Source organism: Bacillus cereus group sp. N21 (assembly GCF_016483395.1).
In the GTDB taxonomy this organism is placed as follows: domain Bacteria; phylum Bacillota; class Bacilli; order Bacillales; family Bacillaceae_G; genus Bacillus_A; species Bacillus_A pseudomycoides.
Genome location: NZ_JAEHBX010000014.1, coordinates 57,672 through 104,289 on the forward strand (window position 1 = coordinate 57,672; position 46,618 = coordinate 104,289).

A 46,618-nucleotide genomic window follows, 5' to 3' on the forward strand; every position below is an offset into this window, starting at 1 on the left:
CAAATAAGAGAACGATTCCATTTATAATGTATATCATGTGACAACCTGATATCTATCGGATATAATAAATTATCTTAACCATGATAATAAGGTAATCTTTATATATAACTTGAAAGAGGTGGCTTTCTTATGGCATCACAAGAATTAGATCGTTTACGCTCTCAAATTGATCAAATGAACCTACAAATTTTAGAATTATTAAATGAAAGAGGTCGTCTTGTTCAAGAGGTTGGTAAGTTGAAAGAAGTACAAGGTGTGAAACGATTTGATCCTGTACGTGAGCGTAATATGCTTGATTTAATTGCTGAGAAGAATGATGGACCGTTTGAAACATCAACTCTTCAACATATTTTTAAACAAATTTTTCAAACAAGCCTAGAATTACAAGAAGATGATCACCGTAAAGCACTCCTTGTTTCACGTAAGACAAAGCCAGAGGATACGATTGTTGATATAAAAGGTGAAAAAATTGGTGATGGCAATCCTCACTTTATTATGGGACCATGTGCGGTTGAAAGTTATGAGCAAGTGCGCCAAGTTGCGGAAGCAATGAAGGAACAAGGGTTAAAGCTAATGCGCGGCGGTGCATTCAAACCTCGTACATCGCCGTATGATTTCCAAGGGCTTGGCTTAGAAGGCTTGCAAATTTTACGACAAGTGGCGGATGAATATGATTTAGCGGTCATTAGTGAAATTTTAAATCCGAATGATATTGAAAGGGCATTAGATTATGTTGATGTCATTCAAATTGGTGCTCGTAATATGCAAAACTTCGATCTACTCAAGGCTGCTGGATCGGTGAAAAAGCCAGTATTGTTAAAACGTGGTTTATCAGCAACGATTGAAGAGTTTATGTATGCGGCAGAATATATTATTGCACAAGGTAACGGAGATATTATTTTATGTGAGCGCGGCATCAGGACGTATGAAAAGGCAACGCGTAATACGCTTGATATTTCTGCTGTGCCAATTTTGAAGAAAGAAACACATTTACCTGTCGTAGTGGATGTAACGCACTCTACAGGACGACGTGATCTCTTATTACCAGCTGCAAAAGCAGCGATGGCAATCGGTGCTGATGCGGTTATGGCTGAAGTACATCCGGACCCGGCTGTTGCGTTATCAGATTCAGCGCAACAAATGGATATTCCAGAATTCAATGAGTTTATGAAAGAATTAAAAGCATTCCGCGGTAGATAGTCAGAAGGGGCTGTAGGGTCTATGTGACACTTGTTGCATAGACTTTTTTGCAGAAAATGTCCTTTTTTACATAAAAAATACGAAAATAGGAGAAAAGAAGCGAATTTTTTCGAAACTTTTGCGGGAAAATATTGTATGAGCCTGCATTTTTATCGTATCATTAGTAAAAGGACTCGGGAGTGACATCTTCAAGTAGAGTTGATGTCTTTTTTTCATTTTAGTGAACCGATACATAAAGATAGATAACATAATATAGAAGGAGTGTGCGAAGAGATGAACGTAACAATCTATGATGTAGCGCGCGAAGCGAATGTTTCGATGGCAACCGTATCACGTGTTGTAAACGGTAATCCAAATGTAAAGCCTACAACAAGAAAGAAAGTATTAGAAGCAATTGATCGTTTAGGATATCGCCCAAATGCGGTAGCACGTGGACTAGCAAGTAAGAAAACAACAACAGTAGGTGTTATTATTCCAGATATCTCTAATACGTTTTATGCAGAACTTGCACGTGGAATCGAAGATATCGCAACAATGTACAAATATAACATCATTTTAAGTAACTCTGACCAAAATAAAGAAAAAGAGTTCCATTTATTAAATACAATGCTTGGTAAACAAGTGGACGGTATTGTATTCATGGGTGAAGATATTACAGATGCTCATGTAGAAGAGTTTAAAAAGTCTCCAGTACCAATCGTTTTAGCAGCATCATTTGATGAGAACAATGAAACATCATCAGTAAATATCGATTATACACAAGCAGCTTATGATGCAATGAAGCATTTCTTAGCACAGGGTCATAAACGTATTGGTTTTGTATCAGGCCCTTACATTGATAAAGCGGGAAGCGCAAAGAAATTACAAGGTTATAAAAAAGCTTTAGAAGAAGCTGGTATCGCTTATGATGAAAATCTTGTAATCGACGGAGATTACACATACGACTCAGGTCTAGAAGCATTTGAAAAGCTTTGGGAACTTGATCAAAAACCAACAGCAATCTTTGTATCTTCAGATGAAATGGCACTAGGTGTAATTCATGCAGCACAAGATGCAGGATTAAATGTACCAGAAAACGTAGAAGTACTTGGTTTTGACAACACACGCCTTGCATTAATGGTACGCCCCCAGCTTTCAACAGTTGTACAACCAATGTATGACATCGGTGCAGTAGCAATGCGTCTACTTACAAAATACATGAACAAAGAAAACGTAGAAGATCATACAGTTATCTTACCTCACCGTATTCAATTTAGAGATTCAACGAAGTAAGAATAGGAAAACTCACAGGGAATCCTGTGAGTTTTTTTTGTTCTAATGATATAAGATGTAATTTCTTTCATTAAGAAAGTGATTTAATACTAGCAGATGAACCTACGGCTAGCTTAGATGTTGAAAATGAAAAAGTAATACTAGAGTATTTGAAACAATTGAATGAAAAAGGAAAAACAATAGTAGTTGTTACACATAATCAAGATATATTGCCTTATTTTTCGTGTGTCATTCGTTTACATGAATTGTTTTAAAGATAGAGGAGAGTGCAGAGTTATGAGAAGGAATTTTCATAACTCTGCACTTTTCTATTTCTCAAAGCAACTGATTCTTCTTAGTTGTACGAATAAAAAAGAATAACATGGATTATGATCTTAATTATTTTCAATAAACGCCCATAGTTCATCTGTATTACGCAGATTATTATCTATACACATTTGCGCAGTTATTTTGAATCCTGTTAACAAATCATCAATTTGTAAAGTATGATAATTCTCTATATCTCCTTCCATCTAGCATACTCTGTTTAACAGTACTCCAACATTCATCCCCTTCCTCAAGCACTTGCAGGACATAGTCCATGTGGTAGGGAGGGGGCATTCACCGGTAAAATTTCCTACAATTACGAAATGTCATGTATAATAGAAAGAAAAGGTTTGTGAGGGGGGAAGAAAAGATGATCGTTCTTTGGATGATTACGCTTTGTATGACTACTGTTTTTGCATATATGACGTTAAAACAAAATGGTCTAAAGCGCTTTGTTCCAGGAAGTATTCTTGCAGGAATTGCCCTTATCACGTATGTAACTTCTATTTTTATTGAAAGTATTTCAGTGAATTTGAGCACAAGCTTCGTATTTGTTGCAATTACATTATTTGCAGGTTCTATTATGATATTAGTGGTTGCCGGCATTATTTTGTTCATTCATATGAATTCGGAAACGTTATAACATATAAAGAAAGGCATGTCCCATGAGGGGCATGCCTTTTGTCCGTTCCATTATGCGTTGTCTTTTGAAGCGTTTTGTTGTTTCAATAAGTCGCGAATTTCGCCAAGAAGTACTTCTTCTTTTGTTGGTTCTGGAATTTCTTCTTTCTTTTCTTCTTCTTTTTTGAATGTTACTTTGTTGAATAGCTTAATGAATAAGAAGATAGAGAATGCGATAATTAAGAAGTCAACAACCGTTTGAATAAATGCACCATATTTAACTTGTGCGTCATAGAATGTAAAGGAAAGTCCTTTGAAGTTTACTCCACCAAGTAGTAATCCGACCAATGGCATGATAACATCGCCCACTAATGAAGAAACAATTTTCCCAAATGCACCACCGATTATAACCCCGACAGCTAAATCCATAACATTCCCTTTTAAAGCGAACTTTTTAAACTCGTTCCACATGTATGATTCCCGTCCTTTCCACGATTCAGTATGAAATGTATAATTCCTATCAACATATTCTATAGAAGTTTGTGATAGAAATAAAGGGAAAATGGGAATGAAAGTAAATTCTGAAAAGTGTATCCGTTTCCTTCTATAAAATCCAAATTATGTGATTTATTTTTTTCGATAGATTGTAATAATGATTCTAGCATTTGTTGGGATTTTAATCCTTCTACTCCATCAACTAGTGGCTTTGTATCCCCTTGTACACAATCGATGAAATGCTGCACAGCATCCTCAAATCCGCGTTGTTTTAATGTTGTTTCCCATGAAGGGGAACCGCTTTGTGTAATGCGATTATCTTGTTCAATCTCTAGTAGGTTCATGTTTTTTACACGAATGATTTTCCCTGTTGTCACAAGTTCGATTTGTTCTAAATTTGTTCCGGCATGGCGATGCATAGCAGTAGAGAGTAATGTGCCATTTGTGCTTGTATACGTATGATGACCATAAAAGAGTTCGTTTTTTTCGTTAGTTTGTATCCTATTATGAACAACACGAAGATCATCATCAGCTAACCAGCGTGCTGTATCGACGATGTGTAAATAATCATCAAGCATTGTGAAGTCATATGTATATGGACCAACTTTGTTTGTGCGATGTTTTTCAATACGAATCCATGAAATATCATTTGCTTGTTCTTTTGCAGCAACGTACATTGGAACGAAGCGACGATTGAAGCCAACCATAAGTTTTCGGTTATGTTTTTCGCTTAGCTCTACTAATTTTTCAGCCTGTTCGACAGTGGCAGCTAATGGTTTATCAACGTAAACATCGATTCCTTTTTGAAGAAGTTCGGAAACGATTTCATAATGTGTTGCAGTGGAACTATGGACAAATATTGCGTCACATTCTGAAGCGAGAGTTTGTAAATTAGAGAAGTCTTGAATACGATATTGCTTACAGATTTGTTTGCGTTTTTCAGCGTTTGGTGTAAACGCTCCCGCAAATGTCCAATCTATTTCCTTTGTAAGTGTTGGAAGGTAAGCTTTTTGAGCAATGTTGCCTAGTCCTATCATACCAATCCGAGGTTTATTCATATGTTTTCCCACCCTGCTATGGATTTTTATAAGTTGTATAGTTGTATAGCAACTATACTGTAGCATATGTATTAGAAGGAAACAAAGATTAAAGTTTTGATATACCCGAAGTACTCTTTTACTGCAAGCACTTCGGATGATTATATTACAAAGCCGTTCAGTTCAAGTGAATGAGTTGCAAGAGTAAAAGCACATATCGCTCGTTATGAACGATTATCTGGAAATATGATCAAGCAGCAAGTGATTTAGTACTTGCTGCTTTCGTGCTGTAATGGTTTATAGAAAGTTTTAATAATAGACGAAAAATGATCGCTTTCTTCTAAAAAAGGATAATGGTTGCTATGTTCAAACGGAATAAAGATAGAACCAGGTATACCTTTGTGCATCTCGATAGAATATTGCACTGGACACTGAACGTCATGATTTCCACAAATGATTAATGTTTTTGCTGTAATAGATGAAAGCTGATCTCTTAAGTCGAATTGTGGGTATTCGTTAGCGAAAGCGTTCATCCGACTTACAGCCATTGTTTTATAAATCGGTTTCGAGAAGTATGTTTTATAGCGTTCTGGCTCATATAAAGATAATTTTGTTCGTTCAGCTGATAATACACTTCGCTCTTTTGGAGTAAGATTAGGGAGTTTCAATTCTTCGATGACATCTTGCATATATTGAAATTGTGGATGGCTTGGATGATAAATACAATCTGTTGTTTCTGTATAGTTACTAGCAGCGGCACCGACAACAACTAAGGATTGCAAGGAGATAGGATAGGTAATTGCATACAGAAGACCAAGCATACCACCTGTAGAATGACCAGCGAAATGCCACGCTGAAAGGTGCAGTGATTCTTTTATTGCTTCTAAATCTTCAATTGTTTCGCTCATACTTAATTCATGTTCCGTTGTAGCTTTCGCAGAATGACCAGCATTTCTTAAATTAATAAGAAATACTTGGTGAGTAGAAGTAAAGATTTCAGCAAAATAATCACCAGATTCGTTAAACTCGGAGTAATGATGTGTAACGCATAGTGGGTCACCGCTGCCTTTTATAAATACTTCAAAAGTACCACGCTTTGTATGTAAGAGTTTTTGTTCCCACATAAATATCACCTTTCATAAAAAAGAATAGGAGAAAGTCCCCTATTCTTATCATTTAATATAAAGCCTTTTTCGTATTATTCCGAATAATTTCAAGGGATTTTGCCACTGTTAATGCATTTTTTTCTTCAATTTCTGGCTTTCGAGGGATTGGGCTATACATGTTGTTAGGGTCTTCCCATGTGATGGGAAGTTCAATAGGTGCTTGTCCTTTCCAAGCTTCAATCCATTCTGGGGGGAGATAACCTGAGATGTTTTGGATATTGTTCATTTCGAGCCAAATGAGTGCCCATGCTCTTGGAACGACGCGCCATATATCATAGCCGCCACCACCAACGGCGATCCAGCGTCCGTCGCAGTATTCATTGGCGATTTCATGAGCAAGCTTTGGAATTTCACGATAAATTTGCATCGTTGCAGAAAGGTGAGTAAGAGGATCGTAATAATGTGCATCGGCTCCGTTTTGCGTTAAAATGATATCCGGTTTAAAGTAAGCTGCGACTTCTTTTACCACGGTACGATAAGATTGTAAAAAAGATTCGTCTTCTGTAAAGGCATCGAGTGGAACGTTAAAAGAATAACTATAGCCAACACCTTGACCGCGCTCGTTTACAGCGCCGGTTCCAGGAAATAAATAGCGCCCAGTTTCATGTAGTGAGATGGTGCAGACGTTAGGGTCATCATAAAAGGACCATTGTACACCATCACCATGATGGGCATCTGTGTCAATGTATAAAACACGCAATCCATATTTTTTTTGCATATATTTTATAGCAATCGAGCTATCGTTATAAATGCAAAAACCAGATGCTTTGCCGCGAAATCCGTGGTGCAGGCCACCACCTAAATTTAATGCATGCTTTACTTGACCTGAAAGAACGGCATCTACAGCTGTTAATGTACCGCCAACAAGTAATGCGCTCGCTTCATGCATATTTGGAAACATCGGTGTATCTTCTGTTCCAAGACCGTATGACATGGCGATTGATCTTTCTAATTTTCCTTCTCCAGCACGTTTTACCGCATTTATGTATTCCTCTGTATGAATGAAAGCAATCTCCTCATCTGTTGCCATTCGCGGTGGAATGACTTGAGAAGGGTGAATCAGCCCACTCTTTTCTAGTAAATCGTAGGTGAGTGTAACACGAAGCTGATTAAAGGGATGTTCAGGGCTAAAGGAATAGCCCCGAAAATCATCTGAATAAATGAAGGCACTCTTCATGCCTGCATCCCCATTATGTTTGGCCATAAGACATGATAACCTTTTTGCTCTAATGTTTCGATCACTCTTAGAGGATTCATCGTTTGAATGCGGCAAACGAGTACTTTATCATTCTCATCTCTTGCTGGATAGACGAGAACGCTCACAATATTAATATGTAAATCACTAAAAATAGCAACTACCTTTCCGAGAATACCAGGTTCATTTTTTACTTGAATTTCAATTTGTGAACTTGGCTGATGGGCACCTGTAAGTTTGACGAGTGTATGTAATACTGTGGATTCTGATATGATTCCAACAAGCTTTCCGCCCTTTGTAACAGGAAGACAGCCAATTTTATTTTCAAAAAATAACGTCGCAATTTCCTCAACAAAATCGAGAGGATGACACGTCATTACTGGCTGTTTCATAATTAACTGAATCGGTTGTTTAAGCATATCCATTGAAACTTGTTCATCGAGAATTGAAGGACTTGCATCACGTACATCGCGGTCAGAAATGATACCGACTACGTTGTTGTTATGACCAACAATTGGAATGTGACGAATGCCCTTTGTACGTATTGTTCGAATTGCGGTTTCGATTGTGTCATCTGGGTGCAGTGCGATTACATCATGATTCATAATTTCTTCTACAATCATTCCATATGTCCCCTTTCTTAATACATAAAACGATTTTTAAAGCGTAAACGATCAAAATCTTGGATGGAATTTGTATCGACGCGGTTGCCGATACGAACCATTAAACAGTTAGCTGGGTGGGAACAAATTTCTGGATCATCTGTTGCCATCCACTCTAGTCCGCCGGCATTCATCATCTTTTCCATTACTTTACGGTATTCCCAAACATTTAAACCAGTTTGTTTTAAATCCCAGTGCCAATAATATTCAGTCGTTAATATAATATAATCTTCCATATGATCATCCATCATCGAAACCTCTAATAGATTTTTTCCAACCGAGCATCCGCGAAATGCGGGAATGACTTCAATTGCTCCGAGTTCAATTAAGTTTTCCATGTTTCCTTCTGACCATCGTTCTAGCGGATCAGGATATAAATATGTAACATATCCGACAATTGTTTGGTCATGTCTTGCTATAATGAGACGAGCTTCTGGTAATTTAGAAATTTCGACAATCGCTTTATATTGTTGATCAGCGGGACGAAAGGCAACTAAGTCTGGATGAAATTCATACATTTCAAGATTATGGGTAGATACAGGACCTTCAATGATTAAGGTTCCTCGCGTTGTTTTTAAGTTTCTTGCATTATATATTTTTTTATGAATCAATGTTTTGCTCACCACCTTGAGGGTTTGTGAATCTACTATATATTATCGTACTTTATAATATATGCGATGTGAATCGAATTTTGTCAGTAAAAATTTGTCTAAAAATCAACAAAAATACTGAAAATTTTAAATAATGTTATTATAATAGATAATAGAATACATAGGAGGGAGATGTAAAGTATGAAAGTAGAAACGCTTCCAGTTATTAAAGGAGAAAATAATTTGTTGAATTATGAAGAAACATATGCAGGTTTCAACTGGGAAGAGGTTAATAAAAACTTTTCTTGGTATGAAACAGGGCGAGTAAATATGGCATATGAGGCAATTGATAAACATGCGAAATCTGATCGGAAAAATAAAGTGGCACTTTATTATCAAAATGGATCACGCAAAGAGAAATATACATTTAAAGAAATGAAGGAGTTCTCCAACAAAGCGGGAAATGTCCTGAAAAACTATGGTGATGTAGAAAAAGGAGATCGCGTTTTTATTTTCATGCCGCGTTCACCAGAATTATATTTCGCACTTCTTGGTGCAGTGAAATTAGGAGCAATTGTTGGTCCGTTATTTGAAGCATTTATGGAAGGAGCGGTGCGCGATCGTTTAGAAGATAGCGAAGCGAAAGTGTTAATTACAACGCCTGAATTGTTAGAGCGTGTCCCGCTTAATGATTTACCAGCGTTAAAAACAGTCTTTCTTGTTGGAGAGAATGCAGAAGAAGGCGGAAAACTTGTTGCGTTTAATCCATTATTTGAACAAGCTTCTAACAAACTTCAAATCGAATGGTTAGACCGTGAGGATGGATTAATTCTTCATTATACATCCGGTTCTACAGGGAAGCCAAAAGGTGTTCTTCACGCACAGAATGCAATGGTGCAGCATTATCAAACGGCAAAATGGGTGCTTGATTTAAAAGAAGACGATGTATACTGGTGCACAGCTGACCCAGGCTGGATAACAGGAACTGCTTACGGGATTTTTGCGCCGTGGTTAGTAGGTGGATCAAATGTCGTTTTAGGGGGACGTTTTAGTCCAGAGGCATGGTACGAAGCGTTGCAAGATTACGGTGTAACAGTTTGGTATAGTGCGCCAACAGCATTCCGCATGTTAATGGGAGCTGGCGAAGAAGCGATTAAGAAATACGATTTATCAGCACTCCGTCACGTACTAAGTGTTGGTGAACCATTAAACCCAGAAGTAATTCGCTGGGGAATGAACGCATTTGGTCTTCGAATTCATGATACATGGTGGATGACAGAAACAGGTGCGCAAGTGATTTGTAATTATCCTTGTATGGAAATTCGCCCAGGATCAATGGGGAAACCGATTCCAGGTGTGAAAGCAGCGATTGTTGATAATGAAGGGAATGAAGTACCGCCATATACAATGGGGAACTTAGCGATTGCTAAGGGCTGGCCATCGATGATGCGCGCAGTTTGGAACAATCCGCAAAAATATGAGTCTTACTTTATGCCGGGAGATTGGTATGTATCAGGTGACTCTGCTTATATGGATGAAGATGGATATTTCTGGTTCCAAGGGCGTATTGATGATGTCATTATGACTTCTGGTGAGCGCGTTGGTCCATTTGAAGTAGAAAGTAAATTAATTGAACACTCTGCGGTAGCAGAAGCTGGTGTAATCGGTATTCCAGACCCAGTGCGCGGTGAGATTATTAAAGCGTTTATCGCACTGCGCGCAGGTTATGAAGCATCTGATGAATTAAAAGAAGAGATTCGTCAATTTGTGAAAAAAGGACTTGCAGCTCATGCAGCGCCAAGACAAATTGAGTTCCGAGATAAACTACCGAAAACGAGAAGTGGTAAAATTATGCGACGCGTGTTAAAAGCGTGGGAGCTAAACTTACCAACAGGTGACTTATCAACAATGGAAGATTAAGAAAGAAAGGTCTGAACGTATATTTCGTTCAGGCTTTTCTTTTTTGTGCTATCATAAAGGATGAACAACTTATATATACGTGTTAAAGGGGATGCTATCATGAAAACAGAAAAAGAAAAAATGATACAAGGGGAAATGTATGTACCTGCTGATCCAGTGTTAGTAGAAGGTAGGGAGCATGCTCGTATATTAACAAGAAAGTTAAATGAAACACCGGAAACAAAATATGAAGAGCGTAGTTTAATTGTAAAAGAATTATTTGGATCAACTGGTGACAACATTCATATTGAATCTTCTTTTAAATGTGATTATGGCTACAACATTCATGTTGGAGAAAACTTTTACGCGAACTTTGATTGCATCATTTTAGATGTATGTCCTGTCACAATTGGTGAGAACTGTATGCTCGCTCCAGGTGTCCACATTTATACAGCAACACATCCACTTGACTGGGTCGAGCGCATAAGTGGTGCCGAGTTTGGGAAGCCAGTAATAATTGGGGATAACGTTTGGATTGGCGGGAGAGCCATTATTAATCCGGGTGTGACGATTGGTGATAATGCTGTTATTGCTTCTGGTGCGGTTGTAACGAAGGATGTGCCTGATAACGTTGTGGTTGGTGGAAATCCTGCGAAAATAATAAAAAAAATAAATTAAGCTTTGAACCAAGTGCCTCCCTCATCTGTATACATTTATGAAACAATAGACCAGGGAGGCCTTTATATGTTTAATAAATGGATGCTTATTTTTGCCTTAATAGGAATTATAGTCGTATTTTCTTGTGGTATGTTATTGCCTATGGCGATTGGATTTAAGGTTTCAATGATTACAGCCGGAATTATTATGATTGTTATGTTTTCTATCATTATTCCTTTTGATAAGAAATATATTGTGAGAAAAAAGGGGAATAAAATTGATTTTACAAAAACAAAAGTTTACTTTCGCTGGAATGTATTTGATACAATCTCTGCCTGTATTGCGGCATATGCTTGTCTATGTGTACAGGTGCTTAATTTTTTAGTTTTAAGCGGATTAACAATTCAAAATCCATATGTACAGTTTTTTATGAATCAAGCGCAGGTTTGGACATTAGTCGCAAGTATTTATTTAGTTAGCCGAATCTCTTTAACGCTAAAAGGAATAAAGGAGATTAAAAAACATGGCGCAGATTGGGATTGAGGAAGAGCTCATGCTTGCGTATCAAAATGGAGATAAGCAGGCTGGAGAAAAACTATATGTTTTGATCAAACCAGCGCTATATAAATTTTTGTATCGATTTAACCGTGATGAGCAATTGAGTATAGATCTCGTTCAAGATACGTTTTTATCGTTAGAACGTAAGAAGCATATGTATGAGATTGAAAAGGGGGAAATTAAAACGTATTTGTTTCAAATCGGTTATCGCCTTATGATTAATAAATTGAATCGAAGAAAAAAGTGGCGCTCTCTTTTACCGTTTTTAGTACCGATTCAGGAGAAGGAGTTTTCACAAGAAGACCGGCTCACCGTAAGAGAGGCAATTTTGAAAGTTCCTCAAGATCAGCGGGCTGTCCTTATTCTTTCTTATTATCATGATATGCCGCAAAAGGAAATTGCAGAGGTGCTTAATATTCCTGTAGGAACGGTGAAATCTAGGCTTCATAATGGCATTAAGAAATTGAAACAATTGCTGGAGGTAGATGAATTTGAACGAAAATCCCTTTGAGAAAGAGTATAAATTGAAACAGTATTTAGATGGCGATCATGTGGCTGTCCCAGATTTTTCAGAGAAAGTAAATCGCTTTGAACGATTGCTGCGTTTTCTTGCCTCTCCAGCAAAAGATCCTGTGGAAGCAACGATTGGAAATGATTTATCAATTGTGTTTCATGTATCGTTATTAGCTAGTGTTCCGATTCTTTCTTTGATTACGATATTCATTGCGAGTCTGTAAGGAATGGAATAACGAGAAACTTCCAGCTCTATTTGACATGCCTATATAAATGATGGTATAAAGAAAAGTATATAAATAATTGAGCGTGGAAAGGGAGAAGTAGTGATCATTTCCCTGTTTTAGAGAGCTGATGGTCGGTGGAAATCAGCACATAGATGATCGCGAATTACGCCCCTAGAGCATCTTTTTTCGATTGAATCGTATTCAAAAGGGAAAAGACGGTGCTGAGCCGTTATGTGAATGAGGTGGTAGGCTTTTGCCTGCAACTAGGGTGGTAACGCGATAATCAAAATCGTCCCTTATTTGAGGGGCGATTTTTTTATGTTTTCAAATTTCGCGCTCGATTAATTTAAAGGAGAGTATGTAGGATATGGGTATTTTACAAGATCTTGAATTTCGCGGACTAATTAATCAGCAAACAGATGCTGAAGGTTTACAACAATTATTAGAAAAAGAAAGCGTTAAATTATACTGTGGTTTTGATCCGACGGCAGATAGCTTACACATTGGTCATATGTTACCAGTATTAATGCTACGTCGTTTCCAATTAGCTGGTCATCAACCAATCGCACTTGTAGGTGGCGGTACTGGTATGATCGGTGACCCAAGTGGTAAAAAAGCAGAGCGTACATTAAATACGAAAGATACAGTTGCTTACTACACGGAAAGTATTAAAAATCAGCTTTCAAACTTCTTAGAATTTGAAAATGTAGAAAACCCAGCAACGATGGCTAATAATTATGATTGGCTTGGTAACTTAGATGTAATTACATTCTTACGCGACATCGGTAAAAACTTCGGTTTAAACTATATGTTAGCAAAAGATACAGTAGCATCTCGTTTAGAGACTGGTATTTCATTTACTGAATTTAGTTACATGATTTTACAATCATATGACTTCTTAAACTTATATCAACAACAAGGTTGCCGTCTGCAAATCGGTGGTAGTGACCAATGGGGTAACATTACAGCTGGTCTTGAATTAATTCGTAAATCAGAAGAAGATGCGAAAGCATTCGGTTTAACAATTCCGCTTGTTACGAAATCTGATGGTACGAAGTTTGGTAAAACAGAAGGCGGCGCAATTTGGTTAGATCCAGAGAAAACAACTCCTTACGAGTTCTACCAATTCTGGATCAACACAGACGACCGCGATGTTGTAAAATACTTAAAATACTTCACATTCTTATCTCATGAAGAAATTCTTGAGCTAGAAAAACAAGTATCTGAAGCACCAGAAAAACGTGCAGCACAAAAAGCATTAGCTTCTGAAATGACAAAACTTGTTCATGGCGCTGAAGCATTAGAGCAAGCAATTAAAATTTCTGCAGCATTATTTAGCGGTTCTGTAGCTGAACTAACTGCAAACGAAATTGAGCAAGGTTTCAAAGATGTACCATCTGTAGAACGCAGTGCAGAAGATACAGTATTAATCGACTTGCTTGTTGAAAGCAAAATTTCACCATCAAAACGCCAAGCGCGTGAAGATGTAACAAATGGTGCAATTTACGTAAACGGTGAGCGTACACAAGCATTAGATTATGTTGTAACAGAAAAAGACCGCATTGAAGGTAAATTTACAATTATCCGCCGCGGTAAAAAGAAATATTTCTTAATTCGTTACTAATCAATACAGGTTTATAAAAAAGGCTTTGGGGAGACATACTCCTCAAAGCCTTTTTGTTTTAATCTTCTTTCTATGTTCATACGGAAATCACAAGTGAGGAGTATGATATATGTATAAGATAAAAGAAAGGAGTGGTAAAAGAAAATGTCACTAGAAGCGCTCATCATCTTTTCTTTGCTAAATGCTGGTCAGCTTGCGGAGAATACACAAAGTGATGTACATAAAAATTCTAAAGATGCTTATGTGTATGTGGAGAAACAAGAAGATAAATAAACTTTATTTTATATATAAGGGTAAGTTAAAAAAGGATGATAAAGGTAGCGTTCGCTTTCGTTATCATCCTTTTTTAATAAGTGCTATAAGAACGAAAAAAGCCGATCCAAAGGATCGGCTTTTCATCATTAACGAGAGTAGAACTCTACGATTAACGCTTCGTTGATTTCAGCAGCTAATTCAGCGCGCTCTGGTAAGCGAGTGAAAGTAGCTTCTAATTTATCAGCATCGAAAGTTAAGTATTCTGGTACGAAGTTGTTAACTTCGATCGCTTCTTTAACAACAACAAGGTTGTTAGATTTTTCGCGAACGCTGATAGTTTGACCAGGTTTTACACGGTAAGATGGGATGTCTACGCGAGCACCATCAACCATGATGTGACCGTGGTTTACTAATTGGCGAGCTGCACGACGAGTGCGAGCTAAGCCCATGCGGTAAACTAGGTTGTCAAGACGAGCTTCAAGAAGGATCATGAAGTTTTCGCCGTGTTTACCTGGCATTTTACCTGCTTGGTCAAATGTGCGACGGAATTGACGCTCAGTCATGCCGTACATGTGACGAAGTTTTTGTTTCTCTTGTAATTGTAAACCGTATTCTGAAAGTTTCTTACGTTGGTTAGGACCGTGAGGACCTGGTGCGTAAGGGCGTTTTTCTAATTCTTTACCTGTGCCGCTTAGAGAGATTCCAAGACGACGAGACAGTTTCCAAGCTGGACCTGTATAACGAGCCATAGTTGACTCCTCCTTTAAGTGTTTTTATTTTCGTAAAATAAAAACAGACGTAATCGACATTTATGCGCATTTTGTTTTCATGTACCTTCGCTCCAGCAGCAGGGAGTTACGAGATACACCTCACACAAGAGGAACAAAATACAAACAATAAACTCACATTACAAGGCTGCCTTTTTATTTTACACAAACGCTATTATATCTTTTGAATCTTATTTCGTCAAGTGAGTTCGTATTTTGTTTTATACATGTAAAGTTTGGAAATTACAAGAAGGAATTTAAAACAACATGAAAGAAAGGATAGCAACAGATAGAAAACGCTTACATAAAATAGAAACATAAGGGGGATGTTTGTATGAAAAAGAAACAGATAGAAACAGCGCTGATTCATCACGGGTATGATTCCAAGATGCATAAAGGGAGTTTAACGCCACCGCTATTTCAAACTTCAACGTATACATTTGAAACAGCGCAGCAAGGAGAAGCAAGTTTCGCTGGGCAGGACCCATCTTACATTTATTCAAGACTTGGAAATCCGACTGTGGAATTGTTTGAGGAGCGTATGGCTGTTTTAGAAGGAGGAGAATCGGCGTTAGCGTTCGGTTCTGGAATGGCCGCAATTTCGGCGACACTTCTCGCATTTTTACGTGCTGGAGATCATATCATTTGTTCAAACGGTTTGTATGGATGTACGTACGGTTTTTTAGAAGTGTTAGAAGAGAAGTTTATGATTACACATTCATTATGTGATATGGAAACAGAAGAAGAGATTCAGGCAAGTATGCGTCCAAATACAAAGTTGATATTTGTTGAAACGCCCATTAATCCGACAATGAAGCTCATCGATTTAGAAAAGGTTATTAAAGTGGCAAAACAAAATGAACTGCTTGTCATTGTCGATAATACATTTTGCTCGCCTTATTTACAAACGCCTCTTACACTCGGCTGTGATGTTGTTCTTCATAGTGCTACAAAATATATTGGCGGTCACGGTGATGTTGTTGCTGGTGTGATGGTTTGTAAAACGAAGGAGCTAACTGAACAAATTCGGCCGATTCGAAAAGATATTGGCGGAATTATGGCGCCTTTTGATGCATGGCTTTTGCTGCGTGGTTTAAAGACGTTAGCTGTACGAATGGACCGGCACTGTGATAATGCGGAAAAAGTCGTGGCCTTTTTGAAAAATCACGAAAGTGTTGAGGCAGTTTGGTATCCAGAAGGAGAAATAGCATTGTCTCAAATGAAGCGCGGAGGCGGTGTGATTTCATTTACGATTAAAGGTGGAAAAGAAGAAGCACAGGCATTCATGAATGAATTGCAATTTATTACAATTGCGGTGAGTCTTGGTGACACAGAGACGTTAGTGCAACATCCAGCAACGATGACGCACGCTGTCATTCCAGCGGCAGTACGCCATGAAATGGGCATTTCTGATAATTTAATACGCTTATCTGTTGGATTAGAATCATGGGAGGATATTGTCTCGGATTTAGCGTACGCGTTCCAGAAGTAATCGAATGCATTTTCTCATGTGAATGGGGAATGAAAAAATGAGCCATCGATTTACTAAATAGATGGCTCGCATCTTTTACATATGTTTGAGGAGCGTTTCCACAAACTTCTCTAAGTAGTGCTGATCCACTTCATCGAAACGATTTTTTTCAGGACTATCAATATCGAGTACACCGATGACGGTGCCTTCTTTTATAATCGGTACAACAATTTCGGAATTAGAAGCGCTGTCACAAGCGATATGCCCTGGAAATTGATGAACATCTGCAACAAGTTGCGTTGTTTTTGTTTCAGCTGCTACGCCGCAAACACCGCGTCCAAATGGAATACGAACGCACGCAGGCATTCCTTGAAATGGCCCGAGTACAAGTTGATTTCCTTCTGTCACATAAAAGCCAACCCAGTTAATACGCTCTAAAAATTGGTTTAAAAGAGCAGAAGCATTTGCTAAATTTGCGACCACATTTGATTCACCTGTTAACAATGCATTAAGTTGTTTGATTACTGTTTCATATTGCTGCTCACGTGATCCTGCATAACCTTCTTTTGTAAACATGGAAACGGCACCCTTTCTATCGAGAAATGTAAAATTATAGCAAAATACGCTGTATTTCATATGACTTTGTCGATAGAAAATTAAAGGAATTTGTCTTAAAAGTCAAGAAATTTACATTATAGCTGTTCAGGGTGAGAGGAAGTGAGCGCATGAAGCAGACGAAACAAAAGGTAATTGATGCGGCAATTTCATTGTTTTATACGAAAGGGTACGATGGAACATCGGTGCGAGATATTGCAAAGCGGGCGGATGTGAATGTGGCTAATATTTCATATTATTTTGCTGGAAAGCAAGGTTTATTAGAACAGCTTATAACTGATTTTTTAGAAGGATATGTCGAGGTAATTGAAAGGTCATTTGAACAAAGAGAGTATTTGCCAGCTAAAGAAGTGATGAATCAAATTGTACGAGGAATTTTACGCTATCAGTTTGAGCATAGGGAACTTACTCGGTTTTTTTACCGAGAGCTTTCAATTGATACAACGTTGATCCGGGAAGTGATGACTGTTTATTTTTCTAAAGAAAGATATTATATAGAGCAAATCATTAAGCAGGGGCAAGTGCAGCAAGAGTTTCAAAAGGTGTCTTTTACAATGTTTATGACGCAATTAAAGGGCATGATAAACATGCCGTATTTATATCCACAATATATATCGGAGGTACTGCATTCGTTTCCATCAGAAACATTCTTTTTGGAAATGTATACGAAAGAAGTAGAGCAATGGATGGAACAAATATTATGTTTAACGCATATGTATTATCCGTTACCGAGAGCAGTCCATATGTAAAATACCCCCGCCATATTTTAGGTGGGGATATTTTTTGGCGTGTTTTTCAAGAAGTGATTTCTTCTTGGATACGCTCTTGCTTTCGTTGCCATAAGTTGTTGCATAGTAAAGCGATAATGGTAATCATCGCTCCAATTACTTCAATTACTTCAATTTTATAGCCTCGAAAAATCGATCCGATAAGTGCCAGTACAGGAACTAAATTCATAAATAAAATACCGTTAATGGATGAAATATATCGATTGCCCATATTCCAACAAAAGACGGCGATAACTCCTGCGATAATCGACATATAAAATAGCTCAAAGCGAACTGTGACGATTGTATGGAGAGGCGGTACAGAAATCAAGTTTGTATACGTTAGCAAAGCCACAATAAGGACGAGTGAAATGGATCCGAATAAGCAAGTAAGTGCTGTATATCGAAGCGGTGACCAATTTTGAAAACGGGAACCACCATTTGTATAAATGACCCAACACATCACGCCGCATAACATAAATAGATTTGTGGAGACATGACTAGCGGCTCCAAATAATAGGTGAATATTACCTTTTGAAATGACAAGCATAACACCGATAAGTGCACAAAGCATACAAAGAAATGTATAGTTTTGTGGTTTTTTATTTTTTAAGATCCATTGTAATAGTAAAGCAAGCAGCGGCATAAGAGATTGAATCATGGCTGCATGAATAGCCCCTGAAGGTCCTGCTAATTGCTGTCCATAGAAAACAAGAAATCCGTATCCGGCAAAACCGACTGTACCATAAAATAACAAATGGAGAGCTTGTTTTTCTAAGTGAAAAGCGACTTTTCCTTCAATCATGAAGAGAAGAACAGTAAAAATAATAGCTGCGGATCCATAGCGGATTGTTGTGAAAAAGAATGGATCTATAAACTGCAGAGCGCTGGCCATAACAGGAAACATAAATCCCCAAGCTGTTACGGCAAGTAAGCATAAAAGGGACCCAAGTAGCATTTGTTTTTTACTCACGAGTATCTTTCTCCTTTTTATTCCGATATTATAGTAAGTTCATAAAAATAAGCATGAGATGAGTATAGCGCTCGCTTTCTATGGATAGGAAATATTGATTTTTTATAGCGGTTATAACTTTTGGTTAGAGGTGTGTATCATATGGATTTTGAAGCAGTACAATCGTTTATTGAGGTGAAACATACAAGAAGTTTATCGAAAGCGAGTAAACTTCTGCATATTTCGCAGCCAGCCCTCAGTAAACAAATTCAAAGATTAGAGGCGGACTTAGGAGTCAAGTTATTAAAACGGTCTGCACAAGGAGTGGAATTAACAGAGGCTGGGGAGCTATTTATAAAACGGATTGAGCCAATTATAGAACAAATAAATGATGTGAAAGGAGAGTTGAAAGAGTATCAAGAGAAGAAAAAGATTTCAATTGGGGTATTGCCGAGCTTAGCTGCTCATTACATATCAAAATGCAGAGGTACATTAGAACAAATATATGAAGTAGAATGGCAAATTGAACATACGAAAGTGCTAATGGAATTATTTCGGGAGCGAAAGATTGACGCAATGTTAGTTGATTCAATCGTGGAAGGAGCAAAGCTTGTAAAAGAAGTAAGAAGAGAAAATATTGTTTGTGTTGTTTCGGATGAACATGCCTATAAAGATGAACATACGATTCAAATAAAAGATTTGCAGTATGAAAAACTTATTATTTATCCGGAAATTTGCGATATTAGAAAAATGATTATGACAATGTTCAAAGGGATAGGTGTTACGCCTACTATCGCCGTAGAAACATCCTACGCTGAGCCGATGCTTGCGATGGTTCGGGCTGGCCTGGGTATTACGTTGTTGCCAAAAATTGCAGTGGAGCAGGCAGTGCAAGATGGGATTCGTATTATACATGTGGAGCCAACGTTAACGAGAGTGGTTTATTTTATATCCCATAGAGAAGATGTATCTTTATTACAGTCTTTCCAGTAAATGTTTATAAATGCAACGGAGTATGGAAAAAGAAAATCGAGAAATTTTTAGAAGGAATATTACAAACGCAACAAAAGAAACAAGAAATTTTAAAAAAAACTAGGTCAAAAACACGTCATTACATGGTATGATTAGTACATTGTTAGTTGTTAAATATAGGGGATTTCCCTTTTTATACATAATGCCTTCCATTTCATAAACGGAACGGACAAAAAAAGAGATATAATAGGAGGCTATTTTACATGGATTCTATTCTGACGATCGTTATCATCGTAGTAAGCTCTATTCTAGTGCTGCTCATGATAGAGCTCGTGATAAGAAATCGTTTATATAAAGATATTGAAGCACTTGAGCAGTGGAAACAAGAAGTCAAAGATAAACCTGTTGCAGATGAATTGAAACGGGTTAAGGATTTAAATATGACTGGACAAACAGAGGAACTGTTTGGAAAGTGGCGTGAAGAATGGGATGAAATTGTTGCAAACCTTCTGCCAAAAGCTGATAAAACATTAGAAAATGCCCAAAAGTCAGCCTCACAATTTTCCTTCCGAAAAGCAAAGCGTTTGATGAGTGAATCCATTCGTGATTTAGATGAAGCGGATAACCGCATTACGGAGATTTTAAATGAGCTACAGCAATTATTAGAGAGCTATGAGAAAAATAGTTCGGAAATTGAAGGTTTACGTGATACATATCGTAGTATGAAAAAGAATGTATTGGCTCATCGTCATATGTTTGGACAATCCGAACAGAAAATTGAAGAGTTACTTGATATAGAATCAGCGAAGTTTCAAGAGTTTGACGAGACAACGGCAAACGGTGATTATTTAAAGGCACGTGATATTGTAAAAAGTTTGGAAGATGGATTGGCGAACTTAGAAATTATCGTTCATGAAATTCCTGATTTATTAGTGGAGTGTCAAGCAACATTACTGGTACAATTGGATGATTTATTACAAGGTCACGATGATATGAAAAAACAAGGGTATGTATTAAATCATTTAGAAATCCCTAAAGAAGTACGGGATATGAACAAACAACTACAAACATGTCTGATTGATTTAGAAGAGCTTCATATAACAGAAGTAAACGAGAAAATAGAAGGCTTAAAAAAGAGTTTGGATATGTTGTATGATCAATTAGAACAAGAAGTACATGCGAAGCATTATGTAGAGAAAAAGTCAGTTAGTATTTACGAAGATTTAGAGGAAATTCATGAAAAAGCAATTGAGACAAAATCCGAAACGCAATTTGTGAAACAAAGCTATCAGCTGCAAGACAAAGACATTGAATCACAAAAGTTGATTGAAAAACAAATGCATATTTTAATGAAACGCTTTGAAGTATTGCAATTACGTGTTGCAGAGCAAGATATTGCATTCTCTGTTATTCGTGAAGAACTGGAAGAGATTTATGAGCAATGTGAAACATTGAAGGTACTTCATGTAGAGTATAAAGATATGTTGCAAATGATGCGTAAAGAAGAATTTGAAGCGCGTGAGAAATTAAATGAAATGCGTAATATGATCATAGAAGCTAAACGCTTTATGCAAAAGTCTAACTTACCAGGTCTTCCAGAAAGCATTATGGAAGATTTACAAAGAGGGCAAGAGGCAATGCAAGGTGTATATGAACAGTTAGAATTAAAACCACTAAATATGAATGTTGTAAATAGTATGTTAGAAGAAACATATACAATGGTAAACGGTGTATATGAAAAGACGCAGGAGTTAATTGGACAAGCGTACTTAGTAGAAAAGCTAATCCAATATGGTAATCGCTACCGTAGTCATGATGTGGATTTGGCGCAAAGCTTAGAGAATGCAGAGAGATTGTTCCGCGAATATGAATATGATGCAGCTTTAGAACAAGCAGCTTCTGTTTTGGAACAACTTGAACCTGGTGTTGTACAAAAAATTGCTGAATTTGTTGATAATGAACAAACCCCTTGATGAAAAAGGGGTTTGTTTTTTTTGCACTGGATCTGTGTAAATTCTAGAGCGATATTGCTATAATGAATAGCGGAATACAGCAGTGTTTTTCGTTTCAAAATATAGAAGTATACTTCTGTATTGAAAAATGGAACCTTTGAGTATGTTTAGCGTAATTGCACGTATTTGTGATATGATTATATGATGTGACAGCGCTGAAAGGGGAAGAACGATGATCTATTTTGATAATAGTGCGACGACGAAACCATATCCAGAAGTCCTTCAATCTTACGTAACGGTTGCAGGAAAATATTTTGGGAATCCTTCTTCTATTCATTCGCTCGGGGGAGAAGCGGAGCGTTTATTAACACAATCGAGAACGATTGCAGCAGGGCTTCTTCATGTTAAGCCTTCCGAGATTATTTTCACATCGGGTGGAACGGAAGGGAATAACCTTGCGATTAAAGGAATAGCGATGAAGAACCGCTCTCGTGGTAAGCATATTATTACAACAAATATTGAACACGCGTCTGTGTTTGAAGCATATAAACAATTAGAAGGGCTCGGCTTTGATGTTACCTATTTACCTGTAAACGAACATGGTATTGTATCAGTAGAAAATGTAAAACGAGCGCTTCGTGAGGATACAATCCTTGTTTCAATGATCCATGTGAATAATGAAACAGGGGCGATTCAACCTGTTTCTGAAGTTGGTGAATTGCTAGCGAACTATCCAAAAATAAGATTCCATGTGGATCATGTACAAGGAATTGGAAAAGTACCACTTGATTTATATGCTTCTCATATTGATCTTTGTTCGATATCTGGACATAAATTTCATAGCGTAAAGGGAACAGGACTTTTATATGTACGCGATGGTGTAAGATTAGATCCGATTTTATCAGGTGGTCAGCAGGAGCTGCGTTATCGCTCGGGTACAGAGAACCTACCTGGTATTGTCGCGATGGTAAAGGCACTACGTATGACAATGGAACATATGAGAGAAAAGAGTGACCACTTACAGAAATTGCAAGCAGAACTCGTACGTTTCTTAAAGGGAATGGAAGATGTAACAATTAATACATCGCTTGCGTATGCTGCGCCGCATATTTTAAATGTATCATTCGTTGGGTTGAAACCAGAAGTAGTGGTTCATGCTCTAGAAGAACGTGACGTATATGTATCAACCAAATCAGCTTGTTCCTCAAAAGCAAATGAAGTGAGTCGTGTGTTAGTATCAATGGGAATACCGCATGCTGCAGCAGCGAGTGCGATTCGCATTAGTTTAGCACCTGAAAATACGATGGAAGAAGTAACACAATTTGAAGAAATTATAAAAGAAACATTGCCAAAATTATATGAAGTGATGAGGTAAAGAAATATGATGACATATGAATATATTTTAGTTCGTTATGGAGAAATGACGACAAAAGGAAAAAACCGTTCTAAGTTTGTAAACACGTTAAAAGATAACGTTAAATTTAAATTAAAGAAATTCCCAAATATCAAAATCGATGCAACACACGACCGCATGTACATTCAGTTAAATGGTGAAGATCATGAGGCGATTACAGAGAGATTGAAAGATGTATTTGGTATTCATAAGTTTAACTTAGCAATGAAAGTACCGTCAGAATTAGAAGACATTAAAAAAGGAGCGCTTGCTGCTTTCTTACAAGTAAAAGGCGATGTTAAAACATTTAAAATTACAGTACACCGTTCTTATAAACACTTCCCGATGCAGACGATGGAGTTGCTTCCGGAGATTGGCGGCTATATTTTAGATAATACAGAAGACATTACAGTAGATGTTCATAATCCAGATGTAAATGTTCGTGTAGAAATTCGCAGCGGTTATAGCTATATTATGTGTGATGAGCGCATGGGAGCTGGCGGATTACCAGTTGGCGTTGGCGGAAAAGTAATGGTACTTCTTTCTGGTGGGATCGATAGCCCAGTAGCTGCTTTCTTAACAATGAAGCGCGGTGTATCAGTGGAGGCAGTTCACTTCCATAGTCCGCCATTCACAAGTGAGCGTGCGAAGCAAAAAGTAATTGATTTAGCACAAGAGTTAACAAAGTATTGTAAACGTGTGACGCTTCACCTTGTTCCGTTTACTGAAGTGCAAAAAACAATTAATAAGGAAATTCCATCTAGTTATTCTATGACAGTTATGCGCCGTATGATGATGCGTATTACAGAACGTATTGCAGAGGAGCGTAATGCACTTGCGATAACAACGGGTGAAAGTCTTGGACAAGTAGCGAGCCAAACGTTAGATAGTATGCATACGATTAATGAGGTTACAAACTATCCAGTAATTCGCCCGCTTATTACGATGGATAAACTAGAAATTATTAAAGTTGCAAATGCAATTGGAACATATGATATTTCGATTCGTCCGTATGAAGACTGCTGTACAGTATTCACACCAGCAAGTCCATCGACAAAACCGAAGCGTGAAAAAGCAAATCGCTTTGAATCAAAATATGACTTTACATCACTTATTGAAGCAGCTGTTGCTAATACAGAAAAGATGGTATTACAAACAGTAGAAGTGAGCGAAGAAGAACAATTTGAAGATCTTTTCTAAAACCATAAATTACCATCATTAGATATGTATGAAGTCATATGGTTTATCACACTCTATACTCACAAGGAGGTGATACTATATGGCACGAAGCACAAATAAATTGGCGGTTCCTGGTGCTGAATCAGCATTAGACCAAATGAAATACGAAATCGCTCAAGAGTTCGGTGTTCAACTTGGAGCTGATTCAACATCTCGCGCTAACGGATCTGTTGGTGGCGAAATTACAAAACGTCTAGTTTCACTAGCTGAACAACAATTAGGCGGTTTCCACAAATAATCCCATATACGATGGCTTAGAAGGAGCGGGTTTTCCCGCTCCTTCTTTTTGTCGACAAGTAACTAAAAAATTTGTCAAAAGAAGTAGGTTTAAAATTTACTGAAAATTCTTTATTATATAAGGGAGGCATAGATAAAGGAGGATGAGATTATGAATAGAGAAGAATTGTTAGCACCAACGTCTTATAACTTAGTTGCGGAGATAGAAAAATATACAAATGAAAAAGAGAAGCTGGCTTTAGTTTGGCAAGATGACGAAGGGAATAGACGAGAGGTTACATACCTTGAATTAATACAAGGTGCGAATAAAATTGGAAACGCTTTTATAAAGAGTGGTTTGCAAAAAGGGGATAAGCTTCTCATTATGATGCCACGCTTAATTGAGGCGTATATGACGTACATTGCGGCAATTAAAGCAGGGTTTGTGGTCATTCCAAGTTCAGAAATGCTTCGGAAAAAAGATATTGAATATCGTTTACGGCATGGAGAAGTAAAGGCAATTGTTAGTTATGAACCGTATATCGAACAATTTGAAGATGTAGAGATGATGGAGTCCCTTCGAAAATTTGTACTGAGCGAGCAGTCAGTAGATGGTTGGATTAATTTAAAAGATGTGTTAGAAACAGAAAGTGATGAATTAGAAATCGCAAAGACAGACCGAGAAGATATGGTCTTTTTATCCTATACATCAGGGACGACAGGGAATCCAAAGGGCGTTGTACATACACACGCTTGGGCATATGCACATTTGCGTACAAGCGCTCCGAATTGGCTTGGAATAGAGGAGAATGATGTTGTATGGGCAACGGCAAGTCCAGGATGGCAAAAATGGATTTGGAGCCCGTTTTTAGCAACACTCGGTTCAGGCGCAACAGGATTTGTATATCACGGTAAATTCGAACCGAAAACATATTTGCAATTATTAGATGATAATAAAGTGAATGTGCTTTGCTGTACGCCGACAGAATATCGTTTAATGGCAAAAGTAGAGAACTTACAGCAATATAATTTAACGGCTTTACATAGTGCTGTATCTGCAGGAGAGCCACTGAACCGAGAGGTAATAGAAACATTTCAAAATCATTTTAACGTTACAGTCAGGGATGGGTATGGACAAACAGAAAATACGTTGCTCGTTGGCGTTATGAAAGGAATGGAAATTAAGCCAGGATCAATGGGAAAACCGACGCCAGGTAATCATGTAGATATTGTAAATGAAGAAGGACAACCTGTATCTGTAGGAGAAGTCGGTGATATTGCTGTTCATATTGAAACGCCAGCACTTTTTAAACAATATTATAAAGATGATGAGCGGACAGCTATGCAATTTCGCGGTGATTATTATATTACAGGTGATAAAGCGAAAAAAGACGAAGAAGGCTATTTTTGGTTCGAGGGGCGCGGGGATGATATTATCATTAGCTCTGGCTATACAATTGGACCATTTGAAGTTGAAGATGCACTTGTGAAACATCCGTATGTAAGAGAGTGTGCTGTTGTGGCAAGTCCAGATGAAATCCGCGGAAGTGTCGTAAAGGCATTTATCGTTTTAAGAGAAAATGTACAAGAAAAAGAAGACACACTGATTCCTTTACTTCAAGAACATGTTAAAGAATTAACAGCACCATATAAATACCCTCGCAAAATTGAATTTGTAGACGAACTACCAAAAACAATTTCCGGAAAAATTAGACGCGTCGAACTTAGAAAACAAGAAATGGGATTAGGGCTAAAGTAAGAAAAAATGGAATTAGATTGTTGCAAGTACATGTAAGATTATGATATCATTTATAGGAACGTACGTTCTGTTTGTGGTGTGAAATGACTACTAAAAAATTGGAAAAAGAGGTGCCTTTTATGATTTTAGGTATTAATCCGTATTTAGTTTTGGATGGTAATGGACAAGAAGCAGTGAAGTTTTATGAACATGCATTGGATGCAAAAGTTGAAGTCATTCAGACTTTTGGAGAAATGCCTGAAAATCCAGAATTCACTGTTCCAGATGAAGTGAAAGACCGCGTTTTACATGCACATTTAAAAGTCGGTAATACGGACCTTATGATTTCTGATACATTCCCAGGACAACCGTACCAAATTGGATCACAAGTAACTGTAGCTATTAGATTAAGTGATGCAGAAAAAGCAAAAGAAGTATTTGAAAAATTGCAAGATGGTGGTCAAGTAATCATGCCAATTCAAGAAACTTTCTGGAGCCCGGCGTATGGGCAAGTAAAAGATAAATTTGATGTAGAATGGCAAGTATCAACAGTTCCAGCTGATCATAATTAATTTTTGGAAAAGCACCATGTTTGTACAGTGGTGCTTTTTTTCTACACTTAAATTTCGTAGACTAAAAGAAAAGGGGTGAGAAGATGGGGGAGATTTGGTTCGGCGGACATATTTATACAATGAATGAAGAGAACGAAATGGTTGAAGCTGTTTATGTAGAAGATGGGGTGATTATAGATACGGGTAATAAAAAGGACTTAGAGAGTCGTTATGAGTCTGAGAAGGTGCGGAATCTAGAGGGGAGAACGATGATTCCAGGCCTTGTGGATAGTCATATGCATCTTATTGGGCATGGAGAACGACTGCTCCGTTTAGACTTATCCGCTTGTACGTCTTATAAGGAAATGATTGAGCTTGTAGCTGAACGAGTGAAAGAAACAAGATTAGGTACATGGATTATTGGCGAAGGCTGGAATGAAAATAATTTCACAGATACCAAAAGCGTCCACGTTCGTGATTTAGATGCCATTTCTAAGGAGCATCCCATTTTATTAAAGCGTGTTTGTCGTCATGTGACATGGGTGAATTCTTACATACTCGAAAAAGCAAATATAACAGCAGAAACGTCAGACCCAAAAGGTGGAAAGATTGGGCGTGGAGTATCCGGAGAACTAACAGGCCTGTTGTATGAACAAGCGCAAGAATTAATTAAGCATGTCCAGCCGGAAATTGATGAAGCTTATTTGCAAAGAGCGCTACAAACAGCCATTCAAGATTGCTGGAAATATGGATTAGTAGGTGGGCATACAGAAGACTTAAATTATTACGGTGGTTTTCAAAAAACGTATAATGCATTTTTACACGTAATAAAGGAAATGCCTTTTAAAGCACATTTACTCGTTCATCATGAAGTGGCAGATGAACGAAAAGAATATGAAAATGAGCATTATATTGAATTTGGAGCGATGAAGATTTTTTCTGATGGTTCTTTTGGCGGACGAACAGCACTATTAAGCGAGCCATATGAAGATGCGAAGGAAACAAATGGAGTAGCTATTTTTTCTCGTGAAGAGCTCGCGGGATTAGTGAAGAAAGCACGTAATTTACGGATGCCAGTTGCGATTCATACAATCGGTGATTTATCCCTTGAATATGTAATTGATGCACTGGAGTTATATCCTCCGGCAGAGGGACTGCGTGATCGTATTATTCATTGTCAGCTTGCTCGTGAAGATTTAATTGAACGTATGAAGAACTTACAAGCGATCATTGATATTCAGCCAGTATTTGTCTCATCTGATTTTCCCTCAGTCATTGAAAAGTTAGGGGAGCATCGTCTTCAGTATGCCTATGCATGGAAAACATTACTCGGCGTGGGATTACATTGTTGCGGTGGATCAGACGCGCCAATTGAACAAGTAAATCCGTTTTTAGGAATCTATAGTGCAGTCACGCGGCGAAGTTTTATTGATGGAACATGTTACATACCTGAAGAGAGATTAACGGTATATGAAGCAGTTTCCTTATTTACGACTGGAAGTGCTTATGCGATTGGTAAGGAAAATAAGCGTGGTAAAATTGTTAAAGGATATGAAGCCGATTTTACTATCATAGATCGTGATATATTTGAAGTTGAAGCAGAGGAAATAAAGGATATTCAAGTTACTGTAACTATAATAGATGGTCGAATTGTATATCAGAAATAATATTGGTGTTTCGACACAAGATATGAATGTTTCTGCAAAAAAACGACATGTAAATCATGAAAAAAGAGTGCTGGGAACCCCCTCAGCACTCTTTTTTCTATAAAAATGTTCTCTGTACTTTTTCCCAGAACGAATTATTTTTTAGTTTTACTGTTTTAATTTGTTTATCACTTAAGCGAACAACTGCTTTTTCAACTTGTTTAATGCTAAGTGCTTCGTTATCCATTCCCATAACAGGATAATCATTACCGTCCGGAGTAAGCTTTAATGTTAATGTTCGTTCATGATTTAAGATGAATGGTGATCCAAGTGTACGGTATGTGTTGTTATTTAAAGAAGCAAGTTCGCTTATTTGGAAGCATGGAATTAATGGGTCAACAACTGCACCATGCAATGACTTATTATAAGCTGTACTTCCTGTCGGTGTAGAAATAACTAGACCGTCTCCTCTAAATGTCTCGAAATATAAATCATCAACATGCACATCCACTACAAATGTTTTAATGATACTAGAGCGTAAAGAAAACTCATTTAAACAATGGAAAGATGTATCTTGATCAACATCTATTTGGATTGTTGGATATTTTCGCACTTCAATTTCATTTTGTGTAATTTCTTGAAGGGCTGTATCGACATGGTCAATATGGAAATCACAGTAGAAAGAAATTTCATCTTTCGTAGAAATACCTGCATATAAGCAATCTTCTCTAAAGCCTGTTTTACGAACGGCTTGTAAGAAGGTTCCATCATCTCCGACACTGACGATAGCGTTTGCATTTTTTGGATGATCTAATATGGTAAATCCATTTTCCTCTAAAATACGATATATAGGCTTCATTTTTTCGACAAGTGTTGTTTTGTCATCACCATAAAAGAAAAATAAATTGCGACGATCTGCCATTCTGTATCCCTCCATTGCAGTAAAATTTAGCTTTGTGCGCCATTAGAAAAAAATCTGATGGTATGCTCAAATAGTATATTTCGATATAAAATGTCAAAAGTCCTCTTTGTTTTTAGAAAAATTTTTATATTCAATTTCATCATTACTTGTTTAATCCTGTTTGAACCTGTCGATAATGGATGTGGAGTGAAAGGATGGTACGAATGAAGTGGCTTGTAATTGGAATTGGCATTCTTCTCTTGCTCATTTTACTTATACTATTGTCGAAAATATCGCTGAAAGTGACATTTTTATATTCAGAAATAGAGAAACAATGTTTATTTCAAGTGAAGATATGGATGATTCGATATACATTTGATGTGCTGGAAAGAATGGAAAAACAGCAAAAAAAGACTGAACAAAAAATCGAAAAGGCAGAGAAAGATGGCGGTATGGAAAATAAAATCATGGCACAACTTGATAGTATTGGGGAACTGATAAAAAAGCTTCAAGAGATCCATACTATCCTTAAAGGTTTTCTTAAAAAAGTGAAAATCAATAGTTGGAAATGGCATTCACAAATTGGAACAGGCGATGCGGCTAGTACTGGAATTGTCACCGGGTATGCATGGGGGACAAAAGGAATGGCTGCAGGGATCTTGGGACAATATACACATGTTATTGATATACCGGATTTTGAGATTACACCTGTTTTTCAAGGGAAGGGATTCGCATCAAGGTGTGAGTTAACAGCTTCCTTTCGTATATATCGTGCCGCAGTGGCAGGAGTGAAGTTACTTTATTTTATGAGAAAACAAAGATCTGGTATAACAGAAAAATCTGTTCAAACATAAGGGGGATAATAGAATGGATCATCCAATTCAAGGTTTAATGACAACTGCGATGCAGCATTTAAAACAAATGACTGATGTAAATACAATTATCGGTGATCCGATTAAAGCGGCGGATGGAAGCGTCATTTTAACGGTTTCTAAAGTAAGCTTTGGATTTGCTGCTGGTGGGAGCGAATTTGGAAAAGTAGAGAGCTCTGGTCGTCATCCATTTGGAGGCGGGAGTGGTGGCGGTGTTTCAATTAACCCTGTCGCTTTTCTCGTTATAAATGGACAAGGCGTAAAAGTGTTACATTTAGATAAACAGACACATGTGATTGATAAGATCATTGAGTTAGCACCACAAGCTGTTGATAAAGTGAAGGAAATGATGGAGAAGCGAAAAGGCGATGAACCAGAATTTGAAATCTAACAGCGAAAAGAAGCTAATCGATTGATTAGCTTCTTTATTTTTTTTGTAAATAAAGCGATTTTGTTTGCATTCTGTATAGGGACAAACTATCATTTACAGTGTACATATTTTGTTTAAATAAGGGAGGATTTTCAAGTGGCAAACGTAACTTTTAAAGGTAACCCAATCACTTTAGTTGGAACAGAAGTTAAAGTTGGCGATCAAGCGCCAAACTTCCAAGTATTAGCAAATGACTTATCTCCAGTAAGTTTAGAAACATACAAAGGTGAAGTAAAATTAATTAGTGTTGTACCATCTATCGATACAGGTGTGTGCGATGCACAAACTCGTCGTTTTAACCAAGATGCAGCTGGTATTGAGAACGCAAAAGTACTAACAATTAGTGTGGACTTACCATTCGCTCAAAAACGCTGGTGTGCAGCAAACGGCTTAGAAAACGTAGCAACACTTTCTGATCACCGTGACCTTTCATTCGGTGAAGCTTACGGCGTAGTAATGAAAGAGCTTCGTTTACTTGCTCGTGCAGTATTCGTAGTAGACAGCAACGACAAAGTAGTTTACGTAGAATACGTAAGCGAAGGTACGAGCCATCCAAATTATGAAGCAGCATTAGAAGCAGCAAAAGCTGCGAAGTAATGAAGACGATCTCTTATAGAGGTCGTTTTTTCTTGTCAGGCGTGTTGTATATTGTCGAACGGTCGATATATTTGAAAAAGCGTCGATATAATTTAGCGGTCTCATGACATAGAGGCTGCTTTTTCTTTTGGGAAAAAATTAGATTACCCCGCATTAACGGGCAGTAAATCTCCTACCTTAAGGTGCAGTAGCACAAAGAAGCTAGTTGGGAGATAAACTGCCCGTTAATGCCCGATTGGTGAGGGCTAATAATCAGTGGGGATGAAGAAACCTCCCCACTGATTAAAGTTTCACTTTATGGTATGATATAAGTTATGTGTAATTGACAGAAGGAGGAGTGTATGTGAGTCAGACAGTAGAAACATTATTTTCTATTTTTGATTCTTCTACCGTAATTTTACGTAAAGAATTAGATGTAACATATTTAGAAGCGCTTGTGGAAACAGGGGATAACCTGTTTGAAGGAGCGGTTCTGCAAGAGGGATTATCTGAATCAACAATTGAACGGTTGAATCGTGAATATAGTAAGTTTAATGAAGAAAAATATAAAAGCGAGGAACTTCGCAAAGCATTTCAGCTTGCCATTTTAAAAGGAATGAAAGATGGCATACAAGCCAATCATGAAATGACGCCTGATGCAGTTGGGATGTTTATGAACTACTTGTTCCACAAATTTATGAAGGGTCAAAAAGAAATCACGGTGTTAGATCCTGCTATTGGAACAGGAAACTTAATGACAACAATCTTTAATGGTGCTCAAGAAGGGACAACGATAAGTGGATTTGGTGTAGAAGTGGATGACTTACTCGTTAGGCTTGCTTTAGTGAATGCAAATTTACAAAAGCAAGCAATTGAGTTCTTTAATCAAGATGGGTTAGCGCCGCTATATATTGATCCAGTTGATGTGGTTGTTTGTGATTTACCAATCGGGTTTTATCCAAACGAAATCGGTGCAAGTGAATATACTTTAAAAGCAGATGAAGGAATGTCTTATGCACACCATCTTTTTATTGAACAAAGTGTAAAACATACAAAAGAAGGTGGCTATTTATTCTTCTTAGTACCAAACTTCATCTTTGAAAGTGATCAAGCACCAAAACTACATGCTTTTATTAAAGAAACAAGCTATATTCAAGGATTATTACAGCTTCCTGTTTCCATGTTTAAAAACGAGAAAAATGCAAAAAGTATATTTGTTCTCCAAAAGAAAGGTCCAAATGTAGTGATGCCAAAACAAGCGTTATTAGTGGAATTACCTAAGTTTTCCAATATGAAAGCAATGGAGAATATGATGGCTCAATTGAACAGTTGGTTTGCAACTCATAAATCGTAATGTGTGTAACAGAATTATTCTTAGATATAGTACAGTTTTGTATTGTGCGTAATAATTTTAAATATATACAAGATAAAACTGAATTTTTTTGAAATCTGTAATATATATTTTTTCTTGGTGTTACAATTTTTTCACTTGAAATATATGTCGTACGATGTTTAAATTAAATTCGTGAGTATAAAATTTACTGGGGATGAAACGTTTTCATCTTTGGTACATTTAATCAGATAAAATCGAGCGGTTTGTGGTCTTATCCACACAACTACCAAGAGAAAAAAGGGGCGAAAGACTAGATGTCAAAAATCATCGCGATTAATGCAGGAAGCTCTTCCTTGAAATTCCAATTATTTGAAATGCCAAGTGAAACAGTACTAACAAAAGGTTTAGTAGAACGTATCGGTTTAGAAGATAGTATCTTCACAATTACTGTGAACGGTGAAAAACAAACAGAAGTAACAAGTATACCAGATCATGGAGTAGCAGTTAATATATTACTTAACAAATTAACTGAAAACGGAATCGTAAAATCTCTTGATGAGATTAGCGGTATCGGTCACCGCGTTGTACACGGCGGTGAAAAATTTGATGATTCTGCTTTAATTACTGACGAAGTATTAGCGGAAATTGAAAATTTAAGCGAATTAGCACCACTTCATAATCCAGCACACGTTGTTGGTATTAAAGCGTTCCAAGCAGTACTTCCGAACGTACCAGCAGTTGCAGTATTCGATACAGCATTCCATCAAACAATGCCGGAAGAATCTTTCTTATACAGCTTACCATATGAATACTATGAGAAATACGGCATCCGTAAATACGGTTTCCACGGAACTTCTCATAAATATGTAACACAGCGTGCAGCTGAATTATTAGGTCGTCCACTTGAAAGCTTACGTTTACTTTCTTGCCACTTAGGTAACGGTGCAAGTATTGCAGCTGTAGAAGGTGGAAAATCTATTGATACTTCTATGGGCTTCACTCCACTTGCTGGTGTAACAATGGGTACACGTTCTGGTAACCTTGACCCTGCGTTAATTCCATACATCATGCAAAAAACAGGACAATCTGTAGAAGAAGTTCTGAACGTATTAAACAAGAAAAGTGGTATGCTAGGCCTTTCTGGATTCTCTAGTGACTTACGTGACATCGAACAAGCGGAAAAAGAAGGAAACCACCGTGCAGAAGTAGCGTTAGATGTATTCGTAGAGCGTATTCATAAATATATCGGTTCTTATGCAGCTCGTATGAAAGGTGTAGACGCAATCATCTTTACAGCTGGTATTGGAGAAAACAGTGCTCTAATTCGTGAGCGTGTATTAGAAGGCCTTGAGTTTATGGGAGTATACTTCGATCCAAAACGTAACAACATTCATGGCGAAGAAGCATTCATCAGCTTCCCACACTCTCCAGTAAAAATTATCGTAATTCCAACTGACGAAGAAGTTATGATTGCTCGTGACGTATTACGTCTTGGAAACCTTGGTTAATATATGTAAAAAAGACGGGATCCTATAGGATTCCGTCTTTTCTTTTTGTGGCAACAAATTTCGTTAGTCCATTTGGATACAATACTTTTTCTTGATTCAGAAATGCTGTAATCGGAATCCACGTCGCATATGTATTGGGTTCTCCGTCTATAATAGGAATTGTTTTGATCTCATAAAGCGATGTATCTACAAAATGAAGAGAATACAATTGAATGATCTCATGGCCGATTTCTTCGTTTGCGTAAAAGATATTTTCAAGACATCCTAAGTAAGTTGTAATTTCTACTTGTTCATTAAGTTCTTCCTTAAATTCACGAATCACTGTTTCATCTGATTTCTCTCCAAATTCAATAGAACCGCCGAGTGGTCTGTAATACGTTTCACTTTCCGTAAGATACTCTTGAACGAGAATTCGTTCGTTGTGAAGTACAATTCCAAATGCCTTTGCGCGTGGGTACATATAGTAACCTCCCATGTACTGGATAAATATATGTTTAGCTTATCAGATTTACAAAGAAAAACCGGAAATATGTTACAATAGAAAAAAATTGAGCGAGGTGGTTGTTACGATGCGATCAAAGCGAGAACAAGCCATTTTACAAGATGTTAAAAATTGGGAAATTAAATTATTAGAACAGGAGCCTACCGATTTTCAAAAGGTATTTGATAAGTGGTTGCATAGTACTGTTGCAAAGTTTCCTGAGAAAAAGCGAAAAGAGTTTTTTGCGAAAGTAGACGGATGGTTATTCCATCTCCATGCATTGATTCAAAGTTCACAATCACAGCTTGATGCAAGAAATCGTATTTTAGGAACAGCACGGTTGTTTGATGAATCGGTTGAGCAGCTGGAAGAATTGAAAGCATTATCCATTGATCAATTAACATACATAGCAGAGCAGCAGACGGCGCGTCATCGTTTATATTCTTTCGTACAGGGAGGTACAACCGGAGTAGGTGGTTTGTTATTATTAACAGCTGACTTTCCTGTCATGATTGCATTAAATGTAAAGGCGGTTCAGCTTATTGCAACATCGTTTGGTCATGATGTGAACAAGCCTTATGAAATGATGCTCGCTTTAAAGGTATTCCATGCGGCATTGTTACCAACAAGGCTCCAGCAATATGCTTGGTATAACTTACTTCAAGAACTAGAACAAGAAGATTCGTTCTTTTATGAAGGAGAAGAAGAAGTATTAAAACCAGCTTCTACAGAAGTTGTGTTAAAACAAATTTTGAAGACTTTTTCTATTTATGCGCTTCGCCATAAACTATTTCAAGGCATTCCTGTGTTAGGAATTGCAATTGGTTCTACGGTGAATTATCGTTTAACACGGAATGTAACAGAGTTTGCAAACAGGTTTTATCAAGTGCGTTACATAGTAGAAAAAGAAAAAAGAGCATAAAAAAGCGAGAGGCCGGAGCCTTTCGCTTTTTAGTTTGTTGCATGTTGTTTTGACATTGGAATAGATACTGTTTTCTTTTCTTTTGCTGGATAATAAATTAAATCGAGCGTCTTTGCCTGTAGGGCAATTGAAAGAATAGTAAAAGCAATTTCTGTCCAAGTTAAATAATATAATGAAAGTGCAAGCACGATCGCATCAAAGACGAAGAAAATCTGACCAATTGTAAAGCGAGTTCTTTTACTTAGTACAATTGTTAAAATATCGTCGCCGCCGGTTGCACCACCAAATCGCAATATAAAACCGAGTCCAATACCAGCTAGCACACCGCCCAATACTGCGGCTATCCATAAATGATTTGATAAATCTACCGTGAATGGAGAATAGTTTTCCATTAAAGAATAAAACACTCCGAATGAAATTGAACCCATAAATGAATAACCAACCATCTTTTTACCTAAAAATGTAGCGCATAGTAAAATGATCGGGATATCCATCAATACAGTTGAAATTGACGGTGAAATATCAAAAAAGTTTTGTATAAATAGCGCGATTCCTACAAAGCCACCTTCTGTTAAGTGGTTTTGAAAATGAATGTGATATAGTGCTGCAGATAGGATAAATGAACCGATTAAAACCATAAAAATTTCTTTAATAATTTGTCGACTTTGGATGTTCCTCATCGTTATTCCTTCTTTCCGTAGTTAGTAGTTCTTTTCGTCTTGTAAACTAACTACGAGCCTTATAGCTTTCAGTTAGTTTACATCAAACTAACTACGCTATATATCGCTGAAGAAATAACGAATAATCCTCTCGTCCATCAATTCTCCCTACTTTCGTTTTAGTTTAAGCCTAAAAACGACTAAACAAAACGTGGAGTAGGATTTGTTATTTAGCAATCCTGCCCTCTTCTTTGTTTTGTTTAGCAATGATCAATGCGACTTAAACAAAACGCTATGTGTAAGAAGAGTCTTTTCGTTGCCAAATTATCCTTCGGGCAATCATAATTTCCCCACTCTCGTATTTTTTTCGCTAGACTAAAGGATCTGAGCTGAAAAAGTACGCTACGTGTAAGATTCGTCAATTCGATGCCACATGCTCCTTCGAGCGATCATGATATCTAAATCCTTTCTGTAAAAGATTTTATATTATTATATCATACTTTCAAAAAATGTATGCGGATGTAAACCGACAATAACCGGAGAAAAACTACAGAATTTGTCGATTTACAAGAAGCATGCTGTTATTCTTAAATGTTTTTGTAGGATAGTCCTAGTTGTTTAGAAATTGGAAAATGGTTCTAAGGGTTTGTCCAATAAGTGATGGAAAGAATCATTGAAGTTTAATCGTCCGTTTTTGGGGTATCATCTTTCTCTTTGAAGAAAGCATCCCAACTAATGACACTAAGAAGAGTTAAAATGATAATAAATAAAGCTTTCATAAGATTCTACCTCCGTTAGAGTAGTGTTTTTCTTACAAACTTTTTTCATTAGTATATGAAAAAGAGGACATGAAATGTGAATTTTTCACAAAAGTAAATCTTTATGAGATGATATTAATATAGATTGATGGAGGGGAAGAATATAGCATGTTCAAGGATATGTTTAAAAGAAAAGAATTGAAGTGTTCTGCTTGCCAGAGAAAGATTCAATATGAAGAAGAACTTGTTAGTTGGACCGTTTGATGTATGCTTGGCTAAATCAGCACAAGAAGTATATTGCAAAGCTTGTTATAAAGTGAAACTTTAATCAGTGGGAGGTTCTTCATCCCCCATTGATTATCAGCCCTCACCAATCGGGATTTTACGGGCAGTTCATCCCCCGCCTAACTTCTTTGCTTTTGCTGAATTTTGAGGTGGGGGTCTTACTGCCCGTTAATGCGGGATAAAAAATGAAATGAAACGTATTTCTCGTAAGCAGGAAGGATTTTTTGTAGCGATATCATATTTTAGTGGTTTTTCCTATATAACCCAATTATAATTGAAAACGTAATTTACTACAGGGGGTAATATCGTTCACAATGAAAAAAATTTTTTTGATTATCTCATCGTTACTATTAATTTTAACAGCTTGTAGTACAGATGGGTTTGTCTCATCTAACTATGAGCACATTGAAACAATGGAAAATGATTTAGGTGATAGTGCTCAGGTCTACACAGTGGAAAACAAAACTGTAAAAGAAGTGGCGCAAGAAATTATTGCTAATGAAAAGCCAAAGTATGTTTCGAAAGAAAGTGATACAGAAATGTTTATTCTGTATCCTGAAAGTTCCAATGAAGAATTTATCCAAATCACTCAGGATCCAATAAATTCAAATCATACAGTTGTTGAGGTAGCAAATGAAGATTTTGCTGAAAATAGTTATGATTTCTCTTTACTTGAAACAATGGGTGTATTAGGTGTTGCTGCTACGCTTTATGGTTGGAATAAAGCAGATTTTGATAATAAGAAAAAAAGAAGTGGTTACAGAGGATACGTAAGTGCTTTTAGCAATAATCCTGCTAATTTCCAAGAGGAAGAAGGCTCGAGTTCTTCAGGATCTGGCGGTAGAGGCTTTTCAGTGAACATTGAAAAAAAATCATCAGAGAGCGGCTCCATACGAAGCGGGAGTACAGTTCGTGGCGGTGGCCCAGGAACAGGGAAATAGGGGGATATGGTTTATGTTTAATGAAATTTTAGATGTACAAGAAGTATTACATACGCTTCTTTATTTTGTTGTTTTATTAGGTGTAACAATCATTTGTATGTTTATTTTTGAAATGATTACACCGTATAATGATCGGGAGCAGTTACTAAAAGGAAATAAAGCTGTTGCCATTCAGTTTTTTGGAAAAATAATAGGGATTACGTTAATTATGAAATCAGCTATTGCTACGAATGATTCTCTTCTTGGTGCGGCAATTTGGGGTGTTATTGGTTTTGTACTTATGCTAATTGGTTATTTTATCTTTGAGTTTCTCACTCCGCGCGTTCGTGTTGATAAAGAAATTGAAAGTGGAAATGTTGCGGTAGGAATTATCGCTGCAAGTATTTCCTTAGCAATAGCATTAATAACATCGGGAGCTATTTCGTAGAAGAACTTGCCAGCGCAGGTTCTTTTTTCTATGAAACAATGAAAATATATTTTATTCTGATTAAATGAAAAGAGTTTATCTCGTTTTATCGGACGGTAAGTATCTCACCTCAATATTCAGAGAGAGCGAGGAATATAGGTGGAAGATAACTGCCCGTTAAAGCCTGATTGGAGCGGACTTTCCATCAGCGGGGCCTTCACTGGTGGAAGTTCTACTTTATTAAAGGAGTGCAGGTATGACAGAAAAGGAAAAATCGATTCAGAAAAGAAGAATCTTCACTTCATCAGGGATTGTATCAATTTGTGGCATTGTATATCAGGTTTTATATGGAGCAGCAGGTGGATATTTGTTTGGGGATTCTACGCTTTTTTATTGTTTAACGATAGGGCTCTTTTTAAGTGGCATGGGTATTGGAGCGATGCATAGTGAAAAATTTCATCGTCACTTATTATCGACGTTTATTGTAACAGAATACCTTATTGCCATTATTGGTGGATTTTCTATTTTTATGGTTTTCTTTATGCAAGCTCACTTTGGTGACGGGACAGCTAAAATTATCTTATATTCCATTATTGTTGTCACAGGTTATTTAACTGGTTTAGAATTACCGCTTTTAATTCGGAAATCAGAAGAAATTAATGCTGATTTAAAGGAATCTACTGCAAAAGTGCTTTTCTTTGATTATGCGGGCAGTTTAATCGGAACCGTGACGTTTGCTTTATTATTGAGACCAATGTTAGGTCTTATTAAGACAGCCTTTTTCATTGCGCTCATCAATATCCTTGTTGCGGTATGGTTAAGCTTTGTCTTTAAAAAAGAAATGAATCATGTTTACTTACGAGTTACTGGCATGATTTTAACGATTATAATAGCACTGGGTTTTCTGTTTGGAGAAAGATATGCGTATACATTAGAAAATAAGTTATATCGAGATCCGGTTGTATTAAAAAAGCAAACAAAATATCAAAAAATTATTATGACGAAAGGCCCTGGAGATGTACGGTTATACCAAAACGGACAGCTGCAATTCTCAGAGGCTGATGAACATAGATACCATGAAGCTTTAGTACATATTCCGATGTCTCTCGCTCCTAAAAAACAAAATGTTTTAGTATTAGGCGGGGGAGATGGTTTAGCGACGAGAGAGATTTTAAAATACAAAGAGGTAAAAAGAATTACTTTAGTTGATTTAGATCCAGAGATGATTAAGCTAGCTAAAGAAAATCCTCATTTACTACGATTAAATCAAAATTCATTTCGTTCTAGTAAAATGAATTTTGTTAATGATGATGCATTCAACTTTTTAAAACAAACGAATGATTTTTATGATGTAATCATCATTGATTTACCCGATCCCAATAATGAGGCACTGAATAAACTTTACACATGGGAATTTTACAGTCTTGTTAGAAATCATTTATCTCAGGAAGGATTTGTTTCCATCCAATCTACGTCACCAGTATTTGCAACAGAAGCTTTTTGGACAATTAGTAAGACAGTAAAATCTACAGGACTATATGCAAAAAATTATCATTTAGATATCCCTTCATTTGGAAATTGGGGATTTACAATTGCGTCTAGAGAACAATTTAAAATAAATAGTATGAAGCTTACTGTAGATACGGAATATTTGGCAGAAGAAATGATTCCATCTCTATTTCAATTTGGGAAAGATGAAGATGAGATAATCACAAAGAATGGGGAGGTAATTGAATTACCGGTTAACCGTTTGAATGAGCCCAATTTATTAGACCTATATGAAAAGGGATGGAATTACTATTAAAAAAGCATCTATTTGTAGATGCTTTTTTATTTGGCTTATTATTGATGCGCTTTCCCCTCAGATACATTTTGAGTAAGGCGATACCAAAGCCATAAATCGTTAATGATGGAGGCAAGATCAGCGATTTCAGAATTGAGGCTACAGGAAATTTCAAAGTTTTCTTCGTTATTTAAACGATGTTGTTTTTGATTAATATGATATTCAAGTTCTTTTATACGATCAGGTATTTTTCCGCGAATTTGTTCCCACTTTAATAAAATAGCATGCTGCATTTTTTCAGGGATATCTTCCCATTCTACTTGTAAGTCAGGTACTTCTATTCCTAGGTGTTCATCGTATATAAAATATTGTTCCATATAGACACCCCCATTTTCTGTTTCCATTGTATCGAAAAAAAGAAAGAAGTTCGATGGAATTGTTAGAATTTTTTTTGCTAATATCCCTTGATTCATTTTGTGAAAGGTGTTAAAGTTTGAATTAATATTAATGATAATGAATATTTATTCTTTAGGGGGATATGAAAATGGAGAAGAAAAAAGTTGTTCTAGCATATTCTGGAGGTCTGGATACTTCCGTTGCAATTAAATGGTTACAAGAGAAAAATTACGATATTATTGCGCTTTGCTTAGATTTAGGGGAAGGTAAAGATTTAGAATTTGTAAAAGAAAAAGCAATTTCAGTAGGTGCTATTAAATCTTATATGATTGATGTGCAGGAAGAATTCGCGAATGAATATGCATTGATGGCATTGCAAGGTCATACGTTATACGAAGGGAAATATCCACTTGTTTCAGCATTATCACGTCCGTTAATTGCGAAAAAACTAGTAGAAATCGCGGAGCAGGAAGGGGCAAGTGCTGTTGCACATGGATGTACAGGAAAAGGGAACGACCAAGTTCGTTTTGAAGTTTCTATTCAAGCATTAAATCCATATTTAGAAGTGATTGCGCCGGTACGTGAATGGAAATGGTCACGTGAAGAAGAAATTACGTATGCAAAAGAAAATGATGTACCAATTCCAATCAATTTAGATAGTCCGTTTTCCATTGACCAAAACTTATGGGGACGTAGTAATGAATGTGGAATTTTAGAAGATCCATGGGCAGCACCCCCAGAAGATGCATATGAAATGACATTAGCACTAGAAGATACACCGAATAAACCAGAGTTTGTAGAAATTGGTTTTGAAGCAGGTGTACCAACGACGTTGAATGGTACGGCTTATTCACTTTCAGAACTGATTAAAACATTAAACTCCCTCGCTGGAAAGCATGGGGTTGGACGTATCGACCATGTAGAAAATCGTCTTGTTGGGATTAAATCACGTGAAGTGTATGAATGCCCAGCGGCAATGACATTACTTACAGCGCATAAAGAATTAGAAGATTTAACACTTGTAAAAGAAGTCGCTCATTTTAAACCGATGATTGAACAAAAATTAACAGAATTAATTTATAACGGTTTATGGTTCTCACCTTTAAAACAAGCACTTGCTGCTTTCTTACAAGAAACGCAAAAATCCGTAACAGGCACAGTACGTGTGAAATTGTTTAAAGGTCATGCAATTGTAGAAGGACGTAAATCAGAATACTCTCTATATGATGAAAAATTAGCGACATATACAGTGGATGATGAATTTAACCATGATGCAGCAGTTGGCTTTATTTCTTTATTTGGTCTTCCAACAAAAGTATACAGCCAAGTGAATCAAAAGAAGGTGGAAGCGTGAGCAAACTTTGGGGAGGGCGCTTTACAGCAGAAGCAGAAGAATGGGTCGAGGAGTTTGGAGCTTCCATCTCCTTTGACCAGCAATTAGCGAATCAAGATATTGAAGGTAGTATTGCGCATATTACGATGCTGGCGAAACAGGGAATTGTAACAAAAGAAGAAGCAGAGAAAATAAAAGAAGGTTTACAACATTTACTAGATGAAGCAAAAGAAAATAAGCTTGCGTTTTCTGTCCAAGCTGAGGATATTCATTTAAATATTGAAAAGATGTTAATTGAAAAAATCGGTGAAGTAGGGGGCAAGCTTCATACAGGCCGAAGTCGTAACGATCAAGTTGCTACAGATATGCACTTATATTTAAAGGAAAAAGTGCAGGCCATCATAAAGGCTGCGAAGAAGTTGCAGAAGGTTCTTGTTCATCAAGCAGAAGAGAATATTGAAACGATTATGCCGGGATATACACATTTACAACGTGCACAGCCAATTTCGTTCGCTCATCATGTACTTGCATATTTTTGGATGTTAGAGCGCGATGTAAATCGTTATGAGGATTCACTGGGGCGTATTAATATTTCTCCGCTTGGCGCAGGTGCTCTTGCAGGGACGACATTTCCGATTGACCGTGCGTATAGTGCGGAGCTTCTCGGCTTTGAAGGAATCTATGAAAATAGCTTAGATGCGGTAAGTGACCGTGATTTCATATTAGAGTTTCTTAGCAATTCATCCATATTAATGATGCATTTATCTCGCTTTTGTGAAGAACTCATTTTATGGAGTAGTCAGGAGTTTCAATTTATTGAAATGAGCGATCAATATGCAACAGGAAGCAGCATTATGCCGCAAAAGAAAAATCCTGATATGGCTGAACTTATTCGTGGTAAAACAGGAAGAGTATACGGCAACCTATTTAGTTTATTAACGGTAATGAAAGGTTTACCGCTTGCTTATAATAAAGATTTGCAAGAGGATAAAGAAGGAATGTTTGATACGGTGAAGACAGTGGAAGGCTGCCTGCACATTATGGCTGGTATGCTAGAAACAATGACTGTAAATAAAGAAAAAATGGGGCAAGCCGTAAAACAAGACTTCTCTAATGCAACAGAAATTGCTGATTACTTAGCAAGCAAAGGGCTTCCATTCCGTCAGGCACATGAAATTGTCGGAAAGCTTGTTCTTCATTGCACACAAAAAGGAATTTATTTATTAGATGTACCGCTAGAAACATATCAAGAGATGAGTCCGTTATTTGAAGAGGATTTATATGAAGTTCTTTCTCCTTATGCAGCAGTGAAACGTCGTAATAGTGCAGGTGGGACAGGGTTCGAACAAATTCAGAAAGCGCTGGAAAAAGCGAAGGTGCTAGTGGGAGAGACCGTAAATTTATAAGGATGAGAGGATACTAAGTTCCATACAGGAACCAAGTATCCTCTTTTTTATTATATTTCCACTAGCAAAAGATATAAGTATGCTAACGGAAAAAAGGAGTTTAGTAATCTTAGGTTGAAATTTGGATAGATGAAAAATTTAGTAATGCAAGGAGCGTCCATTATGCCAACTTATTAAAGAGTTTACTTCAAAGGAAATTCAAAAAGAATAGAGAGGTAATACTCTATGTTATCTATAAAAGATATTGAATTACAGATAGAAGAAAAAGTGCAAAATAAAGCAGTGTTTGTAGACGAAGATCAGTACTATCCTTGTTTTCCTATCACCTCTTCCATATTTTATGCAGGAGAATACGGACTTCTTCGGTTTACAAAGAATTTAGATGAAACTTCAGTCTTATCTATTCAAGATGCCTGGCATTTGGAATATGTAGGAGAAGAAGTAAAGATAAAGTGAAACTTAAACTTAAATCAGTGGGGGATTCAGCCCTCACTGATTTAGTGCTTTTATACTTCAATACTACGTGCATGCATCATTTTATAGATATTTTCAATGATTAAAAAATGATGGTTCTCATGTATCGCTAAAAGTTGAATGGCTTGAATTAGGTTTGGATACTTAGCGATTGGATCCAAAAATACAATGTGCCCCGCGATATTTTCTTCTATATTCTGAACGCATACTTTGATTGCATTTGTTTCGTTCACTAGCAATCGTTCTAGTTCTTTACCATCCATAGAATAATAGATTTTTTTTGATGGTACTAAAATCCAAGGAGCTTTCATTCCTTTACCGTTTTTTTCTTTGTATTCTGCATAGATGTCATGTATTTCAGTTGCAAACGGGGCATTTCTTCTTATCTTGGCATAGGGAAGAAGTGTGAAAGAAAACTTAATGGAAGTTTTTAGCATTTTTGTAATTAAGTACAGGTGGTAGAGATGTTCCCCAATCGACCATTTCCCATTTTCATTTCGATGCCATAGTTCTTCTTGCGGAAGTGATTGTAGTTTAGGGAGAAATTGAGATCTTTGCTGATGTAATGTATGGAAATGTTTTGCGATACTTTCAGATTTCATTTATTAGACTCCTCCATTCTATTACACGCCAAATCTTCAAGCGTATGAAAGGTGATGCTTCAGCGATACGGTGAGATGAATTTATGTATTCATTCTGATTTTCCTAATTATACCATTAGTGTGGCTGTTTTGTGTTTCAGAAGGGGAATCTATGCTAAAACAACTCTTTATCTGGAATAGTATGTTTGAAAATCTAAGTTTACCGCATCGCCATCAACGTAAGAAAAAGGAGAGCGCATGATACGATGTACTCTCCTTTTATTTTTTAGAAAACATGTTCATATAAAGCTTGCTTGTCAATCTGGAAATACTATGGCAGTATATAAGGAACATCCCTATTTCTTGTGAATTTCAAGTTCGTAATTGTTATGTTTACGAAGTTATAAAAAAGGGAATTGAAAGTAATTTTTATAATGGAGGAAATAAAAAAATATGCAAAGATTACCAAACTGCCCGAAATGTAATTCAGAATACACTTATGAAGATGGAAGTCTTTTTGTTTGTCCAGAGTGTGCTCATGAGTGGGCTTTAGAGTCAGAAACTGAAAACAGTGAAGATAAAAAGATTGTTAAAGATGCAAATGGAAATATCTTAAACGATGGTGATGCTGTAACAGTAATCAAAGACCTGAAAGTAAAAGGAACTTCATCAGTTATAAAAATAGGTACAAAAGTAAAAAGTATCCGTTTAGTTGATGGAGATCATGATATTGATTGCAAAATTGACGGTTTTGGAGCTATGAAATTAAAATCTGAATTTGTTAAAAAGGCATAAAGATAATCATATAAAAGTGATTGAAAAGACGTTCAGTAAGGTGATTTTGTCACGTAATGAATGTCTTTTTATTATGAAAAAAGAGGATATACGTTTGTATATCCTCTAATAAGTGTAATGTTATGTCATTTTTCCTTATTCATATTTATGTCTGTTTTCTGTAATACGAATATACTCAATATCCATCAAATCACGGAGGAGTGCACCATGGCTCAGCTCAACGCCATGTTTTTCTTTAAAATGCGAACAGATCGTATCGAGCATTTCCAGCTCTTCATCATTTACATCTAAAATAATTCGTTCGTGATCTCCCATGTAGTAGCCCTCGTTTCGTTTTTTCTTAGCGTAACCGAAATTTCCTTATTGTATAACAATACCTGTATTTTATATGTTAACATTTCGTTATTAGGACATTAAAAAAGAAGGGAAGATGAAGTTGTTTTATAGGTTTGTTATTATTTTATATACGGCTATTATACTTAAATATGCTTTTCCTGCCATTGTTACTTTACAATATATAAAACCTACGTATATCGCCCTATTTATTTTTTGTATACTTGTAATGGATTGTTGTATTTCACTCTGGATATATAGAAAAAAGCAGAAACAAAATGAACAAGAGAGGCAACGGACAAAGCGAAAAAAAACGTTTTGGATGATGACATATGTTTTTGTTTTTCCAATAGTTCTGAGTTTTGTAAGTGAACGTATAGCGGAAAAGGGATTCGATTTAAAGCTTGGAGCAACAATGTTTTTCTATTATTTCTTTTTTCACTTTATTCCTTATATGAGTGAAAAGAATGGGGAAGATGAGGATCCTTTTGAAAAAGATATAAAGGAACAAGAGGATAGAATAATAGAAGAAGAAATGGAGCAACTTGCTAAACAAAAATGGTATTTCAATTCAACACTTATCTTCATTCTTTGTTTGGTTACACCACCAATTGGTTATTTATATGTAGTTCTTTTACGAAAAAAAATGACATACTATGCGAAAATGAGTTATTTGACACTTGCAACCATTACAATGGGATTATGGGCAATGAAGTTTTTACCGTCATCCTTATATGCAATTGTCATAGTCTGTATAGCATGTTTTATATTTATTGGAAAATACATAAAATAAAAAAACACCAAGTCTGCATTGAACTGTACCCCGAATCGTGGACACTTAAAAAAAGTCCATGCTTCGGGGTTTTTGTGTATCTTTACACTCATTCCT

Annotated in this window: 48 protein-coding genes, 2 pseudogenes and 1 other annotated feature; of the genes and pseudogenes, 35 read left to right on the forward strand and 15 right to left on the reverse strand. The window is 36.8% G+C overall.

The genetic code is table 11. From position 1 onward, the window contains the following. Positions 1-129: 129 nt before the first annotated feature. The 3 genes from JDS96_RS10605 to JDS96_RS10615 all read left to right on the forward strand — a co-directional run bounded on the left by JDS96_RS10605 (position 130) and on the right by JDS96_RS10615 (position 3,421). Positions 130-1,200 carry a bifunctional 3-deoxy-7-phosphoheptulonate synthase/chorismate mutase gene (locus JDS96_RS10605; protein WP_006096104.1) on the forward strand — a complete coding sequence of 357 codons (1,071 nt, stop codon included), beginning with the start codon at positions 130-132 and terminating at the stop codon, positions 1,198-1,200. A 273-nt stretch (positions 1,201-1,473) separates the two neighbouring features. Further along, positions 1,474-2,472, forward strand: a complete 999-nt coding sequence (gene ccpA / locus JDS96_RS10610; RefSeq protein WP_003201117.1) for a catabolite control protein A — start codon at positions 1,474-1,476, stop codon at positions 2,470-2,472. A 676-nt stretch (positions 2,473-3,148) separates the two neighbouring features. Then, positions 3,149-3,421 carry a DUF3917 domain-containing protein gene (locus tag JDS96_RS10615; RefSeq protein ID WP_016116657.1) on the forward strand — a complete coding sequence of 91 codons (273 nt, stop codon included), beginning with the start codon at positions 3,149-3,151 and terminating at the stop codon, positions 3,419-3,421. 50 nt (positions 3,422-3,471) lie between these two features. Here JDS96_RS10615 and mscL read toward each other — a convergent pair whose 3' ends face one another. After that, on the reverse strand, positions 3,472-3,870 hold the full coding sequence (gene mscL, locus JDS96_RS10620; protein ID WP_199666753.1) for a large conductance mechanosensitive channel protein MscL: 399 nt from the start codon (positions 3,868-3,870) through the stop codon (positions 3,472-3,474). A 158-nt stretch (positions 3,871-4,028) separates the two neighbouring features. Next, positions 4,029-4,952, reverse strand: a pseudogene (locus JDS96_RS10625) (Gfo/Idh/MocA family protein); the annotation flags it as partial. A gap of 132 nt (positions 4,953-5,084) precedes the next feature. On the opposite strand from JDS96_RS10625, the pseudogene JDS96_RS33245 reads away from it, so the two are divergent. Further along, positions 5,085-5,192 (forward strand): annotated as a pseudogene (locus JDS96_RS33245) (DNA-binding response regulator); the annotation flags it as partial. A gap of 5 nt (positions 5,193-5,197) precedes the next feature. On the opposite strand, the gene JDS96_RS10630 reads toward JDS96_RS33245, so the two are convergent. The 4 genes from JDS96_RS10630 to JDS96_RS10645 are packed head-to-tail and all read right to left on the reverse strand — an operon-like array spanning position 5,198 to position 8,565. Continuing rightward, complete coding sequence (locus tag JDS96_RS10630; RefSeq protein ID WP_199666754.1) at positions 5,198-6,055, reverse strand: alpha/beta fold hydrolase; 858 nt, start codon at positions 6,053-6,055, stop codon at positions 5,198-5,200. Between the two features lie 52 nt (positions 6,056-6,107). Further along, positions 6,108-7,274 carry an acetoin utilization protein AcuC gene (locus tag JDS96_RS10635; protein ID WP_199666755.1) on the reverse strand — a complete coding sequence of 389 codons (1,167 nt, stop codon included), beginning with the start codon at positions 7,272-7,274 and terminating at the stop codon, positions 6,108-6,110. Beyond that, positions 7,271-7,915 (reverse strand): acetoin utilization AcuB family protein, encoded by a 645-nt coding sequence (locus JDS96_RS10640; RefSeq protein ID WP_199666756.1) that lies wholly within the window; start codon positions 7,913-7,915, stop codon positions 7,271-7,273. Before JDS96_RS10640 ends, JDS96_RS10635 begins: the two co-directional genes overlap by 4 nt. A gap of 17 nt (positions 7,916-7,932) precedes the next feature. Further along, complete coding sequence (locus tag JDS96_RS10645; protein WP_018764512.1) at positions 7,933-8,565, reverse strand: GNAT family N-acetyltransferase; 633 nt, start codon at positions 8,563-8,565, stop codon at positions 7,933-7,935. 180 nt (positions 8,566-8,745) lie between these two features. Between JDS96_RS10645 and acsA the strand changes: the two genes are divergently transcribed. From acsA to JDS96_RS10680, 7 genes are all read left to right on the forward strand, one after another. Beyond that, positions 8,746-10,464, forward strand: coding sequence for an acetate--CoA ligase (acsA, locus tag JDS96_RS10650; protein WP_199666757.1), 1,719 nt, complete (start codon positions 8,746-8,748; stop codon positions 10,462-10,464). 99 nt (positions 10,465-10,563) lie between these two features. Continuing rightward, positions 10,564-11,121, forward strand: a complete 558-nt coding sequence (locus tag JDS96_RS10655; RefSeq protein WP_033796455.1) for a maltose acetyltransferase domain-containing protein — start codon at positions 10,564-10,566, stop codon at positions 11,119-11,121. A 66-nt stretch (positions 11,122-11,187) separates the two neighbouring features. Further along, positions 11,188-11,643 carry a hypothetical protein gene (locus JDS96_RS10660; protein ID WP_003201138.1) on the forward strand — a complete coding sequence of 152 codons (456 nt, stop codon included), beginning with the start codon at positions 11,188-11,190 and terminating at the stop codon, positions 11,641-11,643. Further along, positions 11,624-12,169: an RNA polymerase sigma factor gene (locus JDS96_RS10665; protein ID WP_199666758.1), complete on the forward strand. Its 546-nt coding sequence runs from the start codon at positions 11,624-11,626 to the stop codon at positions 12,167-12,169. The genes JDS96_RS10660 and JDS96_RS10665 overlap by 20 nt, the downstream gene beginning before the upstream one ends. Beyond that, on the forward strand, positions 12,150-12,395 hold the full coding sequence (locus JDS96_RS10670) for a hypothetical protein (protein WP_199666759.1): 246 nt from the start codon (positions 12,150-12,152) through the stop codon (positions 12,393-12,395). Before JDS96_RS10665 ends, JDS96_RS10670 begins: the two co-directional genes overlap by 20 nt. Positions 12,396-12,472: 77 nt before the next feature. Then, positions 12,473-12,698 (forward strand) — a binding site (T-box leader). Between the two features lie 67 nt (positions 12,699-12,765). After that, positions 12,766-14,022: a tyrosine--tRNA ligase gene (gene tyrS / locus JDS96_RS10675; protein ID WP_003201146.1), complete on the forward strand. Its 1,257-nt coding sequence runs from the start codon at positions 12,766-12,768 to the stop codon at positions 14,020-14,022. 144 nt (positions 14,023-14,166) lie between these two features. Then, positions 14,167-14,295, forward strand: a complete 129-nt coding sequence (locus tag JDS96_RS10680) for a transporter (protein WP_199666760.1) — start codon at positions 14,167-14,169, stop codon at positions 14,293-14,295. Between the two features lie 128 nt (positions 14,296-14,423). On the opposite strand, the gene rpsD is transcribed toward JDS96_RS10680, so the two are convergent. Continuing rightward, on the reverse strand, positions 14,424-15,026 hold the full coding sequence (gene rpsD, locus JDS96_RS10685) for a 30S ribosomal protein S4 (protein WP_003201150.1): 603 nt from the start codon (positions 15,024-15,026) through the stop codon (positions 14,424-14,426). Positions 15,027-15,378: 352 nt separating this feature from the next. Between rpsD and megL the strand changes: the two genes are divergently transcribed. Beyond that, positions 15,379-16,536 carry a methionine gamma-lyase gene (gene megL, locus JDS96_RS10690; RefSeq protein ID WP_199666761.1) on the forward strand — a complete coding sequence of 386 codons (1,158 nt, stop codon included), beginning with the start codon at positions 15,379-15,381 and terminating at the stop codon, positions 16,534-16,536. Between the two features lie 75 nt (positions 16,537-16,611). Here the strand turns inward: megL and JDS96_RS10695 are convergent, their stop codons facing one another. Then, positions 16,612-17,091, reverse strand: coding sequence for a GAF domain-containing protein (locus JDS96_RS10695; protein WP_003208691.1), 480 nt, complete (start codon positions 17,089-17,091; stop codon positions 16,612-16,614). Positions 17,092-17,240: 149 nt separating this feature from the next. Here JDS96_RS10695 and refZ point away from each other — a divergent pair, with 149 nt between their 5' ends. After that, a complete protein-coding gene (gene refZ / locus JDS96_RS10700; RefSeq protein ID WP_018764506.1) occupies positions 17,241-17,879 on the forward strand; it encodes a forespore capture DNA-binding protein RefZ in 639 nt (212 codons plus the stop codon). A 46-nt stretch (positions 17,880-17,925) separates the two neighbouring features. On the opposite strand, the gene JDS96_RS10705 is transcribed toward refZ, so the two are convergent. Then, positions 17,926-18,870, reverse strand: a complete 945-nt coding sequence (locus JDS96_RS10705) for a DMT family transporter (protein ID WP_098160177.1) — start codon at positions 18,868-18,870, stop codon at positions 17,926-17,928. A gap of 141 nt (positions 18,871-19,011) precedes the next feature. Between JDS96_RS10705 and JDS96_RS10710 the strand changes: the two genes are divergently transcribed. The 8 genes from JDS96_RS10710 (at position 19,012) to JDS96_RS10745 (ending at position 28,577) form a co-directional block, all read left to right on the forward strand. After that, positions 19,012-19,842 carry a LysR family transcriptional regulator gene (locus JDS96_RS10710; protein WP_199666762.1) on the forward strand — a complete coding sequence of 277 codons (831 nt, stop codon included), beginning with the start codon at positions 19,012-19,014 and terminating at the stop codon, positions 19,840-19,842. A gap of 242 nt (positions 19,843-20,084) precedes the next feature. Further along, positions 20,085-21,794, forward strand: coding sequence for a septation ring formation regulator EzrA (ezrA, locus tag JDS96_RS10715; protein ID WP_199666763.1), 1,710 nt, complete (start codon positions 20,085-20,087; stop codon positions 21,792-21,794). Positions 21,795-22,005: 211 nt separating this feature from the next. Next, positions 22,006-23,148 (forward strand): cysteine desulfurase family protein, encoded by a 1,143-nt coding sequence (locus JDS96_RS10720; RefSeq protein WP_199666764.1) that lies wholly within the window; start codon positions 22,006-22,008, stop codon positions 23,146-23,148. Between the two features lie 6 nt (positions 23,149-23,154). Further along, the gene (gene thiI, locus JDS96_RS10725; RefSeq protein ID WP_199666765.1) at positions 23,155-24,366 is read left to right on the forward strand and encodes a tRNA uracil 4-sulfurtransferase ThiI; all 1,212 of its coding nucleotides are present in this window, start codon (positions 23,155-23,157) and stop codon (positions 24,364-24,366) included. 79 nt (positions 24,367-24,445) lie between these two features. After that, a complete protein-coding gene (locus JDS96_RS10730) occupies positions 24,446-24,643 on the forward strand; it encodes an alpha/beta-type small acid-soluble spore protein (protein WP_017153881.1) in 198 nt (65 codons plus the stop codon). A 150-nt stretch (positions 24,644-24,793) separates the two neighbouring features. Then, positions 24,794-26,380 carry an acyl-CoA synthetase MbcS gene (gene mbcS, locus JDS96_RS10735; RefSeq protein WP_199666766.1) on the forward strand — a complete coding sequence of 529 codons (1,587 nt, stop codon included), beginning with the start codon at positions 24,794-24,796 and terminating at the stop codon, positions 26,378-26,380. Positions 26,381-26,499: 119 nt separating this feature from the next. Next, entirely contained in the window at positions 26,500-26,931 is a 432-nt protein-coding gene (locus tag JDS96_RS10740) for a VOC family protein (protein WP_199666767.1), read from the forward strand. A gap of 83 nt (positions 26,932-27,014) precedes the next feature. Then, positions 27,015-28,577: an amidohydrolase gene (locus JDS96_RS10745; RefSeq protein ID WP_199666768.1), complete on the forward strand. Its 1,563-nt coding sequence runs from the start codon at positions 27,015-27,017 to the stop codon at positions 28,575-28,577. A 97-nt stretch (positions 28,578-28,674) separates the two neighbouring features. On the opposite strand, the gene JDS96_RS10750 is transcribed toward JDS96_RS10745, so the two are convergent. After that, positions 28,675-29,478 (reverse strand): NAD kinase, encoded by an 804-nt coding sequence (locus JDS96_RS10750; protein ID WP_199666769.1) that lies wholly within the window; start codon positions 29,476-29,478, stop codon positions 28,675-28,677. A 194-nt stretch (positions 29,479-29,672) separates the two neighbouring features. On the opposite strand from JDS96_RS10750, the gene JDS96_RS10755 reads away from it, so the two are divergent. From JDS96_RS10755 to JDS96_RS10775, 5 genes are all read left to right on the forward strand, one after another. Next, on the forward strand, positions 29,673-30,311 hold the full coding sequence (locus tag JDS96_RS10755) for a DUF2953 domain-containing protein (RefSeq protein WP_199666770.1): 639 nt from the start codon (positions 29,673-29,675) through the stop codon (positions 30,309-30,311). Positions 30,312-30,324: 13 nt separating this feature from the next. Then, positions 30,325-30,720 (forward strand): GerW family sporulation protein, encoded by a 396-nt coding sequence (ytfJ, locus tag JDS96_RS10760; protein ID WP_006096135.1) that lies wholly within the window; start codon positions 30,325-30,327, stop codon positions 30,718-30,720. A 135-nt stretch (positions 30,721-30,855) separates the two neighbouring features. Then, complete coding sequence (gene tpx / locus JDS96_RS10765; protein ID WP_003201032.1) at positions 30,856-31,356, forward strand: thiol peroxidase; 501 nt, start codon at positions 30,856-30,858, stop codon at positions 31,354-31,356. 343 nt (positions 31,357-31,699) lie between these two features. Continuing rightward, positions 31,700-32,689 (forward strand): class I SAM-dependent methyltransferase, encoded by a 990-nt coding sequence (locus tag JDS96_RS10770; RefSeq protein ID WP_199666771.1) that lies wholly within the window; start codon positions 31,700-31,702, stop codon positions 32,687-32,689. 293 nt (positions 32,690-32,982) lie between these two features. Further along, complete coding sequence (locus JDS96_RS10775) at positions 32,983-34,176, forward strand: acetate kinase (RefSeq protein WP_003201037.1); 1,194 nt, start codon at positions 32,983-32,985, stop codon at positions 34,174-34,176. Positions 34,177-34,198: 22 nt separating this feature from the next. On the opposite strand, the gene JDS96_RS10780 is transcribed toward JDS96_RS10775, so the two are convergent. Beyond that, positions 34,199-34,636, reverse strand: a complete 438-nt coding sequence (locus tag JDS96_RS10780; RefSeq protein WP_199666772.1) for an NUDIX hydrolase — start codon at positions 34,634-34,636, stop codon at positions 34,199-34,201. A 109-nt stretch (positions 34,637-34,745) separates the two neighbouring features. Between JDS96_RS10780 and JDS96_RS10785 the strand changes: the two genes are divergently transcribed. Then, positions 34,746-35,579, forward strand: a complete 834-nt coding sequence (locus JDS96_RS10785; RefSeq protein ID WP_033796459.1) for an EcsC family protein — start codon at positions 34,746-34,748, stop codon at positions 35,577-35,579. A 29-nt stretch (positions 35,580-35,608) separates the two neighbouring features. Here JDS96_RS10785 and JDS96_RS10790 read toward each other — a convergent pair whose 3' ends face one another. Next, positions 35,609-36,259, reverse strand: a complete 651-nt coding sequence (locus JDS96_RS10790) for a YitT family protein (RefSeq protein WP_003201042.1) — start codon at positions 36,257-36,259, stop codon at positions 35,609-35,611. A 1,336-nt stretch (positions 36,260-37,595) separates the two neighbouring features. Between JDS96_RS10790 and JDS96_RS10795 the strand changes: the two genes are divergently transcribed. The 3 genes from JDS96_RS10795 to JDS96_RS10805 all read left to right on the forward strand — a co-directional run bounded on the left by JDS96_RS10795 (position 37,596) and on the right by JDS96_RS10805 (position 40,432). Beyond that, a complete protein-coding gene (locus tag JDS96_RS10795) occupies positions 37,596-38,222 on the forward strand; it encodes a DUF4247 domain-containing protein (protein ID WP_003208702.1) in 627 nt (208 codons plus the stop codon). Between the two features lie 13 nt (positions 38,223-38,235). After that, positions 38,236-38,649, forward strand: a complete 414-nt coding sequence (locus JDS96_RS10800; protein WP_006096142.1) for a DUF350 domain-containing protein — start codon at positions 38,236-38,238, stop codon at positions 38,647-38,649. A 235-nt stretch (positions 38,650-38,884) separates the two neighbouring features. Next, positions 38,885-40,432, forward strand: a complete 1,548-nt coding sequence (locus JDS96_RS10805) for a polyamine aminopropyltransferase (RefSeq protein WP_003201050.1) — start codon at positions 38,885-38,887, stop codon at positions 40,430-40,432. A gap of 38 nt (positions 40,433-40,470) precedes the next feature. Here JDS96_RS10805 and JDS96_RS10810 read toward each other — a convergent pair whose 3' ends face one another. After that, a complete protein-coding gene (locus tag JDS96_RS10810; RefSeq protein ID WP_016116621.1) occupies positions 40,471-40,788 on the reverse strand; it encodes a hypothetical protein in 318 nt (105 codons plus the stop codon). Between the two features lie 167 nt (positions 40,789-40,955). On the opposite strand from JDS96_RS10810, the gene JDS96_RS10815 reads away from it, so the two are divergent. The 3 genes from JDS96_RS10815 (at position 40,956) to JDS96_RS10825 (ending at position 44,002) form a co-directional block, all read left to right on the forward strand. Next, a complete protein-coding gene (locus tag JDS96_RS10815) occupies positions 40,956-42,161 on the forward strand; it encodes an argininosuccinate synthase (RefSeq protein WP_199666773.1) in 1,206 nt (401 codons plus the stop codon). Further along, entirely contained in the window at positions 42,158-43,546 is a 1,389-nt protein-coding gene (argH, locus tag JDS96_RS10820; protein WP_199666774.1) for an argininosuccinate lyase, read from the forward strand. Before JDS96_RS10815 ends, argH begins: the two co-directional genes overlap by 4 nt. A gap of 225 nt (positions 43,547-43,771) precedes the next feature. After that, positions 43,772-44,002 carry a hypothetical protein gene (locus JDS96_RS10825; RefSeq protein ID WP_199666775.1) on the forward strand — a complete coding sequence of 77 codons (231 nt, stop codon included), beginning with the start codon at positions 43,772-43,774 and terminating at the stop codon, positions 44,000-44,002. A gap of 50 nt (positions 44,003-44,052) precedes the next feature. Here the strand turns inward: JDS96_RS10825 and JDS96_RS10830 are convergent, their stop codons facing one another. Continuing rightward, positions 44,053-44,622 carry a DinB family protein gene (locus tag JDS96_RS10830; protein ID WP_199666776.1) on the reverse strand — a complete coding sequence of 190 codons (570 nt, stop codon included), beginning with the start codon at positions 44,620-44,622 and terminating at the stop codon, positions 44,053-44,055. Positions 44,623-45,054: 432 nt separating this feature from the next. Between JDS96_RS10830 and JDS96_RS10835 the strand changes: the two genes are divergently transcribed. Then, positions 45,055-45,396, forward strand: a complete 342-nt coding sequence (locus tag JDS96_RS10835; protein ID WP_098217292.1) for a zinc ribbon domain-containing protein YjdM — start codon at positions 45,055-45,057, stop codon at positions 45,394-45,396. 135 nt (positions 45,397-45,531) lie between these two features. Here the strand turns inward: JDS96_RS10835 and JDS96_RS10840 are convergent, their stop codons facing one another. Further along, positions 45,532-45,711, reverse strand: a complete 180-nt coding sequence (locus JDS96_RS10840; RefSeq protein WP_000502255.1) for a hypothetical protein — start codon at positions 45,709-45,711, stop codon at positions 45,532-45,534. 115 nt (positions 45,712-45,826) lie between these two features. Here JDS96_RS10840 and JDS96_RS10845 point away from each other — a divergent pair, with 115 nt between their 5' ends. Next, a complete protein-coding gene (locus JDS96_RS10845; protein ID WP_003201066.1) occupies positions 45,827-46,522 on the forward strand; it encodes a hypothetical protein in 696 nt (231 codons plus the stop codon). The last annotated feature ends 96 nt before the right edge of the window (positions 46,523-46,618 follow it).

Excerpts from the sequence above, each read along its gene's own strand:
- JDS96_RS10605 (WP_006096104.1), top strand. The coding sequence starts at position 130 with ATGGCATCACAAGAATTAGATCGTTTACGCTCTCAAATTGATCAAATG.
- ccpA (WP_003201117.1), top strand. The coding sequence starts at position 1,474 with ATGAACGTAACAATCTATGATGTAGCGCGCGAAGCGAATGTTTCGATG.
- JDS96_RS10615 (WP_016116657.1), top strand. The coding sequence starts at position 3,149 with ATGATCGTTCTTTGGATGATTACGCTTTGTATGACTACTGTTTTTGCA.
- mscL (WP_199666753.1), bottom strand. The coding sequence starts at position 3,870 with ATGTGGAACGAGTTTAAAAAGTTCGCTTTAAAAGGGAATGTTATGGAT.
- JDS96_RS10630 (WP_199666754.1), bottom strand. The coding sequence starts at position 6,055 with ATGTGGGAACAAAAACTCTTACATACAAAGCGTGGTACTTTTGAAGTA.
- JDS96_RS10635 (WP_199666755.1), bottom strand. The coding sequence starts at position 7,274 with ATGAAGAGTGCCTTCATTTATTCAGATGATTTTCGGGGCTATTCCTTT.
- JDS96_RS10640 (WP_199666756.1), bottom strand. The coding sequence starts at position 7,915 with ATGATTGTAGAAGAAATTATGAATCATGATGTAATCGCACTGCACCCA.
- acsA (WP_199666757.1), top strand. The coding sequence starts at position 8,746 with ATGAAAGTAGAAACGCTTCCAGTTATTAAAGGAGAAAATAATTTGTTG.
- JDS96_RS10655 (WP_033796455.1), top strand. The coding sequence starts at position 10,564 with ATGAAAACAGAAAAAGAAAAAATGATACAAGGGGAAATGTATGTACCT.
- JDS96_RS10660 (WP_003201138.1), top strand. The coding sequence starts at position 11,188 with ATGTTTAATAAATGGATGCTTATTTTTGCCTTAATAGGAATTATAGTC.
- JDS96_RS10665 (WP_199666758.1), top strand. The coding sequence starts at position 11,624 with ATGGCGCAGATTGGGATTGAGGAAGAGCTCATGCTTGCGTATCAAAAT.
- tyrS (WP_003201146.1), top strand. The coding sequence starts at position 12,766 with ATGGGTATTTTACAAGATCTTGAATTTCGCGGACTAATTAATCAGCAA.
- JDS96_RS10680 (WP_199666760.1), top strand. The coding sequence starts at position 14,167 with ATGTCACTAGAAGCGCTCATCATCTTTTCTTTGCTAAATGCTGGTCAG.
- rpsD (WP_003201150.1), bottom strand. The coding sequence starts at position 15,026 with ATGGCTCGTTATACAGGTCCAGCTTGGAAACTGTCTCGTCGTCTTGGA.
- megL (WP_199666761.1), top strand. The coding sequence starts at position 15,379 with ATGAAAAAGAAACAGATAGAAACAGCGCTGATTCATCACGGGTATGAT.
- JDS96_RS10695 (WP_003208691.1), bottom strand. The coding sequence starts at position 17,091 with ATGTTTACAAAAGAAGGTTATGCAGGATCACGTGAGCAGCAATATGAA.
- refZ (WP_018764506.1), top strand. The coding sequence starts at position 17,241 with ATGAAGCAGACGAAACAAAAGGTAATTGATGCGGCAATTTCATTGTTT.
- JDS96_RS10710 (WP_199666762.1), top strand. The coding sequence starts at position 19,012 with ATGGATTTTGAAGCAGTACAATCGTTTATTGAGGTGAAACATACAAGA.
- ezrA (WP_199666763.1), top strand. The coding sequence starts at position 20,085 with ATGGATTCTATTCTGACGATCGTTATCATCGTAGTAAGCTCTATTCTA.
- JDS96_RS10720 (WP_199666764.1), top strand. The coding sequence starts at position 22,006 with ATGATCTATTTTGATAATAGTGCGACGACGAAACCATATCCAGAAGTC.
- thiI (WP_199666765.1), top strand. The coding sequence starts at position 23,155 with ATGATGACATATGAATATATTTTAGTTCGTTATGGAGAAATGACGACA.
- JDS96_RS10730 (WP_017153881.1), top strand. The coding sequence starts at position 24,446 with ATGGCACGAAGCACAAATAAATTGGCGGTTCCTGGTGCTGAATCAGCA.
- mbcS (WP_199666766.1), top strand. The coding sequence starts at position 24,794 with ATGAATAGAGAAGAATTGTTAGCACCAACGTCTTATAACTTAGTTGCG.
- JDS96_RS10740 (WP_199666767.1), top strand. The coding sequence starts at position 26,500 with ATGATTTTAGGTATTAATCCGTATTTAGTTTTGGATGGTAATGGACAA.
- JDS96_RS10745 (WP_199666768.1), top strand. The coding sequence starts at position 27,015 with ATGGGGGAGATTTGGTTCGGCGGACATATTTATACAATGAATGAAGAG.
- JDS96_RS10750 (WP_199666769.1), bottom strand. The coding sequence starts at position 29,478 with ATGGCAGATCGTCGCAATTTATTTTTCTTTTATGGTGATGACAAAACA.
- JDS96_RS10755 (WP_199666770.1), top strand. The coding sequence starts at position 29,673 with ATGGTACGAATGAAGTGGCTTGTAATTGGAATTGGCATTCTTCTCTTG.
- ytfJ (WP_006096135.1), top strand. The coding sequence starts at position 30,325 with ATGGATCATCCAATTCAAGGTTTAATGACAACTGCGATGCAGCATTTA.
- JDS96_RS10775 (WP_003201037.1), top strand. The coding sequence starts at position 32,983 with ATGTCAAAAATCATCGCGATTAATGCAGGAAGCTCTTCCTTGAAATTC.
- JDS96_RS10780 (WP_199666772.1), bottom strand. The coding sequence starts at position 34,636 with ATGTACCCACGCGCAAAGGCATTTGGAATTGTACTTCACAACGAACGA.
- JDS96_RS10785 (WP_033796459.1), top strand. The coding sequence starts at position 34,746 with ATGCGATCAAAGCGAGAACAAGCCATTTTACAAGATGTTAAAAATTGG.
- JDS96_RS10790 (WP_003201042.1), bottom strand. The coding sequence starts at position 36,259 with ATGAGGAACATCCAAAGTCGACAAATTATTAAAGAAATTTTTATGGTT.
- JDS96_RS10795 (WP_003208702.1), top strand. The coding sequence starts at position 37,596 with ATGAAAAAAATTTTTTTGATTATCTCATCGTTACTATTAATTTTAACA.
- JDS96_RS10800 (WP_006096142.1), top strand. The coding sequence starts at position 38,236 with ATGTTTAATGAAATTTTAGATGTACAAGAAGTATTACATACGCTTCTT.
- JDS96_RS10805 (WP_003201050.1), top strand. The coding sequence starts at position 38,885 with ATGACAGAAAAGGAAAAATCGATTCAGAAAAGAAGAATCTTCACTTCA.
- JDS96_RS10810 (WP_016116621.1), bottom strand. The coding sequence starts at position 40,788 with ATGGAACAATATTTTATATACGATGAACACCTAGGAATAGAAGTACCT.
- JDS96_RS10815 (WP_199666773.1), top strand. The coding sequence starts at position 40,956 with ATGGAGAAGAAAAAAGTTGTTCTAGCATATTCTGGAGGTCTGGATACT.
- JDS96_RS10825 (WP_199666775.1), top strand. The coding sequence starts at position 43,772 with ATGTTATCTATAAAAGATATTGAATTACAGATAGAAGAAAAAGTGCAA.
- JDS96_RS10830 (WP_199666776.1), bottom strand. The coding sequence starts at position 44,622 with ATGAAATCTGAAAGTATCGCAAAACATTTCCATACATTACATCAGCAA.
- JDS96_RS10835 (WP_098217292.1), top strand. The coding sequence starts at position 45,055 with ATGCAAAGATTACCAAACTGCCCGAAATGTAATTCAGAATACACTTAT.
- JDS96_RS10840 (WP_000502255.1), bottom strand. The coding sequence starts at position 45,711 with ATGGGAGATCACGAACGAATTATTTTAGATGTAAATGATGAAGAGCTG.
- JDS96_RS10845 (WP_003201066.1), top strand. The coding sequence starts at position 45,827 with ATGAAGTTGTTTTATAGGTTTGTTATTATTTTATATACGGCTATTATA.